Consider the following 57,187-nt stretch of genomic DNA (forward strand, 5'->3'; position numbering starts at 1 on the left):
AGCACGCGGCTGTTAACCGCGCTGTTGTAGGTTCGAGTCCTACCCGGGGAGCCAGAATTTCTCAGCCCATTCCGCTGGGCTTTTAAATTCCTCGGTAGCTCAATGGTAGAGCACGCGGCTGTTAACCGCGCTGTTGTAGGTTCGAGTCCTACCCGGGGAGCCAGGTTGTAAAACCCGTCGCTTATGCGGCGGGTTTTTTCATGCCGCGACCACTTGACTCGAACGTTGCCATATCAACATTTCGTGTCGAGGATGTAATCCCGCGACCCACCACCTCAACATGGCGCGGTCGTTGTAGAATATTGCAATGATTGCTCCCACGACATGGTGCCGCGAGCACCAGATAAGGAGATTCTTGTGTCTGAGACCATTAACGGCAGCCTGAGCGTCTCGAACGACGTTATTGCCGATATTGCCGGTTATGCCGCGATGACGTGCTATGGCGTCGTCGGTATGGCTGAGCAGCTCCAAGGCGCCGAGAGCGTGCGCCTGCTTGCCGGTCAGCGCCTCCGCAAGGGCGTGCTTGTCTCCGCCGACGAGAACGGCCTTACGGTCGATCTTCACGTCGTGCTCGAGAACGGCGTCAACATGAAGTCCGTCTGCCACAATCTTTCGAGCTCCGTTGCCTTCACCCTGCAGGAGATCGCCCAGATCGATCCCGCCAGCCTTAAGATCGGCATTCACATCGACGCGCTCAAGAGCCGTCTGAACTAGCATCCGAAAACGGAGATTCAAATACCCATGATTGCAAAGACCATTCGCACCTGTTTTCCGATCGCTGCGGCTGCTGTTTCCGACAAGGCCGAGGAGATCAACAAGCTCAACGTCTTCCCCGTACCCGACGGCGACACCGGTACCAACATGTCGCTCACGCTCGCCTCGGTGACCAAGGAGCTTTCCGCCCTTCCCGCCGATGCCGATATGGAGGCCATCGCCGGCGCCATCACCCACGGCTCCCTGATGGGTGCCCGCGGCAACTCCGGCGTCATCACCTCTCAGATCCTGCGCGGCGTGGCCGAGGGTCTCGTCTCTGCTGATGAGCCCATCACGTCCGCCAACATCGCCTATGCGTTCCGCCGCGCCGTCAAGGTCGCCTTCCAGGCCGTCCGTAAGCCCATCGAGGGCACGATTCTCACGGTGCTGCGCGATGTCTCGACCAAGGCCGACGAGTGCGAAAAGAAGAAGTTCTCGGCCGAGGACGCGCTCGATGCCATCGTCGTCGAGGCCTACCAGTCCGTCGCTCGCACGCCCGACCTGCTGCCCGTTCTGAAGGAGAACGGCGTGGTCGACTCCGGCGCCTTTGGCTTTGCTATTTTCCTTGAGAACTTTGTTGCCGCCGCTCTTGGCCGCAGCGCCGTGGTCGAGGATTTCTCCGCCACGTTTGATTCCGCTGGCTCTGCCCGCGACGCGGCCCTCAATCGCGTTGAGATCGAGGCCAACGACGACTGGGAAGGCTCGGAGTTCCGCTACTGCAACGAGTTCCTCTTTAAGGCTGACGCTCCCTTTGACGAGGATGAGTGCCTTAAGTTCCTGGGTTCCATGGGCGACTGTGAGCTACTCGTGGGCGCCTACCCCGATTACAAGATCCACGTGCACTCCAACACCCCCAACCTGGTGCTCGAGCACATGCTTCAGCTTGGTCAGATCTACGAGGTCTTTATCCACAACATGGAGATGGAGGCCCACGACCGTACCGCCAAGATTCATGAGGACCAGGAAAAGGCCGCCGAGCCCGCCAAGGCGCTGGGCTTTGTCGCCGTTGCCGCTGGGTCCGGCGAGGCAGACATCCTCAAGTCCCTCGGCGTCGACGTGATCGTGTCGGGTGGTCAGACCATGAACCCCTCGACTGCAGACCTGCTGGGCGCTGTTGACCAGGTCAACGCGACCTCGGTCATCATTCTGCCCAACAACGGCAACATTCGCATGGCCGCTGAGGCCGCTGCCTCAGCCTGCACCGACAAGAAGGTCGCCGTCGTTCCCACCAAGACCGTTCCGCAGGCCTTCTCCGCGCTGTTCGCGGTCCTGCCCGATTCCGAGCTCGAGGATGCCATCGCCGCTATGGTCGACGCCATCAGCGAGGTCCGCGATGGCGAGGTCACCCGCGCCGTGCGCGACTCCAGCGCCTCCGACGGTTCGCCAATTCACTCCGGTGACGTCATGGGCATCATTGCCGGCTCCATCGATGTCGTCGGCTCCGACGTGAAGCAGGTCACGCTCGATTGCATCAACCGCATGCAGGAGGAAGAGGAGGGCGACGCGCTGACGATTCTGGCCGGCGAGGAGCTGTCCGATGAAGCCTTCCAGGAGATCGTCGACGCTATCGAGGAGGCTCAGCCCGACCTGGAGATCGACGCCCATCGTGGCGAGCAGCCGCTCTATCCCGTGATCTTCTCGATCGAGTAGGCATCTGCCCATGTCCGAGCTCTGCTCCGTGCCGCGCGTCTCGGATCGCTTTGCCCAGAGCAATGCGCTCGACGAGGATATTGCGCGACTAAAATATGTTTCGGGTAAACGTGAGGAGGCCCTTCGCCGTCTGGGAATTCGGACGGTGGGGGACCTCCTTCTCCATATCCCTCATCGATACCTGGACTTTACGCGCTCCTGGTCCATCGAGATGGCGCCCATCGGTACCGTGTGCACCATCATCGCCACGGTCGACCGTATCGTTCAAAAGAAGCCGCGTCCGCGCATGCAGGTGACCGAGGTCTCACTCGTTGATGAGACGGGCGTGCTGCAGGTCGCCTTTTTCCGTCAGCCTTGGATTGCCCAGCAGCTTAAGCAGGGCGACCGCCTGGCCGTGATGGGCAAGGTTGAGTTTGCCTACGGTTTTAAGCAGATGGCCTCGCCGCACTTTGAAAAGCTCGATGAGGGGCGTGCTGCGGGCACCATTTTGCCGGTCCATTATGTGAGTGACGGCGTGAGCCAGGCATGGATGCGCCGCATCGTAAGTGGCGCGCTCGAGGTCGTCGGCAATCCTTTCGACCCGATTCCCGCACGCTTGCGCGTTAAACGTCGCCTGATGAGCAATGCTCGTGCGCTTCGATCGATCCACTTTCCCTCGAGCATGGCTGAGCGCGATATCGCGCGCGCACGGCTTGCCTACGAGGAGTGCCTCTACCTGCAGCTGGCGCTGCGCCTGCGCAACGACGGCGGCCTGGTCGATGTGGTGCCCTATGCCCACACCGCGGGCGAGCACCTGGCCGCGCTTAAGCAGGCCCTGCCGTTTTCGCTGAGCGACGAGCAGGAGGCCGCGTTCCAAGACATCCTGCGCGATATGTGCGATGGCGGGCGCGTGATGAACCGCCTGCTGTTGGGCGACGTCGGTACCGGCAAGACCGCCGTTGCCGCCTGCGCGCTGGCTGTGGCTGCCGATAGCGGCACGCAGGCCTGCGTTATGGCGCCCACGGGCGTGCTGGCGCGTCAATATGCCGATAAGACCGGCCCCTTGCTCTCGCGGGCTGGCATGACCTGGGCGCTCCTGACGGGCGCCACGCCGGCGGCCGAGCGCGAGCGGATCCGTGCCCAGCTGGAATCGGGCGAGCTCGATGTCCTCTTTGGCACCCACGCGGTGCTTTCGGATAACGTTGCGTTCAAGCATCTGTCGCTCGTGGTCATCGATGAGCAGCACCGGTTTGGCGTCGGCCAACGCAACGCCCTGCGTGCGAAGGGCCCTGGTGCCGATCTGCTCGTTATGACGGCAACGCCCATCCCACGTACGCTGGCGCTTTCGGTCTACGGCGATCTGGACACGAGCATCATCCGCCATCGGCCCGTCCCTGGCGCTGGCGTGACGACACGCGTGCTTACCGAGTCGAGCCGCGACCTTGCCTATGGCGCCATCCGCGAGGCGCATGAAAAGGGTCAGCAGGCCTACGTGATTTGCCCGCTCGTGGAGCCGAGCGACTCGGCCGATGAGCTGGAGGACGTGCCCGGTATCGCTCGCGACGACGAGGGCCGCGTGACGGTCCCCGTGCCGCTGCACGATACGGCGACCGAGCTCGATCGCCTGCGTCTGGCGTTGCCGGGTCTTGCCATCGAGCGCCTTCACGGCCGCATGCCAGTGGGGGAGAAGGACCAGGTTATCGATGCCTTCAAGCGCGGCGAGATCGACGTGCTCGTCTCGACTACGGTGGTCGAGGTGGGCGTCGACGTGCCCAACGCCACCGTCATGGTCATCGAGAACGGTGAGCGCTTTGGCTTGGCGGCCCTGCACCAGCTGCGCGGCCGCGTGGGCCGCGGCAGCGTGTCGGGCACCTGCCTGGTCATGACGCACTCCAAGGGCAACGGCGGCGCTTCGGCGGCGCAAGACCGTCTCCAGTCGCTCGAAAAGACCTCGGACGGCTTTACGCTCGCCCAGATGGACCTTCGTCTGCGCCACGAGGGCGAAATCCTGGGGTACCGCCAGCATGGCGGTGTGACTCTGCGCTTTGTCGACCTGGATGCCGACGAGGAGCTGATCGAGTGGGCCCATTTGGACGCGGTCGAGCTCTTGCGGTATGCTTGCAACCTTGACTCCGTGGCGACGCGCCCCCTGCGCGATGCGGTCGCCATGCGATATCGACACATTTTTAAGGAGGTCAGCGGAGGATGAGAATCATCGGCGGCGAATGGCGCGGTCGTAAGATCGAGGAGCCCCGTGGTCGCGATGTCACCCGCCCCACGACCGATCGTGTGCGCGAGGCATGCGCATCTATGGTCATGTCGGCATTCGACTTCGATCTGGACGAGGTCCGCGTGCTGGACGCCTTTGGCGGCTCCGGTGCCTTAGGGTTAGAGATGCTCTCACGTGGTGCCCGCTCGCTCACGACGTTCGAGATCGATCGGAATGCCGCGCGGCTCATTACCAAGAATATCGAGTCGCTCTGCCGTGACCGTGCGCGTTGGCGCGTGATAGCGGGCGACATGCTGGCGAGTGCCTCGCGCGGTCGTGTGCCGGGCGGCCCCTTTGATCTGGTCCTGCTCGACCCGCCCTATGCTTTTGGTGCCGAGCCGGTCGAGGAGCTGCTGCAGAACCTGGCTCAGCAGGGTCTTCTTGCGCCTGGCGCTTATGCCCTGTTTGAGCATGCCGCCGCCGATGCGGGCGCGCATCCGGCAGGCTTTGAGATCGTGCGCGAGAAGCGCTACGGCATTACCTCGGTCGACCTGCTTCGTTGGGTTGGCGATGACGATGGTGAGGAAGATTGCGCCGGCACCGATGCTCACAACAACGATGCCACGACGGTTCAGGAGAACGCCCATGAGTGACACCATCAACCGCGTGATCGTCCCGGGCACCTTCGATCCCATCACGTTTGGCCATATCGACGTCATCCGCCGCGCCCGCCGCATTTTTCCCAGTGTGATCGTGGCCGTTGCCGAGTCGCAGGGCAAAAACGGCGTGGGCACCACGTTTACGCTCGATGAACGCGTGGCGCTGGCCCGTGAGGCACTCGGTGATATCGATGGCGTCGAGGTCCTGCCCTTTACCGGACTGCTCGTCGACTTTGCTCGCGAACAGGGTGCCGGTGCCGTGGTCAAGGGCCTACGCGCCATGACCGACTTTGAGTATGAGCTGCAGCAAGCCGACCTCAACTACCGCTTGGATAACGAGCTGGAGTCCATCTTTGTCATGAGTGCTCCGCAGTATGGCTACATCTCGAGCTCTGTTGTACGCCAGATCGCCTCGCTCGGTAGTGATGTTTCGACGTTTGTGCCGGCTAATGTGGTCGAGGCGCTTAAACATCGCTTTTCGTGACGTTTTTTATTGCCAGGTGGCATGTGGTAAACTGGCACGATGATATGTTACCTATGAAAGGAGACCGGATGCCGGGCGAGAATTTTCCTGGCGACAGGATCGTGAGCCTTGTCGACGAGCTCGAGGGGCTCATCCAAGAGGCTAAGACGCCGTTCGGCAAGAACGCCCAGATGAAGGTCATCGATGCCGACGTCTTCTTTAACATCCTCGATGAGATCCGCATGAGCTATCCCGAGGAATGGCAGAAGTCCCGCCGTATCCTCAAAGAGCGCGAGGAGCTTATGGCTTCCGCCGCCGCTCAGGCCGATTCCATCATCGCCGACGCTCAGCAGCAGGCCCTCACTATTGCCGGTGAGCAGGAAATTGTTCGCCTTGCGCAGCAGCAGGCCGACGATATCCGCGACCGTGCCCAGCAGTATGAGCGCGAGACGCGCTATGCTGCCGAGGATTACGCCGAGCAGGTCTTTACGCACCTGGAGGAGAACCTCAAGAGTCTGACCGGCACCGTCACCCGTTGCCGCCAGCAGCTCAATGAGGGCGCCGCCCAGCAGAATGGTCAGTGGTAATGGCTGAGTTCCCGAGCGTTACCGTCGATCTTTCCGAGCAGCTCGAGTTTCCCGGAGACTCGTATCCGCTGACCGGTAAGGTCGATGTCGCTGCCTACACGGTGGGCGAGAAAGAGTACCAGCTGCAGGACGGTATCGACTATGACGTGGTCTTTACCAATGCCGGCACCGGTGTTCTGCTTACCGGCATGGTTCGCGCGCACGCCACCGGCGAGTGCGACCGTTGCCTGGAGCCTGCCTCGTTTGACATTGCCGGCGAGATCGAGGAGTTCTATCTCTTCCATGAGCCCGAGGACCCCGAGGCCTACGAAGACGGCTATGAGCTCCTGGGCGAGGATCGCGTCGTCGATCTGGGCGAGCCCATCAACGACGCCGTTGTCATGGACACGCCGTTTGTTGTGCTCTGCAAGCCCGATTGCCGCGGTCTTTGTCCCGTTTGCGGCGCCAATCTCAACGTGGAGCAATGCGATTGTGCTGCCCAAGCCGAGGCCGAATGGGCCGAAGCCACGGAAAATCCATTTGCAGCATTGAAGAATCTCAAGCTTGACGAGTAAAACTGTGGTAGTATCGCTACTTGCGCGTAATCGCCACACTGGATAGTTCATAAGGAAGGTCACTATGCCCGTACCTAAACAAAAGCAGGGTCGTATCCGCACTCACACCCGCCGTTCCGCCAACATGAAGATCTCGGCTGCGGCTCAGTCCACGTGCCCCCGTTGCGGTGCTGTCAAGCTCCCGCACCACGTGTGCCCTAGCTGCGGTTTCTACAAGGACCGCGAGGTTATCGTTACCGAGTAACGGTATACTCTGGATACGATGCCGTTCCAACTGGAACCACAATGGCCGGCTCATTGAGTCGGCCATTTTTGTATAAGGAGCATGTATATGAGTAACGTTCGCGTTTGTGTAGACGTTGTGGGTGGAGACGAGAAGCCGCAGGTTGTCCTCGACGGTATTGAGGCTGCACTTGCCGCCGATCCCGATATCGAGGTCTTGGCAGCTGGTCCCGCCGAAATCGTCAATCCCTTTGCAGCTTCCCATGCACGTGTTGAGGCCCTTGAGGCGCCTGACGTTATCGCCATGGATGACGATCCCATTCGCGCCGTGATGACCAAGCGTAAGTCGTCGATCGTGCTTTCTTGCCGCGCCATTAAGAAGGGCAACGCGGATGCGTTCTTCTCCGCCGGCTCCACCGGTGCCATGACCGCCGCCGCCACCGCCTATGTGACGCCGTTTAGGTATCAGGCCGAAGGCAAGAAGCAGCCGGTGCGTCCCTGTCTGACCAATGCGCTGCCCAATCGCGCCGGCGGTCTGACGGTGCTGTGCGACATGGGTGCCAACCCCGATGTGGAGGTCGATGACATGGTGCGTTTTGCCCAGATGGGTAGCGCCTATGCCCGCGTCGTCCTGGGCATCGAGCATCCTCGCGTGGGCCTGCTTGCCAATGGCACCGAGGATGAGAAGGGCTCCAACTTTACCAAGGCCTGTTTCCCTGCTATGAAGGCCGCCGTTCCCGGCTTTGTTGGTAACTGCGAGGGCACCGACCTCACCTCAGGTAACTTCGATGTCGTCGTTGCCGATGGCATGTCGGGTAATATCGCTCTCAAAGCTACCGAGGGCGCTGCCAAGTTTTTGCTGCAGGAGCTCAAGGGCGCCTTTATGGCCTCGCTCGGCACCAAGATCGCCGCGCTGCTCATCAAAAAGCAGATGCGCGAGATTAAGGCCAAGCTCTCTGGCGACGCCAAGGGCGGCGCGATTCTTCTGGGCCTGCGCGGCGTGGTCCTGATCGGCCATGGCGCCACCTCGGTCGAGGCTGTCAAAAACGGTACGCTCGCGGCGGCCGAAGCCGTGCGCGCCGGGCTGGTCGAGAATGTCGCCAACTCTATGGACAGTATCGTTTTGTAAGAGCGAGTTAGAGCGCTGTTATGTGCTTCGCGGCGCACGTCGTGGGGTAGAATCAGAACCGTGTCTTGGTACCGCCCGGGCGGTACCATTCTTTTGGTATTCATGTACTATGAGAGGAAGCGCTATGGACCGCTCCGAAATCTTCGACAAGATCGCCGAGGTCGCTGCTGACGTTCTGGGCGTCGATGTTGCCGAAATTAGCGAGGAGACCACCTTTGACGACCTCGATGCCAACTCGCTCGAGCGCCTGCAGCTGGTTACGGCTATCGAGGACGAGTTCAACCTCGAGATCGATGACGAGACCCTGCTCTCGCTCAACTCTGTCGCCGACGCCGTCGACGCTATCGAAGCTGCCAAGGAGGCCTAAGTCTTGGCTTTATCCGAACGACTTACGCGCGCCCAGGAAATCCTGGGCCACGAGTTCAACAATAAGGTGCTGCTGCGCGCGGCCCTTACGCATCCCTCGGCAGTCGAGGGCCAGCCGGTTTCTGCCAGCTATGAGCGCCTTGAGTTCTTGGGCGATTCCATTTTGGGCGCTGTGGTCGCACGCTCCCTGTTTGAGTCCTATCCCGAGTTTGACGAGGGCAAGCTCACTCGCTTGAAGGTGTCGCTCGTCTCGGGCGCCACGCTATCCGAGGTTTCTCACGAGTTGGGCATCGACGACATCATTATCTTTGGTGCCTCCGAGACCGGTACCGGTGCGCGCGGCCTGCATTCGGCCCTCGAGAACGTCTATGAGTCGCTCGTGGGCGCGCTGTACCTGGATGCCGGCTGGGACGTTGCGGCGGAGTTCATTCACCGTACGCTTAAGCCGCATTTGGCTTCCGAGCGTGCCGAGCATCCTGCGAACCCCAAGTCGTTTTTGCAGGAGTGCGTGCAAGCCGACGGTCACGAGCCCCCGGCGTACAAGCTCGTTGGCTCCGAGGGCCCGGCGCATGCGCCCACCTTTACCGCTGTGGTTTTGATCGATGGTATTCGCCAGGGTCGCGGCTCCGGCTCCTCAAAGAAGGAAGCCGAGGGAGCTGCCGCGCTTGAAGCGCTCGACCGCATGGGTTACACCACCAACGGCGTGATTCTGAACAAGAAGCACGTGTAAGCGAGGAACCGTGTATCTCAAGTCCCTTACGCTCAAGGGGTTCAAGTCGTTTGCCGACCGCGCCCATATGACGTTTGAGCCGGGCCTGACCGTCATCGTCGGTCCAAACGGCTCGGGAAAATCGAACATCTCTGACTCGATTCTGTGGGTCCTGGGCGAGCAGAGCGCCAAGCAGCTGCGCGGCCAGGCCATGGAGGATGTCATCTTCTCGGGCTCGTCGGCGCGCAAGCCGGTGGGTGTCGCCGAGGTCACGCTGGTGCTCGATAACTCGGACCATATGTTGCCCGTCGACTTTGACGAGGTCGCCATCACCCGTCGCATGTATCGCTCGGGCGAAAGCGAGTACCTCATCAACTCGAGTCCGTGCCGCCTGATGGACATTCAGGACATCCTGCACGATTCGGGCCTGGGCAAGGATACGCATTCCATCATCAGCCAGGGCAAGCTCGACGCCATTTTGCAGAGCCGCCCCGAGGAGCGTCGCGCCCTCATCGAGGAGGCCGCCGGCATTTCCAAGCACAAGCGCCGCAAGGAGCGAGCGCTCAAAAAGATTAAGTCGATGGACGAGCACCTGATGCGTGCCCGCGACATCAATAAGGAAATCGCCCGTCAGCTGCGACCGCTGGAGCGTCAGGTCGATCGCGCGCGCAAGTACAAAGAGCTGTCCTCGCGCGCGAACGAGCTTACGCAGATGCTGGCTGTCGATGAGCTTCGTTCGCTGCAGTCGCAGTGGAACGACCTGGAGAGCCGCTCCAAGGAAGGTGCTGCCGAGCTGGAGCTTGCGCAGTACCGCCTGGGTGAGAAAGAGCGCGAGCTCGAGAAGCTCCAGGTTATGCTTGAGGAAAAGGGCCTGTTTGTGGGCGACTTGGGCGAGCAGCGCCGCCATATGCAAGATGTGGTCGGCCGTATTAACTCCGACATGCGCCTGCTCGAGGAAAAGGGTCACAACATGGTGTCGCGCCTGTCTGACATGCGCGGGCAGATTTCGAGCTCCGAGCATCAGCGTCGTCGCGTGGTCGAGGAGCTCGAGGACGCGCGTGCGCAGCTTGAGGAAGTGACCGGCGCGCACATGCAGGCCCAGGAGGACGTTGACGCCGCTGGTCCTGCCGCCGCAGAGCTCCACGAGCGGCGCGTGGCGCTCGACAATCAGATTTCGCAGCTTACGCGTGAGCAACGCGATGTGCAGCGCGTGGCCGACAACGCCGCGCTCGAGCTCGCCAAGGTGAAGGACTCGCTGAGCAATGCCGAGGTCGAGGACAACATGTATGCCTCGCGCCTGGAGCAGATCGACGAGCAGCTCGAGGAGGTCACGGCCTCGCTCGAGAGCCGTCGCGACCGCGCCGAGGAGCTTGAGGGCGCTCTTGAGGAAGCGCGCCAGGCTCAGGTCGATGCGCGTGAGGCCACCGAGACGGCACGCGCGGCCCTGAAGGACCTGCGTGCCCGTGAGAGCGAGGCACGCAACAAGTTATCCGAGGTGCGCTCGGAGCTTGCCAGCCAAAAGAAACTCGATGCCCGCATGGCCGACAGCTCGCCGCTCGTGAGCCGTCTGGTGGGTGCGCTGGGCGACGATGTCTTGGGTCGTCTGGGCGACGTGCTGGAGGCCCCGCGCGAGCTTGAGGGCCTGGTTGAGCAATTGCTCGCCGGCGATATCGATGCGCTGCTGTTTGATGACGCCGCCACGCTTGAGCGTGCCGGTCGTGCGGCTCTGGACCAAAAGAAGGCCTCGGGCGAGGCACTGCTGGTGGCGCGCGGCGTGAGCGGCTCTACCGCCGCTGAGGGCGCCTCCGGTACCCGTCTGGTTGATCGTCTGTCCGTGCGCGCAGGCTACGGTCCCGTCGTCGAGGCGCTGCTCGGCGGCTATTACGTCGTTGACGATCTTGCTGCCGCGCTGTCGGCGCCGGTCGTTGAAGGCGTGACTTACGTGACCCCCGATGGCGCCCGCGTCGCCTGCGGCGGCCTGGTGCGCGTGGGGCTTGATGCCGGCGAGGCTTTGGGTGCCTTGGAGCGCAAGCGCCGCATCCGTGAGCTCGAGGGCCTGGAACCCGATCTGGCTGCCATCTTTGAGCATGCTTCGGACCAAGTCGTCGAGGCCAACGTTGCCGTCGAGGAGGCCCGTGCCGCCGAGGGCGATGCCGCCGGTGAGATCGCCCGTCTTGAGGGCGAGCGCCGCTCGCTGCTCTCCGAGATCGGCCGCTTGGAGCAAAGCGCCAACAATGCCGAGGTCGAGCGCGTGCGCATCTCCAAGCGCCGCGAGCAGGCTGCCGAGGCCGTTCGTGCCGCGCGCCCGCGCGTTGACGAGCTCACCCGTTCGCGTGACGAGGCGCGTGCACAGGCAAGCGACCTGGGTCTCCAGATTGCCGAGGCCAACGATGAGCTCGATCGCGTTCGCCGTGACGATTCCGAGGCCGCCGGTAAGCTCGCCGATGCCAAGGTGCGCCTGGCCCAGACGAGCGAGCGCCTGCGTTCGCTGAAGGGCCGCGTGCCCGACCTTGAGCATCGTCTTGAGGGCATCGACCGTCGTATCCGCGGAACACGCCAGGCTTCGCGCTCGCTCGAGCTGCTGCGCCTGCGCGTCGACCCCATGCACGAACGCTATTCTGCCCTGTTGGAACGCGCGTCGGATTGGGCAGCGCGCCTGCGTGACCAGGCCTCTCTGGAGGAGGCGGACTCCGCTTCGCTCAAGAAGACCATCGAGGATGCCAAGGCAGAGGTTGCCCGCGCTAAGGAGCGAGTCGATACCGCCTCCGCCGCGCAAAACGAGTTCAAGGTCGCGCGTGGCAAGCTCGAGGTGCAGGTCGAGGCTGCCATCAAGGCCATTACCGCCGATGGCACGACGGTGCTCGAGGAAGCGCTCATGCTTCCGGTGCCCACGGACCGCGATGCCGCCGAGCGCGAACTCAACCAGCTTGTGCGCCAGATCAACAACCTTGGTCCCGTTAACCAAGTTGCCATGGAGGAGTACGAGCAGCTCAAGCGCCGCGCCGACTACATCGAGGAACAGCTGGCCGATCTGGAGAGCGCGCGCAAGGCGCTCACCAAGATCACGGTGGCCATTGATCGCAAGATGCGGAAGGCCTTCCTGGTGACGTTTGAGAAGGTCGACGCGAACTTCCGCGAGATCTTCGCTATGCTCTTCCCGGGCGGCCAGGCTCATCTGGAGATGACCGATCCCGAGCATCCTGCCGAGACGGGTATCGAGGTCGTGGCGCAGCCGCGCGGCAAGCGCATCACCAAGATGATGCTCATGTCGGGCGGCGAGAAGAGTCTGACGGCGCTCGCCCTGCTTTTTGCCGTGTACCGCACACGTACGGTTCCGTTCTATGTGCTGGACGAGGTCGAGGCGGCGCTTGATGACGCTAACCTGTCCAAGCTCATCGGAGCCCTCGATGTGCTGCGTTCCGATACGCAGCTCTTGGTTATCTCGCATCAGCGCCGTACTATGGAGGACGCTGACGTCCTCTATGGCGTCTCGATGCAAGCCGACGGCGTCAGTCGCGTCGTCTCGCAAAAACTCGATCGCGAAACCGGAAAGGTCGTGAATGCATAATGGGATTCTTCGATGCTCTCTCGCGCGGACTTGAGCGCAGCCGCGAGGCCCTCAACGAGGTCTTCTACTTTGGCGGTGAGGTCGACGAGGATTTTTGGGAGGACCTGGAGGACACCCTCGTAATGGGTGACATGGGCGCCGAGGTCGCTATCAAGGTCTCCGATGACCTGCGCGATGCCGCGGCCAAGAAGAACCTCAAGACCGCTCCGCAGCTTCGCCGCGCCCTGGCCGAGCAGCTTGAGCAGCACTTTGTGCCCATCGAGCGAGATCCGTTCTCCGATACGCCGAGCTGCGTGCTGTTTGTGGGCATTAACGGTGCCGGCAAGACCACGACGGTCGGTAAGATCGCGAGCGCCATGGCTGCCCGCGGCAAGAACGTGGTGATCGGTTCGGCCGACACCTTCCGCGCCGCCGCCATCGAGCAGCTTGATGTGTGGGGCCAGCGCGCTGGCGTCCCCGTCATCAAGCGCGACCGCGGCTCCGACCCGGCAAGTGTTTGCTACGACGTGCTCGACGAGGCCGACAAGCGCGGCAGCGACCTGGTGCTTATCGATACCGCCGGCCGTCTACACACGAGCCCTGAGCTCATGCGCGAGCTTGCCAAGGTGGTCAATGTGACCCGTAAGCGCGCCGCCAATATGGCCGCCGGTCCCATGCCGGTTTCGGTCGTGCTTGTGATCGACGCCGCGACGGGCCAAAACGGTCTGAACCAGGCGCTCGAGTTTAACGAGGCGCTGGGCCTGGACGGTATTATCATGACTAAGCTCGACGGCACGGCTAAGGGCGGCATCGCCATGGCCGTGGCCGAGAAGCTCAAGCTCCCGATCCTGCGCATCGGCGTGGGCGAGCAGGTCGATGACCTGCAGGAGTTCAATGCCAAAGATTTCTGCCGCGCCCTGGTGGGCGAGTCCAATTAAGGAGTGACTAGTGTTTGATTCCCTGAGCGATCGCCTCAACGACACATTTGACCGCCTGCGCGGCAAGGGCAAGCTGACCGAGGCCGATATTACTTCGGCCATGCGCGATATTCGCATGGCGCTGCTCGAGGCCGACGTTAACTTTAAGGTTGTCAAGGAGTTCGTCGCCAAGACTAAGGAGCGCTGCATGACCGCAGAGGTCATGGAGTCGCTCTCTCCGGCGCAAAACGTCGTCAAGATCGTGCTCGACGAGCTTACCGAGATGCTCGGCTCCACCGAGAGCAAGCTCGTCTTTAGCAACCGTATTCCCAATGTCATCATGCTCGTGGGCCTGCAGGGCTCCGGTAAGACCACGGCTGCCGTAAAGCTGGCCTACCTGCTCAAGAAGCAGGGCCGCTCGCCGTTGCTCGCCGCGTGCGACGTCTACCGTCCCGCCGCTGCCGACCAGCTGGCCACGCTCGGTGGCGAGATCGGCGTGCCAGTCTTCCGCGGTGACGGCGCGCACCCGGTCGACATTGCCAAGGGTGCCATCCAGGAGGCCGTCGACCACCTGCGCGATGTGGTCATCGTCGATACCGCCGGTCGTCTGCAGATCGACGAGCAGATGATGCAGGAGGCCGTGGATATCAAGAAGGCTGTCAAGCCCGATCAGGTGCTGATGGTCGTCGATGCCATGACCGGCCAGGATATCGTCAACGTCGTCTCGACCTTCGCCGAGCGCACCGACTTTGACGGCGTGATCATCTCCAAGCTCGATGGCGACGCTCGTGGCGGCGGCGCGCTTTCCGTGCGCCAGGTGACCGGCAAGCCCATCAAGTTCGTGAGCATGGGCGAGAAACCCGATTCGCTTGAGCCGTTCTACCCCGATCGTATGGCCAAGCGCATTCTGGGTATGGGCGACGTTGTCGGAATTATCGAGAAGGCCCAGGAGGCCGCCGATGCCGAGCAGCTCGAGGCCGCCGAGCGCATGCTGCGCGAGGGCTTCACCATGAATGACATGCTCGACCAGATGAAGGCCGTCAAGAAGATGGGCGGCATGAAGGGCATCCTGGGCATGCTCCCCGGCGGCCAGCGTGCGCTCAACCAGATGGGCGGCAACCTGGACGAGGGCATCTTCGACAAGAACGAGGCCATCATCATGTCGATGACCAAGGAGGAGCGTCTGCGTCCTTCCATCATTAACGGCCAGCGCCGTGCCCGCATTGCCAAGGGCGCCGGCGTGACTCCCACCGAGGTCAATAGCCTTATGAAGCAGTGGGGCGAGATGAACAAGATGATGGGCCGCATGCGCACGATGGCCAATCAGGCTCAGGCCGGCGGCAAGAAGGGCAAAAAGGGCAAGAAGGGCAAGAAGATGCGCATGCCCAATATCCCTGGCCTGGACGCTATGGGTCTGGGCGGCATGGGCGGCCTGGGTACGGGCGGCCCCAAGTCCGATATGGACCTGCTGCGCCAGATGGAAGCGCAGATGCGCAATAAGAAATAACGACTGGTTGAGTCGTGTATGGCGAAGGCCGCCTGGATCGTATTCCAGGCGGCCTTCGCCGTTCGTTCGCAGGTTGTCGCACGCGCGGAAGCGTGTTGACGTTGAGATGCTTGCCGTTAGTGGCAGCCGCAGCCCTCGTGGCCCTCGTGCTCGTGATGGCCGTGGCAACCACAGGATTCGCCGTGCTCATGGGCGTGCTCGTGGTCATGGCCATGGCAGTCGCAGGTGGCCTCGTCGTTCTGTGCGAGCGTGCCGGCAATGAGGGCCTCGACGCAGGCATCGCAGCTGCCCTGGGCGCCCGCATAGACCGTGATGCCGGCTTGGGCAAGCGCGTTGATAGCGCCGCCGCCGATACCGCCGCAAATGAGCGTGTCAACGCCACCGTTGGCAAGCAGGCCCGCCAAGGCGCCGTGGCCGGTGCCACCGGTGCCTACGACCTGCTCGTTGAGCACCTTGCCATCCTGGATGTCGTAGATCTTGAACTGCTCGCTGCGGCCAAAGTGCATAAAGATGTTGCCGTTGTCGTACGTCGTTGCCACCCTCATGGTGCCGACCTCCTTTGCTGGCCATGCGGCCGTCGTCGTGGCGATGGGGGAGTACGCGATATTGCCGCCCGCGATGACGAGCGCTCGTCCGTTGACCAGCGCTTCGGCCACCTTGCGATGCGCGCGGCTGCAAATGGCCGCCACCGTTGCGCGGGCGATGCCCATCTGCTGGGCGACCGCCTCTTGGTTGAGACCTTCCAGGTCGCACAGGCGCAGCACCTCAAGCTCGTCGACGGTCATGTCGATGGCATCACCGCTGGCCAGGCCATCGGGGGTAAAGCCGCGGTATTCGGGGATGATCCCGACGCGGCGCAGTTTTTCGCGTCTTCCTGCCATGCACACTCCTTATCTGACATATGTCAACAATAGGATAACGCGTTAGTCGTTGGGCGCAAGGCATTTCTGTCATATGTCAGAAAATGAGGGCTTATGTTTGGGCTGTGGGGCCGCGTGCGCCTGGGCTACAATGAATCTCGCTTGTAGGCGACTGACAGGAGGGTCAATGAGCAAAGCTGATCAACAGTTTGTAACCATGTGCCGCGATATCTTGGACCATGGCACCACCACCGAGGGCCAAAAGGTCCGCCCGGTGTGGGAGGACGGCACCCCTGCCTATACCATTAAAAACTTTGGTGTCACGGCGCGCTATGATCTGCGCGAGGAGTTCCCCGCGCTCACCCTGCGTCGTACGGCGCTTAAGTCTGCCATGGACGAGATTCTGTGGATCTATCAAAAGAAGTCCAATAACGTGCATGACCTCAACAGCCATATCTGGGATGAGTGGGCCGATGAGACCGGTTCCATCGGTAAAGCCTACGGCTATCAGATTGGTCAGAAGAGCCATTACGCCGAGGGCGACTTCGACCAGATTGACCGTGTACTGTACGACCTTAAGCACACGCCGTATAGTCGCCGCATTATGACCAATACGTACGTGTTTAGCGATCTGTCCGAGATGCACCTTTATCCATGCGCCTATAGCGTGACCTATAACGTGACGCAGCGTCCTCAGGACGACAAGCCGACGCTCAACATGCTTCTCAACCAGCGCAGCCAGGACATTTTGGCCGCGAACAACTGGAACGTGTGCCAGTACGCCATTTTGCTGATGATGGTCGCGCAGTCGGTCGATATGATTCCCGGTGAGCTGCTGCACGTGATCGCCGACGCCCATATCTATGATCGTCATGTCGATATCGTCCGCGAGCTTATCGAGCGTCCGCAGTTTGCGGCACCCAAGGTAACGCTCAACCCCGATGTGCATGACTTCTATGCGTTTACGACCGATGACCTGATCGTCGAGGGCTATGAGCACGGCCCTCAGGTCAAGAACATCCCCATTGCGGTGTAGGTGACGCGCATGACGTGTAAGCTTTCTGCCATCGTCGCCGTGTGTGACGACTGGGGTATTGGCTGCGAGGGCGATATGGTGGTGTCCAATCGCGCCGATATGCGCCATTTTGTGGCCTGCACCAAGGGCTGCCCGGTTATCATGGGACGCAAGACGCTGCTGAGTTTTCCCGGCGGGCGTCCTCTCAAGAACCGCCGCAATATCGTGCTTACGCGCGATATAGGCTTTACCCGCGAGGGCGTCGACGTGGAGCATAGCGTTGACGAAGCGCTCGCTGCGGTTGCCGATGAGCCCGTTGCCTGGGTGATCGGTGGCGGCGATGTCTATCGGCAGTTTTTGCCGTACTGCGTGGAGGCCGAGGTCACTCATAACCACTGCGTCCATCCCGTGGACACGTACTTTCCCGACTTGGACGCCGATCCCGCGTGGGAGATTGCGCAGCGTAGCGGGGTCGCGACGATTGCCACCGGTGAGGGTGACGAGGGCGTCGATTATGAGTTCGTGACGTATCATCGCGTTGAGGCGTAAATCGTCTGGCGTGAACGGTATCATCGGGTTGATTGAATGCATGGGGCGGCGCTTAGCGTCGCCTCGTTTGGTATAGATGTGCTGTAAAGAAGGGTGCGGGCTGGCTGCTATGACTGATGCCGTTGAGGTTCTGCGAATTGATTCGCTCGAGGACGAGCGGCTCGATGCTTACGTGCGACTGACCGAGCGTGAGCTTCGCTGCGTGCTGGAGCCGCAGAAGGGCATTTTTATTGCGGAGAGCGCCAAGGTCATCGAGCGTGCCGTGCGCGCCGGATATGAGCCGGTGAGCTTTCTTTTGGGCGAGCGCTGGCTCGACCAGATGATGCCGCTGTTTGACCAGCTTGTCGTGCGCGAGGGAGCGGGTCCGGTTCCCGTGTTCGTGGCCTCCATGGAGCTCATGGAGCAGTTGACGGGCTTTAACGTGACGCGCGGCGCGCTGGCGGCGTTCCGTCGCCCGCGTCAGATTCCGGTTGATGAGTTCTTGGGCGGCGTCGTCGAGGCGGCGGGGGATCGTCCGGTGCGCGTGTGCGTGCTTGAGGGTATTGTCGATCACACCAATGTTGGCGCGATTTTCCGCTCGGCTGCCGCATTGAACGTTGACGGTATTTTGGTCAGCCCGACGTGCTGCGACCCGCTGTACCGTCGCTCGGCCCGCGTGAGCATGGGCACCGTGTTTCAGGTGCCGTGGACGCGCATTGGCAGCGAGGCTCGTGTGTGGCCGCATGATGGCCTGGCGGTACTGCACGATGCCGGTTTTTCGTGTGCCGCTATGGCGTTGACGGACGATTCCGTATCGCTGGACGATCCCGTGCTGCAGGAGATTGACCGCTTGGCAATCTTTATGGGTACCGAGGGTTCCGGCTTGGGCGCCAAGACCATTGCCGGCTGTGACCACGCGGTGCGCATTCCGATGGCGCACGGGGTCGATTCGCTTAACGTGGCCGCGGCGAGCGCCGTCGCCTTTTGGCAGCTGTGCCCGCACGTGAGCAATGAGTATCACTACCAGCCGGGTTTGTATCACTAGGCAGTTTTCCGCACCGCGCTCTAATTCGGGGTGTTTCGGTCGCCGCCAGTCGGTGCTAAGCTAGTATTGGCTTTGGTCTTAAATTGCCGTTATGTTGTTTGACGTATGCTGGCGGGGAGGGCGTGTGGCTAAGAAATCTACGGCTATCGATGTAACGCAGGGTGTCATTTGGCAACAGCTGCTGTCGCTGTGCGTTCCCATCTTTTTTAGTTCGTTTTTTCAGCAGGCCTACACGCTTATCGGTACGTATATCGTTGGCCAGTTTGGCGGCAAGCTCGCGCTGGGTGGCATTCAAGCCACGATGGTGCTCGCCGAGCTCTGCATTGGCTTTTGCGTTGGCGTCGGCGCCGGCTGCGCGGTCATTACCGGTCAGTATTTTGGCCAGCACGATGATGAGCGACTGAGTCGTTCGGTCCATACAGCCATGACGCTCGCGCTGGTGGGCGGTATCGCTTTCTCGATTCTTGGTATAGTGTTCGTTGAGCCCATGCTGGTGCTTATGAACACGCCGCATGAACTATTGGCCGAGGGTGTGGCCTATGCTCGCTGTTATTTTGCCGCGATGGTTGCGGCGCTGCTGCTGAATATGGGAACCGCACTGCTGCGTGCCGTGGGCGACACGCGCGGGCCCGCCGTGATCATTGCCTCTGGCTGCCTTGTTAACGTGGTGCTGGATATCATCTTTGTCGCTGTGTTGCATATGGAGGCGCTGGGCTGCGGCATCGCAGTGGCGCTGACCATTTGCTCCAATGCAACGATGATCGTGTTGCGCATGATGCGCGCTCCGGGTGCATGGCGTCTTTCGCTGTCTAAGCTCGGTATCGATCGCGGTATTTGCAAGAGTATGATCTCGTGTGGTCTGCCACTCGGTTTTCAATCGGCTGCCTATTCGATCTCGAACGTGCTGATCCAGGTGTCGGTTAATTCGTTTGGCGCCGATGTCACGACTGCTTGGGGTCTATCTGGGCGCCTGGATGGCATTATCTGGATGGTGACCGAGGCGCTCGGCGTATCGATCACTACGTTCTCGGCGCAGAACTTTGGCGCGCGCAACTACGAGCGCATGCGCAAGGGCTACCATACGTCGCTCGTGCTGTCGTTTATGCTCATTGGTGGCCTGTCTGCCGTGCTGCTGGTGTTCTCGGGTCCGTTGTCGCGTCTGTTTGTCGACGATGCTTCGATTTCGGCGTACACCACGACGATTCTTCATTTCATCGCGCCGTTTTACGCGATCTTCTCGATTATCGAAAACGCGTCGGGCTCCATTCGCGGCGCCGGCGTGAGCTTGCAGCCTATGATGCTCACCATCTTTGGCACCGTTGTCTTGAGGGTGATCTGGGTGTTTGCAATCATGCCCTTCGATCCGTCGCTTGAGCATCTACTGCTGGTCTACCCCGTAACCTGGCTCATCACCGCAACCATGTTCACCGTCTACCACCACAGCGGCAACTGGCTAGGCCGCGCCACCGCCTAGCCATTCGGGACGTCCCCAATGGCTAGTATTCGATGCCTTGGCGGGCTAGGAGTCCTTCGTCGAAGTAGTGTTTGATGGGGCGCATTTCGGTGACAAGGTCGGCGAGGTTCGCGAGGGGCAGCAAGCCCCGGCCGGTGAGCACGAGCTCCGTGGTGGCGGGCTTTATCGCAATCAGTTCCTCGACATCCTCTCGCGCCCCAAAGCAGCCGTCGTCTTGCCCTTGCCGTCGCCTGTATAGATTTGAACCTTGCCGACTTACAGTGATGCCATCTCTGTCCTTTCGTGCCCGGCGTCGGTTTATCGTCGCTCGGGTTGGGTATTCTAGAAACCATTATCAACCCCAGTAGATGGAGTTCAAGCAGATGGAGATGGATGACAACAAGCGTAGACGGAATATGATCCTCTACGTGCTCATCGCCTTCGTCGTCTACCTCGTGCTCTCGACCGTTCTGTTCCCCAACATCGGTCACACGCAGCAGATTACGAAGACCGATTACTCGACGTTTGTCAAGGCGCTCGATAAGAAGAGTGTCGACAAGGTCGAGTACAACACGGACGATTACTCGATTTATTACACCAAGAAGGGCGAGGACGAGAACATCGCCTATAAGACGACCGGTGTGCCGAACGATGCGGGCTTTACCGATCGCGTGCTTGAGTCTGGCGCTTCGCTGGAGTCGGTCGTTCCCGATAAAAACTCGGGTTTGATGACCTACTACCTGCTCACACTCATTCTTCCCATGGCGATTTTCTTCCTCATCGGTTGGTGGCTCAACCGCCGCATGAAGAAGGCTATGGGCGATGACGGCCCGTCGATGAACTTTGGCGGCGGCGGTTTTGGCGGCGGCGGACTGGGTAAGTCCGGCGCGCGCGTGATCGCCTCCAAGGACGTGGGCGTGACCTTTAAGGACGTCGCCGGCCAGGAAGAGGCCAAGGAGTCTCTCAAGGAGGTCGTCGACTTTCTGGAGAAGCCGCAACGCTACGAGGAGATCGGCGCCAAGCTGCCGCGCGGTGCTCTCCTTGTTGGCCCTCCGGGTACCGGTAAGACCCTGCTTGCCAAGGCTGTTGCCGGCGAGGCCGGTGTTCCGTTCTTTAGCATTTCGGGCTCTGAGTTCGTTGAGATGTTTGTTGGTCGCGGCGCTGCAAAGGTTCGTGACCTGTTTAAGCAGGCCAAGGAAAAGGCCCCGTGTATCGTCTTTATCGATGAGATCGATACCATCGGTAAGAAGCGCGATGGCGGCGGCTTTAGCGGCAACGACGAGCGCGAGCAGACGCTCAATCAGTTGCTGACCGAGATGGATGGCTTCGATAACCACAAGGGTATCGTTGTCCTTGCCGCAACCAACCGTCCCGACAGTCTCGATCCCGCTCTACTGCGCCCCGGTCGTTTTGACCGCCGCATCCCCGTTGAGCTGCCCGATCTGACCGGCCGCAAGAACATCCTCGAGCTGCATGCCAAGAGCGTGAAGACCGAGCCGCCGATCGACCTGACCGCGATTGCCCGCGCCACGCCCGGTGCCTCGGGCGCTGACCTGGCCAATATCATCAACGAGGGCGCCCTGCGTGCCGTCCGTGAGGGCCGCAAGCGCGCTACGCAGGACGATTTTGAGGAGTCGGTGGAGGTCGTCATCGCCGGCCAGCAGCGTAAGTCCACGGTGCTGTCCGACCACGAGAAGCAGGTTGTTTCTTACCACGAGATCGGCCATGCCATCGTTGCCGCCCGCCAGAAGGGCTCTGCACCGGTCACGAAGATCACCATCGTGCCGCGCACGAGCGGTGCTCTGGGCTACACCATGCAGGTCGAGGAGGATGAGCGCTTCCTGACCACGCGCCAGGAGGTCCTGGACAAGCTCGCCGTCTACTGCGGCGGCCGTGCGGCCGAGGAGCTCATCTTTGGCGAGATGACGACCGGTGCCGCCAACGATATCGAGCAGGCCACCAAGCTCGCCCGCAATATGGTGACTCGCTTTGGTATGTCCGACGAGTTTGGCATGATGGCGCTCGGTACCGTGCAGAACGCGTATCTCAACCAGGACACGTCGCTTACCTGCGCCCCCGGTACGGCCGAGCGTGTGGACGCGATTGTCGCTAAGCTAATCGAGGACGCGCACGATCGCGCTCTGCAGATCCTCAAGGAGAACAAGTTCAAGCTCCATGAGCTGGCTCGTTATCTGTACAAGAAGGAGACCATCACGGGCGAGGAGTTCATGAACCTCCTCACGCGTGAGAATCCGCTGATGCCCAATCAGCAGTAACGCCGCGGCCGATCCAGTAAACGCCGACGCCCCATTTGAGCAGCTTTCTCAAATGGGGCGTTTTGCTTGAGAGGGATGGAAATGAAGATCGTGGTGAGCGCCTGTTTAATGGGCGAGAGCTGCAAGTATAACGGGCTCGACAACTATCATCGAGAGCTGATCGAGGCTTGCGAGCGCACGGGGACCGAGGTCCTCTTGGTGTGCCCTGAGGTCTTTGGCGGCCTGCCCACGCCGCGCAAGCCGTCCGAGATTGTGAACGGCGAGGTCCGTACCTGCGAGGGCATCTCGGTTGATCGCAAATTTCGCCTGGGTGCCCAACGTGCGCTCGATATGTGCGAGCAGGCAGGCGGACCGGAAGAGATAGTCGCGTGCATCCTTCAGGACCGCAGCCCCTCGTGCGGTGCGGGTCACATCTACGACGGCACCTTTAGCGGTACGCTCACCGCGGGCAACGGTGTTTTCGTCGACCTGCTCCTGCGCCACGGCTACCGTGTGATCCCGGCAAGCGAGTTCGACCCCAGCATGTTGGAACATTGTCCACAGCACTCGAACCCAACATTTCCTCTCGGGTGACCGTTTTGGCATCATCCGTGAATTTGATATCGAGTACGACCCGGTCATCAAAGACGTAGACCGAGTTGACAGGCGCCGTACCCAGGCAGCCCCTCCCCGCGGCCCTCGCGCAGGAACGCGTACACGGCCCTCCCGTCTCCTGCGCCCCTCCCGGAACTGTCCACATCAGTGTAGCCAATCTAGTCCGCCAAGGGCTGCAGCCCGGACAACGCGGCGATGGAGGGCTTCTTCGGCCTGCTCAAGAAGGAGTTCTGGCACGGCAGGGACTGGTCGGACTGGACCCCCGCCTGCTTCATCGAGGAGCTCGGGGGCTGGATCGGCCGATACAATACGGAGAGGCATAGCGATGCGCTCGGTGGCCGTACGCCGGCCGAGTTCCGCTCCGCGCTGGGAAGGGCCGCGTAACGGTCCAAGAAATCGTCCGCTGTCCCCATTCTTGCCCCTTTGGGACGGCTTCTTGTTGGGGCGTGCCTGCCCCGGACCCTGCTAGGAACGAGTGTAGCAAACTGGAATTTTAAATTAGTCTTTGCAAATAACCTTTGAACCTTCACCATCAATTACAATTCCCTGACGATTGTTAATTGGGCATAGATTCAAATCCGAAAACTCAGTTATTATTTTCTCGGTAACTTTCTTAAATGGTGCTGTAAGAAAATGCGGAAGAACATAGAAATCAATCAAATTAAGCCCTGCATCATCTTCTTGTGAGTAGTCCTCCGGCTTTTCATCCATTTGCTCGATATATTGGATGTTTGGAGCGCATACAATCGCACCTGCTGATTCACCAATCATCAGTTTTCCCTTTGCCAATTCTTTCTTCAACAGCTCATCCGTTCCCGTTTTACGGAGCTGGTCTATAAGGAAAAAAGAATTTCCGCCGGTAAAATAGATCACATCCGCATCTTCAAAAAGAGACTGTATCGTTGAATAAGCCTCCGTTGAAATATCAATTTCAGTTACGATTGCTCCCAACTTTTTGAATAATTTTCGAGCCGAGCCGACATAACCGGTGTAGCCTTCACGCAGCGAAGCTGTTGGAATAAATGCGACTTTTTTATTTTCAATTTCTTCCTTTATCAGGCTTCCTACACTTGAAAAGTGCGAACATAAAAACAGTTTCATCAATATTCTCCTTTATATATAAATTCTTATTTGTTGAACTAAGCCGTGTATACCATACTCTCCAATGAAAGAACGCCCTGATATAGCGTAATTTGCTGTTTTCCTACGTACGTGCGTACACACTCCACAGGAATTCTTAGGGCCCTGCCCCCTTAGCACACGGACTTTGGAACAAAGACTAGTGTGTTACGCCTTGCCAGAGGTGTACAGGCTCCCGGTACGCACGTACGCAGCAATTGCCATCAATGCGCCATATAAGTGGCGATCGAGTTCGCATAAAGCGACCTTGGTTTCGCAAAATAAAAGGCAGGATACCATCATCACCACGATGATATCCTGCCTCTGTTCGTTACTGTTTACCGTTCCGAATAGTCCTTCCGCAGAATTTCCGATAAACAAAAAACGTACCCGAACCCTTTCTCGTAAAAGAATCGGGTTAGAGTACGAACTGAATGCTGGATCAATAAAAACCCACCACAAAGGTGCCTGTCCCCTTTGTGGTGGTTTTGGGTTAGTGCTAGAGGGTGTGGCCGTAGGCGTTGGCGGCCTTGATGGCGGCGGCGAATTTCTCGTCGGTGAAGGGCTCGGGGTTTCCCTGCTTCCACTCGTTGGTGGCGTGCGCGTATTCGCACAGGGCCGGGATATCGGACTCGGAAAGCCCGACCTGCTCAAGCGTCACGGGCAGGCCCATCTGCTTGTTAAAGGCAGCGTAGCGCTCAAGGTTCTCGGTGTCGCCCGTGTAGGTGAACAGCACGAGCACGCCCAGGCTCACGACCTCGCCGTGCAGGTATGTGCCCTCACGCGGAATGCTGCAGGTGGCGTTGTAGAACGCGTGCGCCACGCTCGAGTTGTAGTAGTAATCGTTCTGGTTGGTCAGGTTGGAGACGTAGCCCGTGTTGACCACGATATCGAGCGCAATCTGCTTGACGGCCTCGCTCGACAGGTTCTGGCGCACATCCTCAAGACCCTGCACGCCGTAGGTAAACAGCGGCTCGGAGCAGGTGTGGGCGAGTGCCAGGCCAAGACCGGCGGTGTGCTCCAAGTTGCCGGCGCTCGTGGCGTACTCGACCTCGGGCTGCTTGGACAGGGCATCACCCACGCCGGCCCAGAAGTACTCCGCCGGTGCCTCGGCGATGATCTTGGGGTTGATGAAGATGTGCGCCGGTCGGTTGGGGTATGAATAGCCCTCGAGCGAGCCGTCGTCGTTGTACACGACGGCAATGGCGGTCGCGGCGGAGCAGTTGGAACAGATCGTCGGGACCGTAAAGACGATCTTCTTGAGCTCGATGGCTGCGGTCTTCACGGTGTCGAGCGCCTTGCCGCCGCCGCAAGCAATGAGCACGTCGGCTTCCTGGCAGGCAGGGGAGTTCACAACCTTGGCAATATTGGCACGCGTACTGTTGGTGCCATAGACGCGCGTCTCCAGAATTTCGACGTCGGTACCCGCCAGCGCAGCTTCGATACCGGGAAGTGCTGCGGCCAGTGCCCGCTTACCACCGATGATCGCGACCTTCTTCGCGCCGTACTCGGCCAGCGCGCCGGGCAGCTCGTCAAAGCAATCCTCGCCAACGGTGTAGTCGCTCATTCCAATCGTGCGCATAGCAACCTTCTTTCGTTCGATAAAGTGCTTTCAGGTATTTTGCTCCAAGAGAAGGTCCACAGCCGCGAGAAATTTCGAACGTATAAAACCAGTGTTGAGGGTTTTTCGCCGGCGCGGAACGTGCTAGCATACTCCGCATAAGCGTTGATGAGGACGAGTAGTCGGCCGTCCGCATGCCACAGAGAGCGGGGAGTGCTGAGAGCCCGTGCATGCGACCGATGAAAATCACCCCGGAGCTGCGGTCCCAACGGACGTGCCGCATAGGTTCGTCTTAGTAGACATCGCCGAGATGGCCGTCGATACAGGCCAGCCGAGTAACGGATGCGAGCGCGCGATAACGCGGGCGAGGGCATCTAAGCTGGGTGGTTAAGCGAAGAGCTTTTGCGGGCACGCTGCCCGTTTTGTGGCGCTTCGTCCCAGCTTGTAGGGACGGGCGCTTTTTTGGTGCCCAGAGGGCGTGCGCGCCCATGACAAGAAAGGGGTACCGTGGCAAACGAGTACAAGCAGACGATGAATCTGCCCAAAACCGGATTTCCCATGCGTGCCGGTCTTTCCAAGTCCGAGCCCAAGCGACTCAAGGACTGGCAGGACAACAAGGTCTACGAGCAAGTTCTAAAGAAGAACGAGGGTCACAAGAAGTTCGTGCTGCACGACGGTCCTCCGTACGCCAACGGCCCGATCCACATCGGCCACGCCATGAACAAGATCTCCAAGGACATGATCAACCGTTACTGGATGATGCAGGGCTGCGAAGTTCCCTATGTCCCCGGTTGGGACTGCCACGGTCAGCCGATTGAGCACAAGGTCGAGGAGAAGCTCGGCACCGAGAAGTTCAACCAGACCTCCACGGCTAAGATCCGCGAGCTTTGCAATAAGTTCGCTGTCGAGAACATCGAGTTGCAGAAGGCCGGCTTCCGTCGCCTTGGCGTGCTTGGCGACTGGGACAACCCGTATCTGACGCTCTATCACCAGCATGACGCCGCCGACATCGAGGTCTTCAAGGCCATGTTCGACAAGGGCATGATCTATCGTGGTCACAAGCCCGTTCACTGGTGCAAGCACTGCCACACCGCGCTCGCCGAGGCCGAGATTGAGTACTCCGACGAGACGAGCCCCTCCATCTTCGTGCGCTTCGAGATGACCTCCAAGCCCGCCGGCCTCGAGAACTTCGACGGCCCGGTCGACTTTATTATCTGGACGACCACGCCGTGGACCATCCCCTCCGACCAGGCAGTTTCCCTCAAGCCCGGCGCCGCCTATGTCGCCGTTGAGCACGAAGGTCGTGCCGAGGTCATGCTCGAGGACCTGGCTCCCAAGTGCTGCGAGGAGTTTGGCTGGGAGTACACCCCGGTCATGGTCGACGGTAAGCCCTACGTGGTTCCTGCCGAGACCTTCCACCACATCCACTACAAGCAGCCGATCTTTGACGGTGTTGAGGGCGTGGCGCTGCTGGCCGATTACGTCGGTGTCGACGACGGTACCGGTATCGTCCACAACTCGCCCGGCCACGGCGTCGACGACTACTTTGCCTGCCTCAAGGAGGGCATCACCGACATCTGCATGCCGGTCGATGACGACGGCAAGTTCTACACCGGCGAGGAGTTTGGTACCGGCGGCCCCTTCAGCGGCATGGACACCGATGAGGCAAACCCGCACATCATCGAGTTCCTGCGCGAGCGCGGCACCCTGGTCCTCGAGAAGAAGATCACGCACAGCTATCCGCACTGCTGGCGCTGCAAGCATCCGGTGCTCTTCCGTGCTACCGACCAGTGGTTTGTCTCGATGGACAAGACCGGTTTGCGTGAGCAGGCTGGCAAAGAGGTTCGCGAGAACGTCAAGTGGTATCCGGCCCACGCGGCCAACCGCATCGGTGCCATGGTCGAGCAGCGTCCCGACTGGTGCATCAGCCGCCAGCGCAACTGGGGCGTGCCCATCCCGAGCTACACCTGCGCCGACTGCGGCGAGAAGGTCATGAACGACGCCACGCTCGACGCCGTCATCAAGCTCTTCCACGAGAAGGGCTCCGACGCCTGGTTCACCGACGCTCCCGAGAGCTACCTGGGCGAGGCCTGCGTCTGCCCCAAGTGCGGCGGCCATCACCTCAAGGCCGATAAGGACATCCTCGACGTGTGGTGGGATTCCGGCGTCTCCTGGAAGGCCGTCTGCGAGTACCGTCCCGAGCTGGAGTATCCGGCGGATGTGTACCTCGAGGGCTCCGACCAGCACCGCGGTTGGTTCCAGAGCTCGTTGCTCACCTCGGTGGGAGCCAATGGTCACGCCCCGTACAAGGCGGTCGTCTCGCAAGGCTTCACCCTCGACGGCCAGGGCCGCAAGATGTCCAAGTCGCTCGGCAACGTCATCGACCCCAACAAGGTCTGCGACGAGATGGGTGCCGACATCATCCGTCTGTGGGTTGCATCCGTCGATACCAGCTCCGACGTGTCCATCGACCACGAGATCCTTGCTCGTACGTCCGATGCCTACCGTCGTTTCCGCAACACGCTGCGCTTCCTGCTCTCCGAGCTCGAGGGTCAGTTTGAGCCCGAGACCGACGGCGTCGCCTTTGCCGACCTGCTGCCGCTCGACAAGCTCATGGTTGCCCGCCTGACCCAGGTTCAGGCCGAGGTCGACGATGCCTACGCCAGCTACGAGTTCCCGCGTGCCTACCGCGCGCTCTACGACTTCGTGGTTACCGAGCTCTCCAACGTGTACCTCGACGCCCTGAAGGACCGTCTGTACTGCGAGAAGCCCGGCTCGCTCGAGCGCCGCAGCGCCCAGACCGTGCTCGCCGAGCTCTTCTCGATGCTCATGCGCGACCTTCAGCCGATCCTGTCCTACACGGTCGACGAGGCCATGGCCTATGCGCCCGCCGGCTGCGTCGATCACCAGAAGTACGCCGCGCTGCTCGATTGGTACAAGTCGCCCATCACGGTCGACGAGGCCAATGAGTTTGAGGGCGTGCTCGAGGCTTCACTCGAGCTCCGTAGCGCCGTGACCAAGGCCCTTGAGGATGCCCGCTCCGCTGGCACCTTCACCAAGAGCCAGCAGGTCCGCGTCAAGGCGGTCGTTCCCGCCGAGATGTATGCGCTGCTGACCGGCGACAAGGCCGTCGACCTGGCCGAGTTCTACATCGTCTCCGATGTTGAGCTGACCCAGGGTGAGGAGCTCTCCGTTGCTATTGAGGCTGCCGAGGGCGAGTGCTGTGACCGTTGCTGGAATTACCGCACCACCGTTGGCGAGTACAACGGCCACGCACATATCTGCAAGCGCTGCGCTGACGCGCTGTAGGTTACGGCGTTCGTAGAACGCCGTAACCTACCGACGCTGCAAACGCCCCTAAGCGGCAATCTGACGTTCAATCGTCGGTCGCGTACCAAAATACGCTTCCCTCCTCTTTCACGTCACCTTGCTCGCTTAGGGACGTTTTCGCTGTTGGCGACGGCAACGCGGCTTTTCCATTGTTGGAACTAGAGCCTTCTCTTTCGACCTGTGCTCTTAGTCGAAAGCTATTTAGCGACATTCCGTTATTCGGAATGTCGCTTTTGTTTTGTGCTGGTTATTTCGCTTGTGTTGGTGGATATGTCGTGCGCTCTGCGTATGGCAATATAAGATGGTTAATTGCGTTCAACGGAATTCGATTGTTCTGAGGGCAGGGGATTGATTTGGGTCGTACTGGGGATATGACGCCGCCTTTGGGTTGGCGGTTGGGTGTTGCTGGTGGGGTGGCACTGGTTGTGCTGCTTGTTGACCAGCTGACCAAGCTTGCGGTTCGTGCCGTGGGCGACGCTTTGCATGTGACTGTTATCCCCGGTGTGATTGACTTTCTATTTGTCCGCAATATCGGTGCTGCCTTTAGCATGGGCGAGGGGCATGGCATCGCGTTTGCCGTGCTGGCGCTGGCGGTCATTGTCGCTATTGCCGTGTACCTCGTTCGTGCACCCCAGCTCGCCCATCTTGAGGTTGTTGGCATGGCGATGGTTGCGGGCGGTGCTATCGGCAACGCTATCGATCGTTTTGTCTTTGGCTTCGTGACCGATTTTATTGCCACCACCTTCATCGACTTTCCCGTCTTTAACATGGCCGATATCGGCATCACCGCAGGCGTCGTGCTTGCCCTCATCGGCTACTTGTTCTTGAGCCCTGCGGCCCGCGAAGTCGATGCGACTGCCGAGCTCAATGCCCGTGATGAGGCCCGCGCCAAGCGCAAAGCCAAGCAACGTGGGGAGCGTGCCCGCAAGATTCGCGAAAGGAATGAGCGTTAATGGCCGACATCCATATTCTTGTTGCCGACGATTGCTCTGGCCAGCGTCTCGACGCCTTTCTGGGTGCCAACGACGGCTGCCCCACGCGCTCTGCCTGCGCGCATCTGATCGAGGGAGGCGCCGTTGCCGTCAACGGTGAGACCTGCCTGTCAAAAAAGTATGCCGTGCGCTCCGGCGACCGCATTTCGGTCGATCTGCCCGAGCCACACGACCCGACCGACGTGATTCCCGAGGCCATTCCTCTCGATATCCGCTACGAAGACGACTACCTTATCGTGCTCTCCAAGCAGCGCGGCCTGGTGTGTCATCCCGCCCATGGCCACGAGAGCGGCACTCTTGCAAACGCTCTGGTCTACCACTGCGGTATCGATCATCTTGGTACCGTGCAGGGTGAGGACCGACCCGGCATCGTGCATCGCCTGGATCGTGATACCTCGGGCCTTATGCTCGCGGCAAAAGACGACGACACCCAGCGCGCGCTTCAAAATCTTATCCGCACGCGCACGCTCGACCGTCGCTATATCCTGCTTGTCCACGGTCACATCGCCATGGACGAGGGCACCATCAATACCGGTATCGCCCGTTCCACGCGCGACCGCGTCAAGATGGCGGTTTCCGATGACCCCTTTGCGCGCCAGGCCATCACGACCTTTAAGGTCCTCGAGCGCTTCGATTCCACGCGTTTCGACGACGGCTATACGCTCGTCGAGTGCCACCTGTTTACGGGCCGCACACATCAGATTCGCGTGCATATGCGCCATATCAACCACGCCTGCGTGGGCGATCCGCTCTACGGTAAGTGCGATGCGCGTGCCGATCAGGGTCTGACCAGGCAATTCCTTCATTCCTGGCGCGTCGCATTCGACCATCCCGTGACGGGTGAGCTCATCGAATGCCGCGACGAGCTGCCTTGGGATCTCGCTGCGGTTCTTGACGACCTGGCCCCGCGCTCGCTTGGCCGCACCGCCGCCGGCGACGACATCGTCCCGCAGCTTGGCCTTCTCGAAGCCTAGCCGGTATTAGGTGGTTTCTTGAACTCGGTAAGCCTGCGGTAAGATATACGGTTGTTTACGTAACGCGTTCTCGGGAGCCTGCATGCTCGCCTTTTTACAAACTAACACGCCCATCGTGATCTTTAACCAGATTGTGGTTACGCTGCTCACGGTCTGCTTTCTGTACCAGGTGGTCTTCTTTGTCATTGGCGCTCTTCGTGGCGAGGTCGCGCCTCCCAAGGCCAAAAAACTTCACCGCTATGCCTTCTTTATCGCGGCGCATAACGAGGAGGCCGTGATCGCTAACCTCGTTCGCTCCATCAAGGATCAGGATTATCCGTCCGAGCTTATCGAGGTTTTCGTGGTCGCCGATGCCTGCACCGACAACACGGCGCAGCTCGCGCGCGAGGCCGGTGCCATTGTTTACGAGCGCAATGACCTGGCCCGCAAGGGCAAGAGCTGGGTCATGGACTTTGGCTTCGACCGCATTCTCAACGAGTATCCCGACACGTTTGAGGGCTACTTTATCTTCGATGCCGATAACGTTATCTCCCGCGATTATGTTTCCAAGATGAATGATGCCTTTGACCAGGGCTTCCATGTGGTCACGAGCTATCGCAATTCCAAGAACTTCGGCAGCTCGTGGATCTCGGCTGCTAATGCCACGTGGTATCTACGCGAGGCGCGCTTCCTCAACAACGCGCGTAATATCTGCAAGACGTCCTGCGCTGTTTCGGGTTCGGGCTACCTCATCTCCGCCAGCGTTATCGAGGGCATGCACGGTTGGCAGTTCCACACGCTGACCGAGGACATTCAGTTCACCACGTTCTGCGCCATTCACGGCATTCGCATTGGCTATGCGCCGGCGGAGTTCTTTGACGAACAACCCGTGACGTTTAAGGCGTCCTGGAAACAGCGCATGCGTTGGACCAAGGGCTTCTACCAGGTGTTCTTTACTTACGGTAAGCACCTGGTCAAGTCGACCTTCCGCTACCATCGCTTTGCCGCCTACGACATGTTCATGACGATCGCCCCGGGTATGCTGCTGTCGCTCATCTCGATGCTCGCCAATGCGACGTTCCTGATCGTGGGTGGACTCTCGCACGGCTTTTTGGCTACCGAAGTCGAGATGCAGGCCTGTGCCGCTTCGCTCATTATGACCTTCGCCATGATGTATCTGACTTTCTTTATCCTGGCGCTGCTCACGACTATCTTTGAGTACAAGCACATTCACTGCGCGCAAAAGTGGCGTCTGGTGACTAACCTGTTTACCTTCCCGATCTTTATGTTCAGCTATATCCCCATCACGGTGGCCGCGCTGTTCCTGAAGGTCGACTGGGTCCCGACGCAGCACGCCGTCAGCGTTACCCTTGACGAGGTCATGCAAGGCGCCAAATAACCACCACCAAAACCACCACAATGGGGACAGGCCTTTTGTGGTGGTTTTTGCTTTTGCGATGCAGCTCAAGGAGGTGCTCGATGGTCTATATCCCATTTTGGATCTGCGCCTTTGTCGGTGCGGTGATCGATGCCCGTGAGCGGCGGTTTCCCAACGCGCTTGCTGCTGCGTGTGCCGTGGCGGCGTTTGCGGGCGTGTGGCTGGATGGGGGCTTGAACACGGCACTTGACCACGCTGGCCTTGCGGTCATCGTGTACCTTTCTCTTGTGCTGACTGAGTCGCTTTGGCGGCGACATCGCCAGACCCCCGGCATCGGCATGGGAGATGCCAAGGCGCTCTTCGCGCTTTGCACGCTCGACCCTATGGGTGGCTTCGTGGCATTTGCCGCCGCGCTCCTGGTCCTTGCCCTCTCCTGCCTCATCACAAAATCGCGCTCCTTGCCATTACTCCCGTTTTTGGTGCCGATTTTTGCCATAATCGAGGTCGTGGGCTGCACATTGTAACCGATTGCGCATCCTTCTTAAGGAGCATGCCATGGCAACTAATCGAGAAACGGCCGTCATTAAGGCGCGCATGGATCGTATTCCCTCGGCGTTGTCGCCCGAACTTGTCGAGCGTATTTCCGCCGATCGTGCTTCGGGTGCCGTCAACCCGTATCGTTGCAACGACGACCAGGTCATTCGTCGTATTGATCGCGCTGCCGACAAAGGCACGCTCATGCGACCGGCGTTTATGCGCGATATCGAAAAGATTCTTCATCTTCCGGCGTATACGCGTTATGCAGGCAAAACGCAGGTCTTTAGTTTTCGCAGCAACGACGACCTGTCGCGCCGCGGCCTGCACGTGCAGCTTGTCTCGCGCATTGCACGCGATATCGGCCGCGCCCTGGGGCTCAACTGCGATCTAATCGAGGCGATTGGCTTAGGCCATGACTTGGGCCACACGCCCTTTGGCCATGCCGGCGAGCGATTCCTCAACGATATTTACCACGAGCGTACGGGTCGCTACTTTTTCCATAACGTGCAATCAGTCCGTGTGCTCGATGCGCTGTATGGCCGCAACGTGTCGCTCCAGACACTCGATGGCGTGCTGTGCCATAACGGCGAGTACGAGCAACGCGTGTTTGAGCTTTCGGATATGGGTTCCTTTGAACAGTTCGATCTGACGGTTGAGGATTGCATTGCCACAGGTTACAGCGCAATTAAGCACCTGCGCCCCATGACGCTCGAGGGCTGCGTGGTTCGCATCTCGGATATCCTTGCCTACGTGGGGCGCGATCGCCAAGACGCCATTGCTGCGGGTCTGCTGTCACCTGACGCCTTTGACGATGACCTGGGCGGAGCATACAACAGCTGGATCCTCACGCATGCCTCCATCGATATCGTCGAGCACAGCTATGGCAAGCCACGCATCGAGATGAGCGAGGACCTGTTTGAGGAAATCCGCCGAGCCAAGTGCGAGAACTACGAGAAGATCTATAGCAAGGGCGGTATCGAAGGCGACTCCGAAGCGGAGCTGCGCGAGGCTTTCGAAAAGCTCTACGACCGTTGCCTGCAGGATATAAACGAAGGCGACGAGTCCTCCTACATATTTAAGCACCACATTTCGCGCATTGAGCAGCAGCTTTCCTACTACGACCGTACCTATGCATGGCAGGACGATAAGGACCAAGCCGTGGTGGATTACATTGCGAGCATGACGGATGGCTATTTCTGCGAGCTGACGAGTAAGTTGTTCCCGGGTCTAAAGTTTCCGCACCGTACTTATATTAACGAACGGTAGTTCGTATTTATTCGGTATACTATTCGTGGAAAACGATTTTGATTGATGCACGGGATGGCTATGGACGACCTTTTTTCTGCTTCGACGCGCGAGCGTTCCTTTCAGAATGCGCCGCTTGCGGTGCGCATGCGCCCCAACACGCTTGATGAGTACGTGGGCCAGCAAAAGGCCGTCGGTAAGGGCTCATGGCTGCGTGCCGCGATTGAGCACGACGTGCTGTCGAGCGTGATTCTGTACGGGCCGGCCGGTACGGGCAAGACGACGCTGGCCCACATTATCGCCAACCATACCAAGGGCGAGTTTGTCGAGGTCAGCGCCGTGACGGGCACCGTGAAGGACTTGCGCCGCGTGATTGACGAGGCCAAGACGCGCCTGAATACCTATGACCGCCGCACCATTCTATTCATCGATGAGATTCACCGCTTCTCTAAGTCGCAGCAGGATGCCCTGCTGCATGCGGTTGAGAACCGTACCGTCATTATGATCGGCGCCACGACCGAGAACCCGTACTTCGAGGTCAACTCGGCGTTGCTCTCGCGCGGTCGCGTGGTTGAGCTTGAGCACCTCAAGGACGAGGATATCGCCATGCTGATCGAGCGTGCGCTCGAGGCGCCGCAGGGCTTGAACGGAAAGTTCTCTGCCGATGATGATACGGTCAAGACCATTTGCACGCTGGCCGCGGGTGATGCTCGCTCGGCGCTCACGACGCTCGAGCTGGCGAGCGAGATTGCCGTCACGCGTCCCGATACCGAGGGGACGCCGGCGCCGGCGGCAGGGGAGCGTTATCCCATCACCGTCGATGACGTGAAGATTGCCAACCCACGCCGCGGTTTTTCGTATGACAAAAACGGTGACATGCACTATGACATTATCAGTGCGTTCATCAAGTCCATGCGCGGCAGCGACCCCGATGCCACGATCTATTGGCTCGCGCGCATGATCGACGCGGGGGAGGATCCTAAGTTTATCGCTCGCCGCATTATGATTCAGGCTTCTGAGGATGTTGGCAATGCCGATCCGCAGGCACTTTTGGTGGCGCAAGCCGCGTTTAAGTCTGCCGAGGTCATTGGCTATCCCGAGTGCCGAATTAACCTGGCTCAGGCTGCACTCTATGTGTGCTTGGCGCCTAAATCCAACGCGTGCGAGGCTTCGATCGATGCGGCGCTGGCCGATATCCATAGTAGCGGATTGCGCGAGGTGCCCAGTTATCTTCGCGATCGTCACCGTCCCGGCAGCGACGAGTACGGTGTATACAAGTACCCACACGATTATCCCGAAGGTTGGGTCGACCAGCGCTATTTGCCCGAGGGGCTGGAGCGTGGCGCGTTCTGGCAGCCTGCGGGCCGCGGCTGGGAAGAGTGGCGCGTAGAGCAAAGCGAACGCGACCGTAGCGGTAACGCGCCCAAGTAGGTCCTTGGCACCTCGCACATTCCCTTTGGGTATCTTCCCCCTTCTTTGGGGTACCATGAAAGGCGTCTGTATTTCGATTCCTTCGGGAGGCTTGTATGAGTCCCATTCAAATCGCCCTGCTGGTGTTTGCCATTGCCGGCGTGTGGGCTATTGTTGAGCTCGCGCTTACCCTGCGCAAGACCCGCAACGTTGTCGACTCGCTCGATAAGACCGTGAACGACCTCAATAACACCATCGCCGAGGCGCAGCCGGTGGTGGCAAAACTCGACGGCGCTGTCGACGAGCTTACGCCGGCACTTGCCCAGATGGAGCCGCTGCTTAAGTCGAGTAAGACGGCAGTTGATGCCCTTGCCTCTAATCTCGTAGAGGTCGAAGCCGTGGTTCGCGACATTTCTGAGGTCACCGGTAGCATGGCTGAGGCCAGCAATGCTGTGTCGAGTGTGACTGATTCTGCCGCCGGTGCTGTGCAGAGGCTCTTCAATAAGGTGAAGGCTCCTGCAGCTGACGCCGAGCGCAAGCTCGCCGCTGCCGCTGCGGAGGCTGAGCAACCTACCGAGCGCGTCCTAATTGGCGAGGACGAGGCTGCCGCGGGCGACGATGATGGCCAGAAGTCTGTAGCCAAGCCGGCTCAGTATTACACTTACACGCCCGCCGAGACCTCTGAGGAGTCCTGCGATGAGTAGCGAAGCAACCTGTCCTATCACGCTGACCGTTGCCGGCGACCCGCGTCTCGCTCGCCTTGTGCGCATGACGGCAGCCAACGTTGGTGCCCTGTGCTCTATGTCTGTCGATCGCATTGAGGACATCCGCATGGCTGCCGAGGAGGCTTTCATTTTTGGTTGCACCGCGGTCGACTGCGACGACATCACCATCAAATTCGATGTCGATGAGACCCACGTTGGCATGACTATTACCTTTGGCGATCAGGCTACGGTCGATGAAGACGACCAAGCTGCGGTGTATGCCGAGCTCATCCTCGCGAGCGTGTGCGACTCCTACGAAAAGACTGCGGCGCCCCTGACGCTTTCCCTCGACCTCAAGGCGGATATCTAATATGACCGAACGTTCCCGGAGCGGTAAGACCGCTTGGGACAAGGAGAAAACCCGCGAGCTGTTTCGTCGCTATAAAGAGACCGGTGACCCGGACGCACGCGAGCAGCTCGTCATGTCCCACATGAACCTGGTAAGGTTTCTTGCCAACAAATTTAAGAACCGCGGCGAGCCGCTCGATGACCTTATGCAGGTTGGCTATTTGGGCCTGCTCAAGGCTATCGACCGCTTTGACCCTGAGCGCGGACTCGAGTTCACCACGTTTGCCACGCCTACCATCTTGGGCGAGATCAAGCGTCACTTCCGCGATAAGGGCTGGAGCGTGCGCGTTCCGCGCCGTCTGCAGGAGCTCTCGGCCAAGGTCAACCAGGCTACTGACAAACTTACCAACGAGCTGCAGCGTTCGCCCAAGGTTGAGGAGATCGCTGAGTATCTAGATGTGACTGTCGATGAGGTCCTCGAGGCTATGGAATCGTCTTCGGCCTATACCTCGGTGCCCATCGAGGCTCCTGGTGCGTCCGATTCCGACGATGCCCCTTCGATTCTCGACCGTTACGCCGACGACGACAACGAGCTCGACTTTACCGATGACCGCCTAGTGATCGAGGAAGCCATCCGTGATTTCTCGCCGCGCGAGCGCGAGGTGATCGAGCTGCGCTTTGTGAAGGGCATGACCCAGATCGAGATCGCCAAGAAGCTGGGTATTTCTCAGGTGCAGGTTTCGCGTCTGCTGCGCCGCACGCTTAAGAAGATTCAGGACAAGATCGACCCCGACGGAGTGATGATTCGTTCATGAGTGAGCACCCCCAACAAACCGATCGCGTGCTGCGCGACACCCGCATTCTGACGCTGCGCATTTGGGCTGTTGTCGGCTGCATTGTCATCGCCGCTGTCATCTTTAACCTTATGGGCATCCTGGCACCGGTTATTGAGTTTCTTGCCGTCGGTTCCATCATTGCTATTGTGATGTCCCCGATCACCAACTGGCTCGAGCACCATGGCGTGAATCGCGGCATCGGTTCGCTTGTCGCGCTTATTGTTGTTGTTGCCGTGCTCGTCGGTGTCGTTTGCATCTTGTCGCCGATTCTCTTTGGTCAGATCATGGAAGTCCTGAGCCGCCTGCCCGAGCAGCTTCGTGTTGCGGGTGGCGATCTCAATGAGATGATCTCGCATGCCAAGACGCTCAACAACACGCCGCTCAAGGAGTATTTGGACGATAATCTTTCGTCCCTGGTTACCGTGGCATCGAAGTATGTGTCTCAGATCGCTGCCGAGCTTGGCCGCGGTGTGTTCCCGCTCATCACCAATACGGCTTCGCAGTTGTTCGTTATCTTCCTTGGTCTGGTGCTTGCGTACTGGATGGCCTGCGACTACCCTCGCATGCACCACGAGATTTGCACCATCATCGGTCAGGAGAAGGAGACCTCGTACCGCTTTATGGTCGCCATCCTTTCTCGCTCTGTCGGCGGCTACATGCGCGGTATGGTCGTGACGTCCATCTGCGGTGGTTTCCTCGCCTTTATCGGTTTTATGATCATCGGCCATCCGTATGCGGCGCTCATGGCTATTTTTACCGGCATCATGCATTTGGTTCCGGTCGTCGGTCCTTGGGTGAGCGCAGCAATCGCCACAGTGCTCGGTTTCATGTTCAGCCCCATGTTGGCGTTATGGACGCTCATCGTGACGATGGTCGCGCAAAACGTCACCGACAACGTGATTTCGCCTAAGGTCATGCAGAGCTCGGTGCAGGTGCATCCCATCATGAGCCTCACGGCGCTCGTTATTGGCTCGGCACTCATGGGCCCTATCGGCATGATTATTGCCATCCCACTGTGCGCGGCCCTCAAGGGTATCTTCGTGTACTACTTCGAGAATGAGACCGGCCGCCAGCTTGTGGCTTATGACGGCGCCGTGTTTAAGGGCACGCCGTACCGCGATGCCGATGGCAACCCGGTCGCCGCCTACGACGCGCTCGGCGACGACACCTTCATTTACGAGTCCGAGCTCATCGGCAACGAGACTGCGCCCGAGGCCAAGGCCATGCCCAAGCCCGAGCTCGATAATCCCTGGATCAAGCTCTCGGGCCTGCAGCCCGATGCGACGGGTTTCTTCAAAAACCCCTTCGCCAAAGACGATGATTCCAACTCAGACGACGATACCAATACCGGCATCGACGGCTCCATGGACGATGATGACAACTAGCGGGGTAATTCGGATTAATATTCATACGCGCTAACATGCAATTTCGCTGAAGGGCCGGCATTGTGCCGGCCCTCTTTTTTGCACTTGCGCGGTGGGATGGTAATATCGTTACGTTTGAACTGTTTCGATGTGAAACCGAGGAGATTCCCTCTATGAGTGCTGACTACCCGTCAATGACTACGGCCGAGATCCGCTCCAAGTTCCTCAACTTCTTTGAGGAGCGCGGTCTTAAGCTCTATCCTTCTTCGTCCCTCGTCCCCGATGATCCCTCGCTGCTGCTTGCCAACGCCGGCATGAACCAGTTTAAGGAGTACTACCAGGGCAAGAAGACCATGAAGGAGATCGGCGCGATCTCCTGCCAGAAGTGCGTCCGCACCAACGACATCGATTGCATCGGCGAGGACGGCCGTCACCTGTCGTTCTTCGAGATGCTCGGCGATTTCTCTTTTGGCGGCGTTTCCAAGGAGCAGGCTTGCGCATGGGCCTTTGAGCTCATCACCAAGGAGTTCAAGCTGCCGCTCGACCGCCTGTACTTTACCGTCTTTACCGAGGACGACGAGACCCACGACGTGTGGCGTTCTCTGGGCGTTGCCGAGGACCACATCTCCCGACTGGGCGAGGACGACAACTTCTGGGCCGCTGGCCCCACCGGCCCCTGCGGTCCCTGCTCCGAGATCTACTTTGACATGGGCGAGGAGGTCGGCTGCGGCAGCCCCGACTGCAAGCCTGGCTGCGACTGCGACCGCTTCCTTGAGTTCTGGAACCTCGTGTTTACCCAGTACGACCGTCAGGAGGACGGCTCCATGCCGGAGCTGCCGCACCGCAACCTCGATACGGGCATGGGCCTGGAGCGCATGGCTGCTATCATGCAGCACAAGACTGCTAACTACGACGGCGATCTGATGCAGCACCTCATCAAGCTGGGCGAGGAGATCAGCGGCAAGACCTATGACGCCGACGATTACTCCGGCGCCAGCCGTTCTCTTCGCATCATCGCCGACCACTCCCGTGCCGTCGACTTCATGATCTCTGACGGCATCCTGCCCGGTAACGAGGGTCGCGAGTACGTCCTTCGCCGCCTGCTCCGCCGCGCCGTGTTCCACGGTCGTCTACTGGGCATCGAGGGCGCCTTCCTGACCAAGTTCATCGACGAGGTCAACGCTCAGATGGGCGAGGCCTACCCCGAGCTGCTCAAGAACGTCGCGCTCGTTAAGGGTATCGTCGCCTCCGAGGAGGAGCGCTTCTCCACGACGCTCGACAACGGTCGCGTCTACCTGGATGAGGCCCTGGCAGCGCTTGCCGAGGGTGCTGCGCTTCCGGGCGATGTTGCCTTTAAGCTGCACGACACCTTTGGTTTCCCCATCGACCTGACCGTCGAGATCGCCGGCACCGCTGGTCACGACGTCGACATGGACGGCTTCACTGCCTGCATGGAGGACCAGAAGGCCCGCGCTCGTGCCAACGCCAAGGGCGATGCCTGGGGCAGCTTCAACGACGTGTGGGTCGAGCTTTCCGACAAGGTCGCTGCGACCGATTTCGATGGCTATGACAACGACGTCATCGAGGGCGCCAAGGTAGTCGCCATCGTTCGCAACGGCGAGTCCGTCGAGTCCGCTGCCGCCGGCGAGGACGTCGAGGTCGTGCTCGACCGCACCCCGTTCTATGCCGAGATGGGTGGCCAGCAAGGCGATGCCGGCAAGCTTTTCGCTGAGGGCGTTGTTCTGACCGTTGTCGACACCAAGAACCACAACGGCCTGTATGCCCACGTCGCGCACGTTGCCGATGGTACGCTGACTGTCGGTGCCGATGTTACCGCCGCGCTCGACGCTGAGCGCCGTGGCTTCCTGCGCCGCAACCACACCGCCACGCACCTGCTCGACGCTGCCCTTAAGCAGGTCCTGGGCGAGCACGTCTCCCAGGCCGGCTCGCTGGTGACGCCCGAGCACCTGCGCTTTGACTTTACGCACTTCGAGGCTCTGTCCTTCGAGCAGCTCAAGGCTGTCGAGGACCTGGTCAACCAGCAGATCTTCGCTTCCAAGCCGGTCGTGACCCGTGTCATGGGCATCGACGAGGCTAAGGCTGCCGGCGCTGTCGCTCTGTTTGGAGAGAAGTACGGCGATGTCGTCCGCGTCGTCTCCGTGGGCGCCGAGGACCAGCCGTTCTCCCGCGAGCTCTGTGGTGGCACCCATGCCGCCAATACCGCCGAGATTGGCCTGTTCAAGATCATTTCCGAGTCCTCCACGGGCTCCAATGTCCGCCGTATCGAGGCCGTGACCTCTAAGGGTGCCCTCGACTACATGGCCGACCGCCTGGCGCTCGTTGACGCCGCCGCCGCTGCGCTCAAGTGCCGCGTCGACGAGGTTCCCGCCCGCGTGGAGAACCTGCAGGCCGAGCTGCGCGAGACGTCCAACAAGCTCAAAAAGGCTCTGACCGGTGGCTCCTCCGACGCCATTTCCAGTGCCATCGAGGGTGCTGTCGAGCTCGGCGGCTACAAGCTAGTCGTCGCTGAGCTCCAGGGCCTTGAGGCTGCCGACCTGCGCAACGTATGGGATACCGTGCATCAGAAGGTCGCCGGCCCTGTCGCTTGTGTCGTCGCCAGTGTGACTGAGAAGGGCACCCCGGCCCTGCTCGCCGCCGGCTCTGATGACGCCGTCAAGGCCGGTTTCCACGCCGGCAACGTGATCAAGCAGATCGCGGGCCTGGTCGACGGTCGCGGTGGCGGCCGTCCCAACATGGCTCAGGCTGGTGGCAAGAACGCCGCCGGCATCGCCGATGCCCTCGCGGCCGCCAAGACCGCGCTCGGCGCCTAAGAATCTAGGTAGTCGCTGTGGTCGCGCTTGCGCTGGACATAGGGGAGACCAGGATCGGCATCGCCGTCTCGAGCCGTGATGGCAAGATGGCGATGCCCGTCAAGGTGCTCCCGGCTGCAGAGGTCACCGGTATGGCCAAGACGTTCCGCTACCTGGTCGAGGACTATGAGCCCGACATCCTGGTAAGCGGACGTCCCCTGACCATGGCCGGTGAGCCTGGTCCCCAGGCCGAGCGCGTTGCCGCCGTGGCGCAAAAGATTGCCGACGAGCTCGATCTTCCGCTGGAGTTTGAGGACGAGCGTCTGTCTTCGCAAGAGGCCAAGCGTATCCTGCGCGAGCAGGGCCTCAACGAAAAGCAGATGAGGGGCAAGGTCGACATGATTGCCGCCAGCCTGTTTTTGCAGACGTGGCTCGATCGTAAAAACGAGGAGGTTTCGCATGCCTAGTGCTTCCGATCCGCGCCAGCAGAATCGTACACGGCAGCCGGCGTCGCGCCCTGCCCAGCCTGGCCAGCGTCCGGCACAGCCGACGCAGCGTGCTGCTCAGCCTGCCGCGCCCCCGGCGCAGTCCTTCTCTCATTCGGCCCAACCTGTTCAACGGACAGGTCAGCAGCCTTCTGCTCGTTCGGTTCAGCATTCGGCTTCTCACGCGGCTCAGCAGCCCACTGTTCGTACGGCCCAGCCTGCAGGCGGTACCCGCTTTAAGCAGCAGGCACCTACCCAGCGAACTCAGGCCCCTCAATCGCATTCGCATCACGCTCGCGGTTCGCATGGCGTTGCTCCGGCGACCCGCTCGAGTTACAACACGCATGCTCGTCGCGGTGCTCAAAAGAAGAGTTCTCCGGTTCCCATGATCATCGGCGTTGTGGTGGCGGTGCTCGCGTTTGCTGCGATCGCTTTCTTTGTCGTGCCGGCCGTCAAGGGTTTCTTTGCCGGTGAGGATACGAAGGTTACGGCTGGTCAGCAGGTTACGGTGACCATTCCCGATGGTGCTTCGGGCGATACGATCGCCTCGATTCTCTCCGAGAACCATATCGTCGAAAATCCCAAGGATTACTATGCGGCGGTGAAAAAGCTCAACGCCGATATGTCGCTCAAGCCTGGTGATTATTCGTTCACCACACTCATGGATGCGACCAAGGTTGTTCAGCAGCTCATGGAAGGCCCCAACGCGGGCTCCAATACGCTGACTATCCCTGAGGGCCTGACGGTCGATCAAGTCGCCGACCGTGTGGCCCAGGCCTACGACAGCATCTCTAAGGAAGACTTCCTCAACCAGGCCAAGGCCTCCAACTACGTGGACGACTATAGCTTCCTTAAGGGCGCCGCCAACGATTCGCTCGAGGGTTTCTTGTTCCCCAAGACCTATTCGCTGGGCGATTCGCCGACGGCCGATGACGTGATTCGCGCTATGCTCGATCAGTTTAAGACCGAGTACAAGTCGCTTGACTTTGCGAGCTGCGAAGCCAAGATCAAGGAACGCTACGGTGTGGAGATGTCCGACTACGACATCGTCAACCTTGCCTCCATCGTCGAGCGCGAGGGTCTCAATGCCGATCAGCGCGCGCATGTGGCATCGGTGTTCTACAACCGCCTTGCCGGCAAGCTCGACGGTCTGCGCTATCTCAATAGCGATGCGACTATGATGTATGTCACCGGTGGCGAGGTTACCGCCGACGACCTGCAGAGCGATAGTCCGTATAACACCTATAAGCATGAGGGTCTGCCGCCCACGCCCATCTGCTCTCCGTCGCTCGAGGCACTCAAGGCCACGCTTGAGCCGACCGACTCCGATGACCTGTATTTCTACATTACGCAGGACGAGGAGTACTTCTCGCAAACCTACGAAGAGCATCAACAGTCTTGGAATTAGCATGAGGATTTTTAGCCCCAAACGATACGTTGCCTCGGTCGATCGCATCGACCTTGATACCCTGTGGGCCGACGGTAAACGCGCCATTCTGCTCGATCGCGATAACACCCTCGTGCCGCGCGACACCGAGCAGGTTCCCACCGCGGTTTCCGCTTGGCTCGACGCCGCCCGCGCCAAGGGTTTTAAGCTGTGCATGGTGTCCAACAACTGGCATCGCGACCAGGTCATGAGCTCTGCACGCGAGCTGGGACTCGAGGCCATCAGCCACGCCATGAAGCCGGCGCCGTTTGCCCTCAAGGCGGGTCTTAAGCGCCTCGGCGCCACGGTCGACGAGGCGGTGCTGATCGGTGATCAGCTCTACACTGACGTGTGGAGCGGTAATTTCGCCGGCGTCGATACCATCCTGGTAAAGCCGCAGGCGACGCAGGACCTGTGGTATACGCAGATCTTCCGTATCTTTGAGCGCCGGGCCCTGCGCGACCTTCCCTGCGAGGAATAGGTCTCGCTATGTCCCAGCACACCAAACACGGCTGCGACCATATCTTCTTTATCGGCTTTTTGGGCGCGGGCAAGTCGACGCTCGCGCGCAACGTCGGCACCATGTTCAAGCGGCGTTTTATCGATACCGACCGCCTGGTCGTGCGCCGTTGCGGCAAGTCGGTAACCGAGATTTTTGAGACCGAGGGCGAGGATCGTTTTCGCGAGCTCGAGACCTCGGCGCTCCGTTCGCTCCAAAGTGAGCGCAGCCTGTTGGTTTCGTGCGGGGGCGGTATCGTCGAGACACCGGTGAATATTGAGCTGATGCACGAAATGGGTACGTGCGTGTACCTCGAGGGCGACTTCGAGGATTCGATTCGCCAGATTCGTCGGTCCGACACGCGCCCCGATTTCCGCTCGCCTGAGCATGCCGCGCGCCTGTTTGAGCATCGCCGTCCGCTGTATCGCCAGGCTGCCGACCTTACCCTTGATATTCGCAACAAGTCCTTCGAGGACGTTTCCTACCTTTGTGCCGAGATGCTTTTGGAGCGTGGGCTGCTATGATTCGCCGTCAACTGATCAATTTCCAAAACCGCAGCGTCGATGTCCGTGTCGGATTGGGTGCGTTCGATGAACTGTCGCGTATGTTTGCCTCGGCCGTGGGCAAGCCTAAGCGCGCGATGGTCGTTTGGAACGACGCCACATCTGAGCGCTATGGCGAGGTTGTCGAGCATGCGCTGGTCGACGCCGGTTTTGCCGTGTCGCTGCTAGTCCTTGAGGTTTCGCCTGCCGGTGCTACGCTGGCCGATGCCGATACCGTCTTTGGTGCCTTGTCTGCCAACGGCGTTACCTGCGACGATCTGGTTGTCGCCGTTGGCGATGCCGCAACCTGCTCGGTTGTTAGCTGGTGCGCCAACCAGTGGTGCGGCCGAACCGAGTGCGCGCTGTTGCCGACGACCTTCGACGCCATGCTCACGGTCGCGACGACCATGAAGCCGCTCGTCGCCTCGTCGGCCAATGCGCTTCCCGCTATCGCGTTCCGTCCCGAACCGGGCTTGGTCGTGTGTGACCTCGACCTTGTTCGTGAGGCGGACCCCGAGGACCTCAAGCTCGGCTTTGTGGTGCTTGTTGGCACCATGCTTTCGAGCAGTAAGTCCCGCTGGAATCAGTTTACTGAGACCGTCCCCGAGATTCTCGCGGGCGAGGAGGTTGCGCTCGTCAATGCCGTTCAATGGTCTCAGACTGCCCGTAAGGACGTACTGATGGCCACAAACCCGAGCGCTCGCCATGCGCTCGATTTTGGCAAGACGGGGGAGTGTACCCTGCGCGCCTGCTTGGGCGATGCCGCTTCGCAGGTCCCTGCCTACCAGCTGTTATCCGAGGGCATGCGCTTTGAGGTGCGCCTAGCACATGATGCCTGCGACTTTGATATCGATTACGTCTTTGAGGTCGATGACTGCCTGGAGGACTTTGGCATCGAGGAACTTGCCTTCGACCTGGAGCCCACCGCGTTTATCGAGGAGTTCCGCAGGCAGCAGTTCGCCCGCTCGAACCGCAGTATGTTGCCGCTGCCCGCGGCACTCGGCGCCATTCGTTTAACGAGCGTTGAGGACGAGGTTCTTGAGCGCCATGTTCACGCCTACTTGGCTTCTCGCAAAGAACTTCTCTAAGATTTATTGACATCCATCGTCTTTCGTATCATGTTGAGGGGCGGGTTTTCAATCGGTTGCGGATCGCATGCGATTCCGTCGTTCGGTTGAGACCCGTTCCGTCTTTATAGAGACAATAAGAAAGGAATCTGCATGTCTGAGTTTGCTGCCGGTCCTGCCGGTCGTATCGAACGTGTCCGTGCCCTGATGGTCGAGCGCGGCTATGACGCTATCGTGGTACGCGACGAGGCCAATCTTCGTTGGCTCACGGGCGTGAAGGGCGTCTTCGACTACACCTTCGAGTTCCCGCACGCGGCGTTTATTACGGCCGACCAGTGCCTGTTCCATACCGACTCGCGCTACCTCAACAGCTTTGAGGAGAACACGCCCGCCGGCAGCCCCTGGGTCTACGACATGGACGAGGGCACCATCCCCGGTTGGGTCGCCGGCAAGATCGCGGCCAACAAGTGCCGCGTCTGCGCTGTCGAGGACGACATGCAGATCAACTTCTACCAGGGTATTCAGCGTGGTCTGGAGGATCGTTCCGTCGCCTGCATGTTGCCGCTGATGCATGACGACATCCGCAAGATGCGCGCCATCAAGGACGCCGAGGAGATCGAGCTCATGCGCCACGCGCAGTCGATCACCGATGCCGCCTTCCAGCATATGCTCGGCTTTATTAAGCCCGGCATGACCGAGAAGCAGGTTCGCAACGAGCTCGAGAACTTTATGTTCGCCAACGGTGCTGACAGCCTTGCCTTCGGCTCCATCGTGGCGAGCGGCCCCAACACCGCCAACCCGCATGCCGTCCCGAGCGACCGCGTGATCGAGAAGGGCGACTTTGTCCTCATGGATTACGGCGCGGGCTACTGCGATTATCGCTCCGACATGACACGCACTGTCGTGATGGGCGAGCCTACCCAGGAGCAGCTCGACCTGTACGCGCTCGTGCGCCGTACGCACGAGGAGTGCGTCGCTGCCATCCATCCGGGCGTCGAGGGCAACGACATTTTCAAGCTTTCCAAGAAGATTATCGGCGATGCCGGCTATGGCGATTATTACAACCATGGTCTGGGTCACGGCGTGGGCATCGACATCCATGAGCTGCCCAACTTCAACCGCAGCAAGAACACCATCGAGGTCGGCTCGGTTATCACCATGGAGCCCGGCGTGTATCTGCCCGGTGTGGGCGGCGTGCGTCTGGAGGACTACGGCGTGGTCACCGAGAACGGCTACGAGCCCTTCACCAAGACCCCGCACGACCTGCACGTCATCGATTGCTAGCCCATTTCGATAGATTTTTGGGGCGGGGCGTCCGGATCGATTCGGACGCCCCGCGTTCTCTTTTTATGCGCTCGCTGCAGGCGCCGTCAGCAAGTGTATAATTTCGGTCGTATGTAATTTGGACGCTTGTGCGTTCTGCCCATAACAAGAAAGGTCGCTATGCCTACCATTTCTACCGCCGACTTCAAGAACGGCCTCGGTCTCCGCATCAAGGACAAGGTCTACACCATCGTCGAGTTCCAGCATGTCAAGCCGGGCAAGGGCGGCGCGTTTGTGCGCTACAAGACCCGCGACATCAAGAGCGGCCGCGTCGTCGAGAACACCTGCAACGCTGGCACCAAGTTCGAGAGCGTTATGCTCACCACCCGTGAGTTCCAGTACCTCTACAACGATGGCGCCGACTACATCTTCATGGACAATGAGACCTATGAGCAGGTTCCCGTTCCCGAGGACATGGTGGGCGAGAACTCCAAGTGGCTGCGCGAGAACGACATCTGCCAGCTGCTCTTCGCCGACGATGAGCTCATGGGCGTGACCCCGCCGATGTTCATCGAGACCACCATCGTCCAGACCGACCCGGGCTTTAAGGGCGACACCGTCCAGGGTTCCACCAAGCCGGCCACGATCGACACCGGCGCTGTCATCCAGGTCCCCATGTACCTCAACGAGGGCGAGGTCATCAAGGTTGACACCCGCGACGGCAAGTTCGTCTCCCGCGTCTAGCAACCAACTCTTCTAGGAGGACTCATGCCCCAGGAAATCAAGATTGACGGCATCGGCATTTCGCCCGATGTTCTGACCGCCATCGTCTCGCGCGCCGTGTCCGATGTCGAGGGCATCGCCTCCGTTGGCGTCAAGGACCTTGCCACCAACCTTGTCTCCATGATGCTCTCGTCCAAGGCCCCGGCTTCTGAGCCGGCGGTCGAGGCCGAGGTCGTCGGCGACAAGCTCGCACTCACCGTGCGCGTCGTGGTGTTCTTTGGCTATCCGTTCAAGAAACTCGCCGAGGCCGTTCGCGCTGCCGTGGTCGCCGCCATCGATGCCCAGGTTGGCGTTGAGGTCGAGCGCGTTGACGTTTGCATCGACGGCCTCGTTTTCCCCAAGGAGTAACCTTTGAGCCTTAAGGTTTATCGCGGGCGTACGCTTGCCCGCAGTCAGGCGCTGCAGCTGCTGTTCCAGGCCGAGGCCACGGACAGCCCGCTCGAGCGCGTCCTCGAGGGTGATTTCCTGATCTCGAAGGGCCCCCTCGACCCCTATGCGCTCGAGCTTTGCCGTGGTGCCTACGAGCATATCGATCGCATCGACTGTGCCCTGCGCGCCGTTGCCAAGAACTGGGATCTTATGCGCATGCCCGGCGCCGACCGCAATCTGCTGCGTATCGCCGTTTACGAGATGCGTTTCCTCACCGACGAGGAGGTTTCGGACGCCATCGTGATCAACGAGGCAGTCGAGCTTGCCAAGGCCTATGGCACCGACCAGTCCGCTTCGTTCGTCAACGGCGTGCTGGGCAAGATCGCTCGCAGCGAGGAGCTGCCGGGCGAGGACCTGTACCAAGAGCTGCTGGCCGAAGATCGCGCTCGCGAGGAGGCACAGGCTGCCGAGGCTGCCGCCAAGGTTGCGGTTGCCCAGGCTGAGGCTGGCGTGCTGGCCGAGGATGCGGACGCCGCCGAGGCTGACACCGACTCCGTCGAGGAGTAGTCATGCCAGAGGGTTCTGTCCGTAACTTTGATGAGATCTCGGACCGTCTGGATCAGATCATCGCTACCGTTCGCTCCAAGGATACCTCCTTGGAGCGTTCACTCGATCTGTTTGACGAGGCGATTGAGCTGGGCTCCCGCGCGGTCGACATGGTCGATAAGTTTGAGCTGACGCCGCGTGAGGCCGACAAGCTCGAGCAGGAATACGATGAGGATGCGGCAAACGAATCCCAGGATAGCTAGGCCGCATCTCCGGATACGAATGGTTGATGGCATTCATGAAACGCGTGCGTCTTGATGACGAACTGATTTCACAGGGCATCTGCGCCGATCGCGCGGATGCCCTTCGCACTCTTATGGCCGGCTTGGTCTCGAGTGGCGGTGAGCGCTTGACTTCGCCGGGCCTTAAGGTGATCCCGGGGCTGCCGCTGCACGTGAAGGGGCGCATTCCCTATGTTGGCCGCGGCGGTCTTAAGCTCGAAGGCGCGCTTGATGCGTTTGGCATCAATCCGACGGGTCTTGCCTGTCTGGATGTGGGCTGCTCTACCGGCGGTTTTACCGATTGCCTGCTCAAGCGCGGAGCTGCGACCGTTGTCTCGGTGGACGTGGGTCGCGCCCAGTTCGATTGGTCGTTGCGTCAGGACGATCGCGTGACGCTGCTTGAGCGCACAAACGTGACGCAGCTGCCTGAGCTTGGCTATTCCGGCGCCATCGACCTGGCTGTGTGTGATGTCTCGTTTACCAGCATCGCGAACATTATCGATGCGGTGCTGGCGTGCCTGGCTCCTACGGGTGCATTCTGCACGCTCGTAAAGCCGCAGTTTGAGGCTCCGGCGGCGCTGGTGGGCGAGGGCGGCATTGTGACCGATCCCGCCGTGCGCCGCGATACACTCGTGGCGGCGGTTGAACTCTTTGCTGCCAAGGGCCTGTTCCCGGTCGATGTGTGCGTGTCACCCATTCATGGTGCCAAGGGCAACGTTGAGTTTTTCGTGTACGGCACGAGATTTGAACCCGGCGACCGCTCGCAAGACGAGCTGCAATCCCAGGTATCGGTTTTGAGCGAGAAAGCTGCAACGCTATGAAGGTCTTTCTGGTTCCCAATTACTACAAGCAAGAGGCGGTCGAGAGCGGCCTGATGCTCGAGCTTTGGCTGACGCGCCAGGGCTATGAGGTCGCATGGGCTGCCGACCAGCGATCCAAGATTCAGAGCACGCCTGATATTGATGGCTCCGATTTGGTCATTACGCTCGGCGGCGACGGTACGTTGCTGCGCGCTGCCCGCATCCTCAACCATCGCGAGATTCCTATCCTCGGTCTTTCCTATGGTCACCTGGGCTTTTTAACTGCTGCGAGCCCCGAGGAGCGCGACATTCTGCAAGTCGTGAGCGACGCCCTGTCCGGCGAGCTGCATGTGAGCCGTCGCGCTACCATCGCCGCGGATATCGTGTCCGTGCGCGAAGACGGTACGAAGGATGTCGTGCGCACCTTCGCCCTCAACGACATGGCGCTTACCCGCGGTCCGCTGTCCGATATGGTCGAGTTCGACATCACGGTGTCCGGCCATCATATCGACCGTCTGCGTGGCGACGGCGTGGTCGTGTCCACGGCGACTGGTTCTACGGGTTACGCGCTCAGTGCCGGTGGCCCCATCGTGAGCCCCGACTATACGGGCATGGTCTGCGTACCCATTGCGCCGCACACCATTCAGGCTCGTGCCTTTTTGACCTCGCCGAGTGATGTCGTCGAAATCTTTATGTCCGATGATCGCCCGAGCGTTCCGGCGATCGCTATCGATGGACAGTTTATTACCTGCGATGGCACCGTTGAGAGCGTGGCGGTGCGCCGCGGGCCCGGAGATGTGTTGCTGCTGGATTACGGCCCCGAGAGCTTCTATAACTCGGTGAGCCGCGTTTTCTACGGAGTCCGTCATGATCGATGAGCTGCAGGTTTATAACATTGCACTCATTCGCGAGGCGACGCTGGTGCCGAGTGCCGGCCTGACTGTCCTGACTGGCGAGACTGGCGCCGGCAAGACCGCGCTGCTCTCGGCCCTCAAGCTAATTTTGGGCGAGCGTGCGGATTCGTCGACGGTGCGCGAGGGCGAGGCACTGGCGAGCGTCGAGGCGCGACTCTTCGACGGGCCGCACGACACGGAGGGGTTCACCGTACAGCGCAGCCTTTCTGCCGAGGGCCGCAGCCGCGTGAAGATTGACGGTCGCATTGCCAGTGTGCGCGAGCTTTCGGAGCGCGTCGGCGTGATGATGGATCTGTGCGGCCAGCACGAGCACCAGCGCTTGCTCGATCCGGCGCATCACGTTGCGATGGTCGATGCCTGGGCGGGACGCTCTGCGCTCGAGGCGCTCGAGCACTACCGTGCTTGCTTTAAAGCCTCGCGCGCGGCTGCCAAGGAGGTCCGTCGCGTCGAGGAGGCCTCACGTGCGCGGGGGAGTCGCGTCGAGGAAGCGCGCTTTGCGCTCGAGCGCATCGGCGAGGTCGACCCCAAACCGGGCGAGTATGAGGAACTCGAGGAACTGCTGCCGCGCTCCGAACATGCCGAGGTACTGGTTGCCATAGCTAACGATGCCCATGCATCGCTTGCCTCCGAAGGGGGAGCGCTCGACGCCGTGAACAGCGCCGTGGCAGAACTTTCCCGAATGGCTACCGTCGATCGCAAACTGGGCGACATTGCCGATGCGCTTTCGGATGCCTGTATCTCCCTTGAGGATTGCGCGAACGAGCTTCGTACCTATCGCGATGGCGTCGCCTTCGACCCGCGCGAGCTCGCACGCATGCGTGAGCGATATTCCGACCTCAAGGGCCTGTTGCGTCAGTGGGGTCCCACCATGGACGATGTTTTTGCCATGCGCGATCGCTCGCAAGAGCTGCTGTCCCTGGTCGATGATGGCGATGAGCAGATCAAAAAGGCGCGTGAGGCACTCGGGAGCGCCGAGCGCGAGTTGTTTGCCGCTGCCAAGGCACTTAAGCGCGCACGCAATACGGCGGCCCCGCGCTTCTGCCACGAGGTTGGCCGCCAGATGGCGCGCTTGGAGATGGGTAGTGCCGAGCTCGTCTGGGAGTCGCGCGATCTTCCCCGTGCTGAGTGGACGCCCGTTGGTCCTTCGAGCTACGAGCTGCTATACCGCAGCGGTGCCGGCTTGACGCCACGTCCCCTGCGCCGCATTGCGTCGGGCGGCGAGCTCAGCCGCGTCATGCTTGCAAGCAAGGTTGTCCTCGGTAACGCGGACGGTGTCGATACGCTGGTGTTTGACGAGGTCGATGCCGGTGTCGGTGGCTCCACGGCGCGTGCACTCGCGGGCGTGCTGGCAGATCTCGCCTCTACGCATCAGGTGATTGTCGTAACCCACTTGGCGCAGGTCGCCGTCATGGCCGACAAGCATTATGTTGTCAGCAAGGAACCAGGCGATGTTCCCCAGACGCATTTGGACGAGGTAACCGGCGAAGCGCGTACCGCCGAGATCGCCCGCATGTTGAGCGGCGATCAGTCCGAGGCTAGCCTGGCGCACGCAAAGCAGATGCTCGAAGAAGCTCGAGGTTAGGTCGTATCAGCGGTGTTGGTGGGACAAAATAGACTGAAATTTTTGTCCCACTACGCGTTTTACTCCACAACCTTATCCGGCTGGATGAGCTCTTCGTAGTAGCTGATATGCTCGCGGGCGTCTTCGATTTCGGGCAGCAGGAAGTTGTAGATGACCTCGATGATCATCGTGGCGCTCATCTTGGAGAACGCGAAGTCGCCCGTTGTCAGTAGTGCTTCGTGGTTGACGGTATTAAAGGTGTAGTCTGCCAGGCGCGCGAGCGGGGATTTGCTGTCGCTGCTGATGACGACTACGGTTGCGCCGCAGTCGCGAGCCGCTTTTGCCATGCGATTCAGACGGCGCGACTTGCCGGAGTTTGAGATCAGCACGATAACGTCACCGGGGCGCAGCGTGAGCGCAAAACCAATCGAGGTCTCGCTGATGGTGCTTGCCATGCAACGAAGGCCCAGCTGCGAGAACTTGAACGTCGCGTCGAGCGCGACGGCGTTGGTGTTGCCTACGGCCGCAAACTCAATAACGCCGGCATTCTTAAGCGCGTGTACAACTGCGGCCAACGTGTCGTGATCAATGCCGTCGATGGTCGCATTAAGCTCACTCACCTTGGCGGCGAGGATATTTTTAAGGCTCTGCTCCATGTTGTCGAGCGAGACCTCGTCGGTCAGGCCCTCGTTGCGCTGACTCTCTAAGTCGCGCGCCAACGAAAACTGAAAGCTGCGGAAGCTGCCAAAGCCCAGCTTGCGGCAGAAACGCGAAACGGTCGCCTCGGACGTGGCGGCAGCGCGCGAGAGCTGAGCCGCCGTGAGGCGTGGCGCCTCGGACTGGTGCTCCAATATATAGTCGACAATGCGCTGCTCGGACTCGCTGTATCCCTGGTGGGTACTAATGAGGGAAAGTGCGCTTTTGCTACTATCGGTCATGGATGGCTCCTGGTTGGCATGAAAATCTAACTTGATTTGCAATGCCATAGTATACGGGCATTTTCAATTACAAGATACACCTTGCCGTTTCAAGTGTTGATGGTAAACTTTCACTTGCCGTTTACGGTTATGAAAGAACCTTTCACCGGAGAATTGCGCCTTGTCTCTTCTCACGCGGACGGTAGGTTGGTATCTTTCAGTTGTGGAAAAACGCGCATCGAAGCGCGTGTAGGGGAGCGCCCGCGGGCGCTGTACTCAAGAAGGAGGGACACATGGCTAAGTTTGACATCATCGCCGCGACCGGTTGCCCGACCGGCATTGCGCACACCTTCATGGCGAAGGAGGCGCTGGAGAAGGCAGCTGCCGAGCGCGGTCTGACCATTAAGGTCGAGACTCATGGCCAGGTCGGTGTCGAGAACGAGCTCACCAAGAGCGAGATCGCCGGTGCCAAGGCCGTCGTCGTCGCAGCCGATAAGGATGTCCAGGCTGAGCGTTTCGCCGGTAAGCCCATGGTTTCCGTTGGTGTTTCCAAGGCCTTGTCTGTCGAGACTGCTGGTAAGCTGATCGACCGCGCGCTCGCCGCCAAGGGCGACGACACGGTTGCCGCTGCCGCCGATGTCGAGGACGAGGTCGAGGAGAAGGAGTCCATCGGTCATGTCATCTACAAGCACCTGATGAACGGCGTCAGCCACATGCTGGTCTTCGTCGTTGCCGGTGGTGTTCTGACCGCCATTTCGTTCCTGTGGGGCATCACGTCCTTTGATTCGACGGCTGCCGACTACAACAGCTTTGCCGCGATGCTCAAGATTATCGGCGGTATCGCCATGAACCTCATGGTTCCGGTGCTCTCCGCTTACATCGCCGAGTCCATCGGCAAGCGCCCGGCGCTCGTCCCCGGCTTTGTTGCCGGTATGATTGCCATCCAGGGTCTTCCCATCAACGCCGATACCGGCATGATCGACGCTGGAGGCTCGGGTGTGGGCTTCGGCTTCCTGGGCGGCATCGTCGGCGGCTTCCTCGCTGGCTATGTCATCCTGCTGCTCGAGAAGGCTTTCTCTAAAATTCCCGCGAGCCTTAATGGCCTGAAGGCAATCTTCCTGTATCCGCTGTGCTCTACCGCCATCGTCGGCCTGGTCATGCTCGGTATTTCCGGCCCCATGGCTGCCATTAACCAGGGCATGATGGATTTCCTGCAGAGCCTCGGTAACTCCGGTCCGGTGATCCTTGGCCTGGCCATCGGCTGCATGTGCGCCTTTGATATGGGCGGCCCGGTCAACAAGGCTGCTTACGCTACTGGCACCTTCCTGCTCGGTACCGCTCTCGAAGCTGGCGTCGGCACCGAGACCTACAACTTCGGCACCAACTTCATGGCTGCCGTCTCCGCCGCTTGCATCGTTCCGCCGCTGATCACCACCTTCGCCGTCGTTGTCGGCAAGAAGTACTTCAGCCAGGAGGATCATGACGCCGGTATCGTCAACCTCATCCTTGGTTGCACCCACATCACCGAGGGCGCCATTCCGTTCATGACCAAGAACATCTGGCCCGTCATGCCCATCATGATGCTCGGTTCTTCCATCGCTTCCATCTTGACCATCTTCTTCAACGTTCACGATCCGGCGCCTCACGGCGGCTTCCTGGTCCTGCCTGTTGTCGAGAACGGTCCGCTGTGGGTCCTCGCGATCCTCATCGGCGCTGTGGTCGGTGGCATCCTGTTCGTGGCCTTCAAGAAGTACGACTTCGAGAAGAATCAGAAGGCCGCTCCTGTAGCCAAGCCCGTTGAGGCCCCCAAGGCCGCTGCCGTCGAGGCCCCCAAGGCCGAGGCTGCCGACTTCGTGAAGGTCGAGAATGTCTTTGTCGCCGAGGACTTCGCTTCTCGTGACGAGGCTCTGAGCTTCGTTTCCAACCAGGCCGTCAAGGCAGGTATCGCCAGCGACGCCGACGCCGTGATGAACGCCTTCCTGGCTCGCGAGGCCGAGGGCACCACGGGCATGATGGAGGGCTTCGCCATCCCGCATGCCAAGTCCGACGCCATTACCGAGGCTGCCGTCATCGTCGTTAAGGACGAGTCCGGCGTGACCGGTTGGGACACCATGGACGGCGCTCCCGTTAACGTGGCTATCGCCCTGCTCATCCCGGGTGCCCAGGCTGGCACCACGCACCTCAAGATCCTGTCCAAGGTCGCCGAGGCGCTCATGGACGAGGACTTCCGTGCCACCGTCAAGGGTTCCACCGACGCCGCCGAGATCGCCAAGACGATCAACGCCCGCCTGGTCTAATCCCCCAGCCCGCGAATAACATCGCCCCCTGTATATAAGGCGGAGTCCCTCCCCAGGGCCTCCGCCTTTTTTCTATCCCTCCCATAAGTTGCGGTGAAATAGGGACTGTTTAAACGATTCAACTCCAAATGCAGTCCCTATTTCACCGCAACTTACAAAAGGGCATAGAGGGGGCTACCTATCGAGTCTTTGTCGCGAACAGATCATCAGCCAGATTTCCGTTTGCACGATATTGCTCTGGACCGACCGAGTTTCCGCAGCTTGCTCGCCCACAGGGGCCCGTGCGCGGCCTGTGAGATTTATCGCGAGTTCCGCACGAGCCGAAGAGCACTTAATGTGCTCTTCGTGCGAGCAGGACTGTAGAGCAGGAAATCTCACAGGCCGCGCACGGGCCCCTGTGGGCGAGCAAGCGGACGACAAACACATCTGTCCAATAATTCGTCTGAAACATAATGAAAAACCGTTTGATGTGAGTTAATATAAAGAACGTCGTGAATCTGACTCCTGCCACATGCATGACAGGGGTTAAACACAAAAAGGAGTCAATTATGGTTTCTGAGAAGGCTACCCTCGTTAATCCTCAGGGTCTGCACATGCGTCCGGCTGGTCTGTTCGCCTCCACCATGGGCAAGTACGCCTGTGACGTGACGGTCGTCACCCCCGAGAAGGAGGTCAACGGCAAGTCCCCGATGGCCCTCATGGCTGCTGGTATCCCCTGCGGTACCGAGGTCGAGGTCAAGTGCGACGGCGCTGACGAGGCCGAGGCTCTGGCTGCTGCCATCGAGCTCATCAAGAGCGGTCTTGGCGAGTAGAACTCAAACGGGTCGCATGTTGAACAACTAAGTTCATATTTGGGGGCGCAGTGACCTGTTGTAAGGTAGCTGCGCTCTTTTGTCATGGATATGGCAAAACGCTTTATCACATGACACGGAGAGAGGAATGGGAATGTATCAGGGAGTCAACGCTTCCGAGGGCATCGGTATCGGCACCGTCATGGTCGCCGTCGATCCCGACTTGACGTTTGAGCCGCACGAGGTTGCTGATTCGGCAGCAGAGAAGGAGCGCTATCAGTCCGCTCTTTCGGTCTTCTGCGAGAAGACCCAGGCTCAGGCCGACCACATGAAGGAGACGGTGGGCGAGGCCGAGGCCGAGATCATGAGCGGACATATTGTCCTGGCTCAGGATCCGGGTATGACCGACGCCATCAACGCCGCCATTGACGGTGGTACCTGCGCCGAGCAGGCGCTCATGGACACCTCGACCATGTTCGAGAACATGTTCCTGTCCATGGACGACGAGATGTTCCGTCTGCGCGCGGCCGACATCGCCGACATCCGCACCGGTATTCTGGCCGAGCTGCTGGGCAAGGAGGTCGTCGACCTCTCCGTCCTGCCCGAGAACACTGTCGTTGTCGTGCACGACCTCACGCCGTCCATGACCGCCACGATCGATAAGGCCCACGTTGCCGGTATCGTCACCGAGACCGGTGGCCGCACGTCGCACTCCGCGATTATTGCGCGCGCCCTTGAGATCCCGGCTGTCCTTTCGGTTTCCAATAGCTGCACCGCGCTGCGCAACGGTATGACCGTTGTCGTCGACGGTGGCAAGGGTATCGTCGAGGCCGATCCCGACGAGGAGACGCTCGCCGCCTACACCGCCAAGGCCGAGGCCTTCGCTGCCGAGAAGGCAGCCCTCGAGGCCTTCCGTGGCAAGCCGTCCGTGACTGCCGATGGCATCAAGAAGATCATCGCCTGCAACATCGGTAACCCTGATGACGTGCCCAACGCGCTCGATCACGATGCCGAGGCCATCGGTCTGTTCCGCTCCG

At 60.1% G+C, this 57,187-nt stretch carries 53 protein-coding genes, 1 tRNA gene and 2 pseudogenes (1 of these 56 cut by a window edge); 50 read left to right on the forward strand and 6 right to left on the reverse strand.

The window, feature by feature from the left end; genetic code table 11:
- The first annotated feature begins 88 nt into the window (after window positions 1-88).
- The 15 genes from LK493_RS05010 (at window position 89) to ffh (ending at window position 15,251) form a co-directional block, all read left to right on the forward strand.
- Window positions 89-163, forward strand: a tRNA-Asn gene (locus LK493_RS05010).
- 161 nt (window positions 164-324) lie between these two features.
- Window positions 325-714, forward strand: coding sequence for an Asp23/Gls24 family envelope stress response protein (locus LK493_RS05015; protein WP_187361832.1), 390 nt, complete (start codon window positions 325-327; stop codon window positions 712-714).
- A 27-nt stretch (window positions 715-741) separates the two neighbouring features.
- Window positions 742-2,403, forward strand: a complete 1,662-nt coding sequence (locus LK493_RS05020; protein ID WP_227790338.1) for a DAK2 domain-containing protein — start codon at window positions 742-744, stop codon at window positions 2,401-2,403.
- Window positions 2,404-2,413: 10 nt separating this feature from the next.
- The gene (recG, locus tag LK493_RS05025; protein ID WP_227790339.1) at window positions 2,414-4,591 is read left to right on the forward strand and encodes an ATP-dependent DNA helicase RecG; all 2,178 of its coding nucleotides are present in this window, start codon (window positions 2,414-2,416) and stop codon (window positions 4,589-4,591) included.
- Window positions 4,588-5,244: a 16S rRNA (guanine(966)-N(2))-methyltransferase RsmD gene (gene rsmD, locus LK493_RS05030; protein WP_118328482.1), complete on the forward strand. Its 657-nt coding sequence runs from the start codon at window positions 4,588-4,590 to the stop codon at window positions 5,242-5,244. The genes recG and rsmD overlap by 4 nt, the downstream gene beginning before the upstream one ends.
- Window positions 5,237-5,734: a pantetheine-phosphate adenylyltransferase gene (gene coaD / locus LK493_RS05035; protein ID WP_138374828.1), complete on the forward strand. Its 498-nt coding sequence runs from the start codon at window positions 5,237-5,239 to the stop codon at window positions 5,732-5,734. The genes rsmD and coaD overlap by 8 nt, the downstream gene beginning before the upstream one ends.
- Before the next feature lie 68 nt (window positions 5,735-5,802).
- The gene (locus LK493_RS05040; RefSeq protein ID WP_138374829.1) at window positions 5,803-6,300 is read left to right on the forward strand and encodes an ATP synthase subunit B family protein; all 498 of its coding nucleotides are present in this window, start codon (window positions 5,803-5,805) and stop codon (window positions 6,298-6,300) included.
- Entirely contained in the window at window positions 6,300-6,854 is a 555-nt protein-coding gene (locus LK493_RS05045) for a YceD family protein (RefSeq protein ID WP_138374830.1), read from the forward strand. The genes LK493_RS05040 and LK493_RS05045 overlap by 1 nt, the downstream gene beginning before the upstream one ends.
- Before the next feature lie 64 nt (window positions 6,855-6,918).
- Window positions 6,919-7,098, forward strand: coding sequence for a 50S ribosomal protein L32 (gene rpmF / locus LK493_RS05050; protein WP_022094017.1), 180 nt, complete (start codon window positions 6,919-6,921; stop codon window positions 7,096-7,098).
- Between the two features lie 87 nt (window positions 7,099-7,185).
- Window positions 7,186-8,205, forward strand: coding sequence for a phosphate acyltransferase PlsX (plsX, locus tag LK493_RS05055; protein ID WP_138374831.1), 1,020 nt, complete (start codon window positions 7,186-7,188; stop codon window positions 8,203-8,205).
- Between the two features lie 124 nt (window positions 8,206-8,329).
- Window positions 8,330-8,572: an acyl carrier protein gene (locus LK493_RS05060; protein WP_055286398.1), complete on the forward strand. Its 243-nt coding sequence runs from the start codon at window positions 8,330-8,332 to the stop codon at window positions 8,570-8,572.
- A gap of 3 nt (window positions 8,573-8,575) precedes the next feature.
- Window positions 8,576-9,301 carry a ribonuclease III gene (gene rnc / locus LK493_RS05065; RefSeq protein WP_055286400.1) on the forward strand — a complete coding sequence of 242 codons (726 nt, stop codon included), beginning with the start codon at window positions 8,576-8,578 and terminating at the stop codon, window positions 9,299-9,301.
- 10 nt (window positions 9,302-9,311) lie between these two features.
- Complete coding sequence (gene smc / locus LK493_RS05070; RefSeq protein WP_227790340.1) at window positions 9,312-12,848, forward strand: chromosome segregation protein SMC; 3,537 nt, start codon at window positions 9,312-9,314, stop codon at window positions 12,846-12,848.
- Window positions 12,848-13,765 carry a signal recognition particle-docking protein FtsY gene (gene ftsY, locus LK493_RS05075; RefSeq protein WP_055286404.1) on the forward strand — a complete coding sequence of 306 codons (918 nt, stop codon included), beginning with the start codon at window positions 12,848-12,850 and terminating at the stop codon, window positions 13,763-13,765. Before smc ends, ftsY begins: the two co-directional genes overlap by 1 nt.
- Window positions 13,766-13,775: 10 nt before the next feature.
- The gene (gene ffh / locus LK493_RS05080; protein ID WP_035138144.1) at window positions 13,776-15,251 is read left to right on the forward strand and encodes a signal recognition particle protein; all 1,476 of its coding nucleotides are present in this window, start codon (window positions 13,776-13,778) and stop codon (window positions 15,249-15,251) included.
- Between the two features lie 116 nt (window positions 15,252-15,367).
- On the opposite strand, the gene LK493_RS05085 is transcribed toward ffh, so the two are convergent.
- Entirely contained in the window at window positions 15,368-16,132 is a 765-nt protein-coding gene (locus tag LK493_RS05085) for a NifB/NifX family molybdenum-iron cluster-binding protein (RefSeq protein ID WP_195245809.1), read from the reverse strand.
- 166 nt (window positions 16,133-16,298) lie between these two features.
- Here LK493_RS05085 and thyA point away from each other — a divergent pair, with 166 nt between their 5' ends.
- From thyA to LK493_RS05105, 4 genes are all read left to right on the forward strand, one after another.
- Complete coding sequence (gene thyA / locus LK493_RS05090) at window positions 16,299-17,147, forward strand: thymidylate synthase (protein ID WP_195363935.1); 849 nt, start codon at window positions 16,299-16,301, stop codon at window positions 17,145-17,147.
- 9 nt (window positions 17,148-17,156) lie between these two features.
- Window positions 17,157-17,675, forward strand: a complete 519-nt coding sequence (locus LK493_RS05095; protein ID WP_227790341.1) for a dihydrofolate reductase — start codon at window positions 17,157-17,159, stop codon at window positions 17,673-17,675.
- 109 nt (window positions 17,676-17,784) lie between these two features.
- Window positions 17,785-18,699 carry a TrmH family RNA methyltransferase gene (locus tag LK493_RS05100; RefSeq protein WP_227790342.1) on the forward strand — a complete coding sequence of 305 codons (915 nt, stop codon included), beginning with the start codon at window positions 17,785-17,787 and terminating at the stop codon, window positions 18,697-18,699.
- A 124-nt stretch (window positions 18,700-18,823) separates the two neighbouring features.
- Window positions 18,824-20,173: an MATE family efflux transporter gene (locus LK493_RS05105; RefSeq protein ID WP_227790343.1), complete on the forward strand. Its 1,350-nt coding sequence runs from the start codon at window positions 18,824-18,826 to the stop codon at window positions 20,171-20,173.
- Between the two features lie 22 nt (window positions 20,174-20,195).
- Here the strand turns inward: LK493_RS05105 and LK493_RS05110 are convergent.
- Both LK493_RS05110 and LK493_RS10360 read right to left on the reverse strand, forming a co-directional pair.
- Window positions 20,196-20,354: pseudogene (locus LK493_RS05110) on the reverse strand (cob(I)yrinic acid a,c-diamide adenosyltransferase); the annotation flags it as partial.
- On the reverse strand, window positions 20,345-20,413 hold the full coding sequence (locus LK493_RS10360) for a cob(I)yrinic acid a,c-diamide adenosyltransferase (RefSeq protein ID WP_148331513.1): 69 nt from the start codon (window positions 20,411-20,413) through the stop codon (window positions 20,345-20,347). The gene LK493_RS10360 and the pseudogene LK493_RS05110, both read right to left, overlap by 10 nt.
- Window positions 20,414-20,535: 122 nt before the next feature.
- On the opposite strand from LK493_RS10360, the gene ftsH reads away from it, so the two are divergent.
- The 3 genes and pseudogenes from ftsH to LK493_RS05130 form a co-directional block, all read left to right on the forward strand.
- Window positions 20,536-22,428 carry an ATP-dependent zinc metalloprotease FtsH gene (gene ftsH, locus LK493_RS05120; protein ID WP_227790344.1) on the forward strand — a complete coding sequence of 631 codons (1,893 nt, stop codon included), beginning with the start codon at window positions 20,536-20,538 and terminating at the stop codon, window positions 22,426-22,428.
- An 81-nt stretch (window positions 22,429-22,509) separates the two neighbouring features.
- Window positions 22,510-23,001, forward strand: coding sequence for a DUF523 domain-containing protein (locus LK493_RS05125; protein ID WP_227790345.1), 492 nt, complete (start codon window positions 22,510-22,512; stop codon window positions 22,999-23,001).
- A gap of 210 nt (window positions 23,002-23,211) precedes the next feature.
- A pseudogene (locus LK493_RS05130) lies at window positions 23,212-23,406 on the forward strand (IS3 family transposase); the annotation flags it as partial.
- Between the two features lie 114 nt (window positions 23,407-23,520).
- On the opposite strand, the gene LK493_RS05135 reads toward LK493_RS05130, so the two are convergent.
- On the reverse strand, window positions 23,521-24,123 hold the full coding sequence (locus tag LK493_RS05135; protein WP_195444356.1) for a Type 1 glutamine amidotransferase-like domain-containing protein: 603 nt from the start codon (window positions 24,121-24,123) through the stop codon (window positions 23,521-23,523).
- 517 nt (window positions 24,124-24,640) lie between these two features.
- Window positions 24,641-25,723, reverse strand: a complete 1,083-nt coding sequence (locus LK493_RS05140) for an iron-containing alcohol dehydrogenase family protein (RefSeq protein ID WP_227790346.1) — start codon at window positions 25,721-25,723, stop codon at window positions 24,641-24,643.
- A gap of 510 nt (window positions 25,724-26,233) precedes the next feature.
- On the opposite strand from LK493_RS05140, the gene ileS reads away from it, so the two are divergent.
- From ileS to recN, 25 genes are all read left to right on the forward strand, one after another.
- On the forward strand, window positions 26,234-29,011 hold the full coding sequence (gene ileS, locus LK493_RS05145; RefSeq protein ID WP_265333294.1) for an isoleucine--tRNA ligase: 2,778 nt from the start codon (window positions 26,234-26,236) through the stop codon (window positions 29,009-29,011).
- 434 nt (window positions 29,012-29,445) lie between these two features.
- Window positions 29,446-29,985, forward strand: a complete 540-nt coding sequence (lspA, locus tag LK493_RS05150; RefSeq protein ID WP_227790348.1) for a signal peptidase II — start codon at window positions 29,446-29,448, stop codon at window positions 29,983-29,985.
- Window positions 29,985-30,998 carry an RluA family pseudouridine synthase gene (locus LK493_RS05155; protein ID WP_227790349.1) on the forward strand — a complete coding sequence of 338 codons (1,014 nt, stop codon included), beginning with the start codon at window positions 29,985-29,987 and terminating at the stop codon, window positions 30,996-30,998. The genes lspA and LK493_RS05155 overlap by 1 nt, the downstream gene beginning before the upstream one ends.
- 82 nt (window positions 30,999-31,080) lie before the next feature.
- Complete coding sequence (locus tag LK493_RS05160) at window positions 31,081-32,376, forward strand: glycosyltransferase family 2 protein (protein WP_195245800.1); 1,296 nt, start codon at window positions 31,081-31,083, stop codon at window positions 32,374-32,376.
- 80 nt (window positions 32,377-32,456) lie between these two features.
- Window positions 32,457-32,879, forward strand: a complete 423-nt coding sequence (locus tag LK493_RS05165; protein ID WP_227790350.1) for a prepilin peptidase — start codon at window positions 32,457-32,459, stop codon at window positions 32,877-32,879.
- 31 nt (window positions 32,880-32,910) lie between these two features.
- Window positions 32,911-34,158 (forward strand): deoxyguanosinetriphosphate triphosphohydrolase family protein, encoded by a 1,248-nt coding sequence (locus LK493_RS05170; RefSeq protein ID WP_227790351.1) that lies wholly within the window; start codon window positions 32,911-32,913, stop codon window positions 34,156-34,158.
- A gap of 60 nt (window positions 34,159-34,218) precedes the next feature.
- Window positions 34,219-35,568, forward strand: coding sequence for a replication-associated recombination protein A (locus LK493_RS05175; RefSeq protein WP_227790352.1), 1,350 nt, complete (start codon window positions 34,219-34,221; stop codon window positions 35,566-35,568).
- Between the two features lie 95 nt (window positions 35,569-35,663).
- On the forward strand, window positions 35,664-36,251 hold the full coding sequence (locus tag LK493_RS05180; RefSeq protein WP_227790353.1) for a DUF948 domain-containing protein: 588 nt from the start codon (window positions 35,664-35,666) through the stop codon (window positions 36,249-36,251).
- Entirely contained in the window at window positions 36,244-36,621 is a 378-nt protein-coding gene (locus tag LK493_RS05185) for an ATP-binding protein (protein ID WP_117746030.1), read from the forward strand. The genes LK493_RS05180 and LK493_RS05185 overlap by 8 nt, the downstream gene beginning before the upstream one ends.
- A gap of 1 nt (window position 36,622) precedes the next feature.
- Window positions 36,623-37,414, forward strand: a complete 792-nt coding sequence (locus LK493_RS05190; RefSeq protein ID WP_022094589.1) for an RNA polymerase sigma factor SigF — start codon at window positions 36,623-36,625, stop codon at window positions 37,412-37,414.
- On the forward strand, window positions 37,411-38,820 hold the full coding sequence (locus tag LK493_RS05195; RefSeq protein ID WP_227790354.1) for an AI-2E family transporter: 1,410 nt from the start codon (window positions 37,411-37,413) through the stop codon (window positions 38,818-38,820). The genes LK493_RS05190 and LK493_RS05195 overlap by 4 nt, the downstream gene beginning before the upstream one ends.
- Window positions 38,821-38,972: 152 nt before the next feature.
- Window positions 38,973-41,630 carry an alanine--tRNA ligase gene (gene alaS / locus LK493_RS05200; protein ID WP_227790355.1) on the forward strand — a complete coding sequence of 886 codons (2,658 nt, stop codon included), beginning with the start codon at window positions 38,973-38,975 and terminating at the stop codon, window positions 41,628-41,630.
- A gap of 17 nt (window positions 41,631-41,647) precedes the next feature.
- Window positions 41,648-42,076, forward strand: coding sequence for a Holliday junction resolvase RuvX (ruvX, locus tag LK493_RS05205; protein ID WP_227790356.1), 429 nt, complete (start codon window positions 41,648-41,650; stop codon window positions 42,074-42,076).
- Window positions 42,069-43,502: an endolytic transglycosylase MltG gene (gene mltG, locus LK493_RS05210; protein WP_227790357.1), complete on the forward strand. Its 1,434-nt coding sequence runs from the start codon at window positions 42,069-42,071 to the stop codon at window positions 43,500-43,502. The genes ruvX and mltG overlap by 8 nt, the downstream gene beginning before the upstream one ends.
- Window position 43,503: 1 nt before the next feature.
- Window positions 43,504-44,001: a YqeG family HAD IIIA-type phosphatase gene (locus LK493_RS05215; RefSeq protein WP_227790358.1), complete on the forward strand. Its 498-nt coding sequence runs from the start codon at window positions 43,504-43,506 to the stop codon at window positions 43,999-44,001.
- Window positions 44,002-44,009: 8 nt separating this feature from the next.
- On the forward strand, window positions 44,010-44,543 hold the full coding sequence (locus LK493_RS05220; RefSeq protein ID WP_006233986.1) for a shikimate kinase: 534 nt from the start codon (window positions 44,010-44,012) through the stop codon (window positions 44,541-44,543).
- On the forward strand, window positions 44,540-45,649 hold the full coding sequence (locus LK493_RS05225; protein WP_215692875.1) for a hypothetical protein: 1,110 nt from the start codon (window positions 44,540-44,542) through the stop codon (window positions 45,647-45,649). Before LK493_RS05220 ends, LK493_RS05225 begins: the two co-directional genes overlap by 4 nt.
- Before the next feature lie 132 nt (window positions 45,650-45,781).
- Window positions 45,782-46,912: a M24 family metallopeptidase gene (locus LK493_RS05230; protein ID WP_117769618.1), complete on the forward strand. Its 1,131-nt coding sequence runs from the start codon at window positions 45,782-45,784 to the stop codon at window positions 46,910-46,912.
- 159 nt (window positions 46,913-47,071) lie between these two features.
- A complete protein-coding gene (efp, locus tag LK493_RS05235) occupies window positions 47,072-47,635 on the forward strand; it encodes an elongation factor P (RefSeq protein WP_117806186.1) in 564 nt (187 codons plus the stop codon).
- Window positions 47,636-47,659: 24 nt separating this feature from the next.
- Window positions 47,660-48,022 carry an Asp23/Gls24 family envelope stress response protein gene (locus LK493_RS05240; RefSeq protein ID WP_006233982.1) on the forward strand — a complete coding sequence of 121 codons (363 nt, stop codon included), beginning with the start codon at window positions 47,660-47,662 and terminating at the stop codon, window positions 48,020-48,022.
- Between the two features lie 3 nt (window positions 48,023-48,025).
- Window positions 48,026-48,610 carry a transcription antitermination factor NusB gene (gene nusB / locus LK493_RS05245; protein ID WP_227790359.1) on the forward strand — a complete coding sequence of 195 codons (585 nt, stop codon included), beginning with the start codon at window positions 48,026-48,028 and terminating at the stop codon, window positions 48,608-48,610.
- Between the two features lie 2 nt (window positions 48,611-48,612).
- Window positions 48,613-48,852, forward strand: coding sequence for an exodeoxyribonuclease VII small subunit (locus LK493_RS05250; RefSeq protein WP_006233978.1), 240 nt, complete (start codon window positions 48,613-48,615; stop codon window positions 48,850-48,852).
- Window positions 48,853-48,887: 35 nt separating this feature from the next.
- Window positions 48,888-49,691: a TlyA family RNA methyltransferase gene (locus LK493_RS05255; protein WP_227790400.1), complete on the forward strand. Its 804-nt coding sequence runs from the start codon at window positions 48,888-48,890 to the stop codon at window positions 49,689-49,691.
- Window positions 49,688-50,548 (forward strand): NAD(+)/NADH kinase, encoded by an 861-nt coding sequence (locus LK493_RS05260; RefSeq protein ID WP_035138200.1) that lies wholly within the window; start codon window positions 49,688-49,690, stop codon window positions 50,546-50,548. Before LK493_RS05255 ends, LK493_RS05260 begins: the two co-directional genes overlap by 4 nt.
- On the forward strand, window positions 50,538-52,166 hold the full coding sequence (gene recN / locus LK493_RS05265; RefSeq protein ID WP_227790360.1) for a DNA repair protein RecN: 1,629 nt from the start codon (window positions 50,538-50,540) through the stop codon (window positions 52,164-52,166). The genes LK493_RS05260 and recN overlap by 11 nt, the downstream gene beginning before the upstream one ends.
- Before the next feature lie 59 nt (window positions 52,167-52,225).
- Here recN and LK493_RS05270 read toward each other — a convergent pair whose 3' ends face one another.
- Window positions 52,226-53,083 carry a MurR/RpiR family transcriptional regulator gene (locus tag LK493_RS05270; RefSeq protein ID WP_035138402.1) on the reverse strand — a complete coding sequence of 286 codons (858 nt, stop codon included), beginning with the start codon at window positions 53,081-53,083 and terminating at the stop codon, window positions 52,226-52,228.
- A 272-nt stretch (window positions 53,084-53,355) separates the two neighbouring features.
- Between LK493_RS05270 and LK493_RS05275 the strand changes: the two genes are divergently transcribed.
- The 3 genes from LK493_RS05275 to ptsP all read left to right on the forward strand — a co-directional run.
- Complete coding sequence (locus LK493_RS05275) at window positions 53,356-55,359, forward strand: fructose-specific PTS transporter subunit EIIC (RefSeq protein ID WP_227790361.1); 2,004 nt, start codon at window positions 53,356-53,358, stop codon at window positions 55,357-55,359.
- 548 nt (window positions 55,360-55,907) lie between these two features.
- On the forward strand, window positions 55,908-56,171 hold the full coding sequence (locus LK493_RS05280; protein ID WP_022094575.1) for an HPr family phosphocarrier protein: 264 nt from the start codon (window positions 55,908-55,910) through the stop codon (window positions 56,169-56,171).
- A 133-nt stretch (window positions 56,172-56,304) separates the two neighbouring features.
- Window positions 56,305-57,187 carry the 5' portion of a phosphoenolpyruvate--protein phosphotransferase gene (gene ptsP / locus LK493_RS05285; RefSeq protein ID WP_035138206.1) on the forward strand. It continues 821 nt past the right edge of the window, so the window shows 883 of its 1,704 coding nt (coding positions 1-883); the start codon lies at window positions 56,305-56,307; its stop codon lies beyond the right edge, outside the window.

The sequence above is a fragment of the Collinsella aerofaciens genome (genome assembly GCF_020709435.1).
In the GTDB taxonomy this organism is placed as follows: domain Bacteria; phylum Actinomycetota; class Coriobacteriia; order Coriobacteriales; family Coriobacteriaceae; genus Collinsella; species Collinsella aerofaciens_AU.

What these genes read in the sequence shown, in the direction of transcription:
- LK493_RS05015 (WP_187361832.1), top strand. Translation starts at nt 325, where the DNA reads ATGGTGCCGCGAGCACCAGATAAGGAGATTCTTGTGTCTGAGACCATT.
- LK493_RS05020 (WP_227790338.1), top strand. Translation starts at nt 742, where the DNA reads ATGATTGCAAAGACCATTCGCACCTGTTTTCCGATCGCTGCGGCTGCT.
- recG (WP_227790339.1), top strand. Translation starts at nt 2,414, where the DNA reads ATGTCCGAGCTCTGCTCCGTGCCGCGCGTCTCGGATCGCTTTGCCCAG.
- rsmD (WP_118328482.1), top strand. Translation starts at nt 4,588, where the DNA reads ATGAGAATCATCGGCGGCGAATGGCGCGGTCGTAAGATCGAGGAGCCC.
- coaD (WP_138374828.1), top strand. Translation starts at nt 5,237, where the DNA reads ATGAGTGACACCATCAACCGCGTGATCGTCCCGGGCACCTTCGATCCC.
- LK493_RS05040 (WP_138374829.1), top strand. Translation starts at nt 5,803, where the DNA reads ATGCCGGGCGAGAATTTTCCTGGCGACAGGATCGTGAGCCTTGTCGAC.
- LK493_RS05045 (WP_138374830.1), top strand. Translation starts at nt 6,300, where the DNA reads ATGGCTGAGTTCCCGAGCGTTACCGTCGATCTTTCCGAGCAGCTCGAG.
- rpmF (WP_022094017.1), top strand. Translation starts at nt 6,919, where the DNA reads ATGCCCGTACCTAAACAAAAGCAGGGTCGTATCCGCACTCACACCCGC.
- plsX (WP_138374831.1), top strand. Translation starts at nt 7,186, where the DNA reads ATGAGTAACGTTCGCGTTTGTGTAGACGTTGTGGGTGGAGACGAGAAG.
- LK493_RS05060 (WP_055286398.1), top strand. Translation starts at nt 8,330, where the DNA reads ATGGACCGCTCCGAAATCTTCGACAAGATCGCCGAGGTCGCTGCTGAC.
- ftsY (WP_055286404.1), top strand. Translation starts at nt 12,848, where the DNA reads ATGGGATTCTTCGATGCTCTCTCGCGCGGACTTGAGCGCAGCCGCGAG.
- LK493_RS05085 (WP_195245809.1), bottom strand. Translation starts at nt 16,132, where the DNA reads ATGGCAGGAAGACGCGAAAAACTGCGCCGCGTCGGGATCATCCCCGAA.
- thyA (WP_195363935.1), top strand. Translation starts at nt 16,299, where the DNA reads ATGAGCAAAGCTGATCAACAGTTTGTAACCATGTGCCGCGATATCTTG.
- LK493_RS05095 (WP_227790341.1), top strand. Translation starts at nt 17,157, where the DNA reads ATGACGTGTAAGCTTTCTGCCATCGTCGCCGTGTGTGACGACTGGGGT.
- LK493_RS05100 (WP_227790342.1), top strand. Translation starts at nt 17,785, where the DNA reads ATGACTGATGCCGTTGAGGTTCTGCGAATTGATTCGCTCGAGGACGAG.
- ftsH (WP_227790344.1), top strand. Translation starts at nt 20,536, where the DNA reads ATGGAGATGGATGACAACAAGCGTAGACGGAATATGATCCTCTACGTG.
- LK493_RS05125 (WP_227790345.1), top strand. Translation starts at nt 22,510, where the DNA reads ATGAAGATCGTGGTGAGCGCCTGTTTAATGGGCGAGAGCTGCAAGTAT.
- LK493_RS05135 (WP_195444356.1), bottom strand. Translation starts at nt 24,123, where the DNA reads ATGAAACTGTTTTTATGTTCGCACTTTTCAAGTGTAGGAAGCCTGATA.
- LK493_RS05140 (WP_227790346.1), bottom strand. Translation starts at nt 25,723, where the DNA reads ATGCGCACGATTGGAATGAGCGACTACACCGTTGGCGAGGATTGCTTT.
- ileS (WP_265333294.1), top strand. Translation starts at nt 26,234, where the DNA reads ATGAATCTGCCCAAAACCGGATTTCCCATGCGTGCCGGTCTTTCCAAG.
- LK493_RS05155 (WP_227790349.1), top strand. Translation starts at nt 29,985, where the DNA reads ATGGCCGACATCCATATTCTTGTTGCCGACGATTGCTCTGGCCAGCGT.
- LK493_RS05160 (WP_195245800.1), top strand. Translation starts at nt 31,081, where the DNA reads ATGCTCGCCTTTTTACAAACTAACACGCCCATCGTGATCTTTAACCAG.
- LK493_RS05165 (WP_227790350.1), top strand. Translation starts at nt 32,457, where the DNA reads ATGGTCTATATCCCATTTTGGATCTGCGCCTTTGTCGGTGCGGTGATC.
- LK493_RS05170 (WP_227790351.1), top strand. Translation starts at nt 32,911, where the DNA reads ATGGCAACTAATCGAGAAACGGCCGTCATTAAGGCGCGCATGGATCGT.
- LK493_RS05175 (WP_227790352.1), top strand. Translation starts at nt 34,219, where the DNA reads ATGGACGACCTTTTTTCTGCTTCGACGCGCGAGCGTTCCTTTCAGAAT.
- LK493_RS05180 (WP_227790353.1), top strand. Translation starts at nt 35,664, where the DNA reads ATGAGTCCCATTCAAATCGCCCTGCTGGTGTTTGCCATTGCCGGCGTG.
- LK493_RS05185 (WP_117746030.1), top strand. Translation starts at nt 36,244, where the DNA reads ATGAGTAGCGAAGCAACCTGTCCTATCACGCTGACCGTTGCCGGCGAC.
- LK493_RS05190 (WP_022094589.1), top strand. Translation starts at nt 36,623, where the DNA reads ATGACCGAACGTTCCCGGAGCGGTAAGACCGCTTGGGACAAGGAGAAA.
- LK493_RS05195 (WP_227790354.1), top strand. Translation starts at nt 37,411, where the DNA reads ATGAGTGAGCACCCCCAACAAACCGATCGCGTGCTGCGCGACACCCGC.
- alaS (WP_227790355.1), top strand. Translation starts at nt 38,973, where the DNA reads ATGAGTGCTGACTACCCGTCAATGACTACGGCCGAGATCCGCTCCAAG.
- mltG (WP_227790357.1), top strand. Translation starts at nt 42,069, where the DNA reads ATGCCTAGTGCTTCCGATCCGCGCCAGCAGAATCGTACACGGCAGCCG.
- LK493_RS05215 (WP_227790358.1), top strand. Translation starts at nt 43,504, where the DNA reads ATGAGGATTTTTAGCCCCAAACGATACGTTGCCTCGGTCGATCGCATC.
- LK493_RS05220 (WP_006233986.1), top strand. Translation starts at nt 44,010, where the DNA reads ATGTCCCAGCACACCAAACACGGCTGCGACCATATCTTCTTTATCGGC.
- LK493_RS05225 (WP_215692875.1), top strand. Translation starts at nt 44,540, where the DNA reads ATGATTCGCCGTCAACTGATCAATTTCCAAAACCGCAGCGTCGATGTC.
- LK493_RS05230 (WP_117769618.1), top strand. Translation starts at nt 45,782, where the DNA reads ATGTCTGAGTTTGCTGCCGGTCCTGCCGGTCGTATCGAACGTGTCCGT.
- efp (WP_117806186.1), top strand. Translation starts at nt 47,072, where the DNA reads ATGCCTACCATTTCTACCGCCGACTTCAAGAACGGCCTCGGTCTCCGC.
- LK493_RS05240 (WP_006233982.1), top strand. Translation starts at nt 47,660, where the DNA reads ATGCCCCAGGAAATCAAGATTGACGGCATCGGCATTTCGCCCGATGTT.
- LK493_RS05250 (WP_006233978.1), top strand. Translation starts at nt 48,613, where the DNA reads ATGCCAGAGGGTTCTGTCCGTAACTTTGATGAGATCTCGGACCGTCTG.
- LK493_RS05255 (WP_227790400.1), top strand. Translation starts at nt 48,888, where the DNA reads ATGAAACGCGTGCGTCTTGATGACGAACTGATTTCACAGGGCATCTGC.
- LK493_RS05260 (WP_035138200.1), top strand. Translation starts at nt 49,688, where the DNA reads ATGAAGGTCTTTCTGGTTCCCAATTACTACAAGCAAGAGGCGGTCGAG.
- recN (WP_227790360.1), top strand. Translation starts at nt 50,538, where the DNA reads ATGATCGATGAGCTGCAGGTTTATAACATTGCACTCATTCGCGAGGCG.
- LK493_RS05270 (WP_035138402.1), bottom strand. Translation starts at nt 53,083, where the DNA reads ATGACCGATAGTAGCAAAAGCGCACTTTCCCTCATTAGTACCCACCAG.
- LK493_RS05275 (WP_227790361.1), top strand. Translation starts at nt 53,356, where the DNA reads ATGGCTAAGTTTGACATCATCGCCGCGACCGGTTGCCCGACCGGCATT.
- LK493_RS05280 (WP_022094575.1), top strand. Translation starts at nt 55,908, where the DNA reads ATGGTTTCTGAGAAGGCTACCCTCGTTAATCCTCAGGGTCTGCACATG.